This window comes from Thiocapsa marina 5811, assembly GCF_000223985.1.
In the GTDB taxonomy this organism is placed as follows: Bacteria; Pseudomonadota; Gammaproteobacteria; order Chromatiales; family Chromatiaceae; genus Thiocapsa; species Thiocapsa marina.
Map to the genome: position 1 here is coordinate 227237 of NZ_AFWV01000001.1, position 57671 is coordinate 284907.

Genomic DNA, 57671 nt, shown 5'->3' on the forward strand with positions numbered 1-57671 from the left:
CGAGGACCTGCCGATCCCGACCCTCGCCCTGATACACGGCATCTGTCTCGGCGGCGGCCTAGAGCTGGCGCTCGCCTGTCGCTACCGCATCGCGAGCGACGACCCCGCGACCAAGCTCGGCTTCCCCGAGGTACGACTCGGGATCTTCCCGGGCTACGGCGGCACCTGGCGCGCCATCCGCACGCTGGGTCCCGTCGCGGCCATGCAGGCCATGTTGGCCGGCAAAACCTACTCGGCCCGCCAAGCCCAACGGATGGGTCTGGTCGATCGAGTCCTCCCGCAACGTCAGTTGGAGGCAGGCGCTCGCGATCTGATTCGCGCCGCACCCTTACCGACCCGGGCGAACTTTTCGCAGCGTCTGCCCAATCTTCCGCCGCTGCGCGGTTGGATCGCGCGCCGGATGACCCGCCGAACGGCGGCCAAGGTGAGGCAGGAGCACTACCCTGCCCCCTTCGCCCTGATCGAGCATTGGCGCGCCAACGGCGATAACGCACGGGGTCTGCTCGACGGCGAGGCCCTGCGGGTGCCCGAGCTTCTGCTCGGCGAAACCTCAACCAATCTCAGGCGCGTCTTCCATCTCCAGGAGCGGCTCAAGGCCCTTTCCGATGCCGAGGTCCCGCGTCCGCAACGGGTCCATGTCGTCGGGGCCGGCGTGATGGGTGGCGACATCGCGGCCTGGTGCGCACTCAGCGGTCTGACGGTGACCCTTCAGGACCTCTCGCTCGATCAGATCGGACAGGCCATGAAGCGCGCCCATCGCCTCTTCGAGCAACGCCTGCGCGATCCCCGGCTGGTCCGCACGGCCTGGGATCGCCTGATCCCGGACCCCGACGGCGAGGGGCTACAACGCACCGACCTGGTCATCGAAGCGGTCGCGGAGCAGGCACAGCTCAAGCAACGCCTGTTCGCCGAGATCGAGACACGCGTCCCCGCGCATGCCTTGCTCGCCACCAACACCTCGAGCATTCCGCTCGAACGCATCGGCGAGGGTCTTCGGGATCCGGGGCGCCTCGTCGGTCTGCACTTCTTCAACCCGGTTGCGCGGATGCAGCTCGTCGAGGTCGTCCACGGCGCCTCGACACGACCCGAATCGCTTCAGCGCGGCCTCGCTGCGGTCCGCGCATTCGACCGGCTCCCGCTGCCGGCGCGCAGCAGTCCGGGATTCCTGGTCAACCGCGTCCTCATGCCCTATCTGCTCGAGGCCGTCGACCTGCTCGACGAGGGTGTCTCCATCGCCGCCATCGACAAGGCCGCGGTCGACTACGGGATGCCGATGGGCCCGCTGGCGCTCGCCGATACGGTCGGGCTCGACATCTGTCTAGCCGTCGCCGACACACTCGGACCGGCCTTGACGGCCCCGGAAGAGGCGCCCGAACGGCTGCGCCGGATGGTCGCGGGCGGACGACTCGGGAAAAAGAGCGGACACGGATTCTATCGTTACCCTGACAGGCAGGCCGTGCCCGAGCCCATGCCGCACGATCGGCCGCCCCCTGACCTGACCGAGCGGCTGATCTTCCGCCTGCTCAACGAGTGTGTCGCCTGTCTGCGCGAAGGCGTGGTCGAGGATCCAGACCTGCTCGACGCCGGCGTCGTCTTCGGCACCGGTTTCGCCCCGCATCGCGGCGGCCCGCTTCATGAGATCGCCCAAGGCGGCTGGGAGCGCATGCGCGAGCGCCTCGATGCCCTCCAACGCGACCATGGCCGCCACTTCAGACCGGACCGGGGCTGGCAGTTGTCACCGGCCGGGCTCTATCGAGGAGGACACTGACATGTTGCTGTTCGATCAAACCGCAACGACAGGCGTCTCGACCCACCTGCTGGACCTCATCTCGGCCGAGGAGGCAGGCAGCCTTTGCGGCCTCTTGCTCAAACGTGTGGCGCGCACCCCGGATGCGGTCGCCTACCTTCAGTACGACGACCGCGCGCAAACCTGGATCGAGATCACTTGGCGCGACACCGCCCGGGCGGTCGCACATTGGCAGGCGGCCTTGACGCGCGAAGGTCTCTCGCCCGGCGACCGTGTGGCCCTCATGATGCGCAATCGGCGCGAATGGGTCGCCTTCGATCTCGCGGCGCTCGGTCTGGGCCTGGTCACGGTGCCGCTCTATCCCGACGACCGGGCGGAGGCGGTCCGGCATATCCTCGAAGATGCCGGCGTTCGACTCCTGCTGCTCGAGAGCGTCGAGCAACGTGCTCGGTTGTCCGCCATCGATCCGACGCTCGACGATCTCAAGCGCCTGCTGATTCTCGAACCGGGCGAAGCGGCACTGCCCGAAGGCACGCGGGCAGTCGGCGATTGGCTCGGCGCGGCGCTGACCCCGGCCGATCACCGGCCCGTCGATCGGGTCGACAACCCCGACGCCTTGGCGACCATCGTCTACACCTCCGGCACGACCGGACACCCGAAAGGCGTGATGCTCAGCCACCGCAACATCCTCTGGAACGCCGAGGCATCGCTGAAGCTCATTCCGGCGCGACCCGAGGACCGCTTCCTCTCCTTCCTGCCGCTCTCCCATACGCTCGAGCGCACCGGTGGCTGCGTCCTGCCGATCATGGCCGGCTGCAGCGTCGCCTTTGCGCGGTCGATCCCGCAATTGGCCGAGGATCTGCTGCAGATCCGACCGACCGTCATGATCGCGGTCCCGCGCATCTTCGAGCGCGTCCATGCAAAGCTGCTCGAACGCCTCGAGAGCGAATCCGCGCTCAAGCGCCGGCTGTTCGAGAAGGCGGTGAAGATCGGCTGGAATCGCTTCGAGCACAGCCAAGGCCGGGCGAGCTGGCACCCGGGCCTCTTGGCGGCCCCGCCGCTCGATCACCTGGTGGGCGTGAAGATCCGCGCGCGCTTCGGCGGACGACTGCGGGTTGCCGTCTGCGGCGGCGCACCCCTGGCATCGGATATCGCGCGGGTCTTCATCGCGCTCGGCGTTCCGCTCGTCCAGGGCTACGGACTCACCGAGACCAGTCCCGTCATCAGCGTCAGCCCGCTCGAAGACAATATCCCAGAGAGCGTCGGGCGGCCTCTGCCCGGACTCGAGTACCGGGTCGGCGATCTGGACGAGCTGATCGTGCGCTCGCCCGGCGTCATGTCGGGCTACTGGAAGCAGCCGCAATCCACCGCCGAGGTGCTCGACACCGAGGGTTGGCTCAAGACCGGCGACCAGGTCCGCATCCAGGACGGCCATTTCTTCATCACCGGTCGCATCAAGGACATCCTGGTGCTCGCCAACGGCGAGAAGGTCGCGCCGGCCGACATCGAAATGGCCATCACCGTCGACCCGCTCTTCGAGCAAGTCCTGGTCATCGGCGAGGGACGCCCTTTCCTAAGCGCGCTCGTGGTGCTCGATCCGGATGTCTACACGGAGGTGGCAAAGGCCGAAGGCCTGCCGCCCGAGCCCATGGCCGCCGATGCCGACGGCCGACTGGAGCCCATCCTGCGGGACAGGATCGAAAGCCGGCTGACCGGATTCCCCGGCCATGCCACGATCCGCCGCGTGGTCCTGGCCGCCTGCCCCTGGTCCATCGAGAACGATCGCATGACCCCCACAATGAAGCTCAAACGCGCGAAGATCCTCGCCGATTATCGCGAGGCGCTCACCCGACTCTATGTCGGGCACGAGCATTGATGCAGGGTGGACTTGGATGCGGCGACGCCGGGGTTAAGCAATCGTTCCATAACACGTGATCCATCTTAGCCCCTCTCCCCTCGCGTGAGACGGGTTGGGGAGAGGGGGATACCAATTCTGAGAATCGCCTCAGTGTTCCTCCTTTCGCTCCAACGCCGGCCCGCGGTGCCAGTACCATGCGGTGCGGATGATGGCGTCGAGGCTTGCGTAGGCGGGCACCCAACCCAACTCGCCGCGGATGCGGCTCGCATCCCCGACCAGGCGCGGCGGATCGCCGGCGCGGCGCGCGCCGTATTCGACGGGGACGCTCGAACCCGTGACCCGCTCGGTCGCCGCGATGACCTCGCGCACCGAGAAGCCCTGTCCGTTGCCCAGGTTGTAGACGCGGCTCGGCGCCCCTCCGAGCAATGCGTCGAGGGCCCGAAGATGCGCTTGGGCGAGATCGGCAACATGGATGTAGTCGCGGATGCAGGTCCCGTCGGGCGTGTCGTAATCGGTGCCGTAGACGGTGAGTCCGGGTCCGGTTCCGGCGGCCGCCGCGATGGCGAGCGGGATCAGGTGGGTCTCCGGATCATGGTCCTCGCCGATCTCGGCGTCCGGGTCCGCGCCGGCGGCGTTGAAATAACGCAGCGCGATCGCGCGCAGACCGTGGGCCGTATCGAAGTCCGCAAGCATCCGTTCGACCATGAGCTTGGATGCACCGTAGGGGTTGATCGGGTTCTGCGGGTGGTCTTCGGCAATGCGCTCGCTGCGGGGTACACCGTAGGTGGCGCAGGTGCTCGAAAACACGAACGGGGCGACGCCGTGATCGCGCATCGCCTCGAGCAGCGTCAGGGTCCCGGCAACGTTGTTGCGGTAATATTTGGCGGGGTCCGTGACGGATTCGCCGACGTAGCAAAACGCGGCAAAGTGCATCACCGCAGCGGGCCGATGGCTCTCGAACACCGCATCCAGACGCGCGCGGTCCCGAATGTCGCCCACTTCGAGCGGTCCCCATCGCACCGCCCAACGATGGCCATGCACCAGATTGTCGTAGACGATGGGGCGATAGCCTGCTTCATGAAGAAGCTTGCAGGCGTGGCTTCCGATATAACCTGCTCCGCCTGTGACGAGGATGGGTGTTCCGATGGTATCGTGCATCCGATTCCCTGCAATCTCTAAGACCCTGTAAACGGCATCGAAAACGGTGCCGGGTCGGCCGTGTCCCGACGGGCTAGGAGGGTCGGGCGCCGCACGTGCGTTGCGGAGGCTAGCACGAACCCGTCGCCGACACAGCCGCGTAAAACAACCGAGTCAGCTACCGAATAATGCGCAGAGAATCCAGTACCTCGTTCCACCTTATTTTGCGTGCTCAGCAAAATAAGGTGGAACGAGGTACTAGCATCTCCGTCGTTATCCCGACCCTCGACGAGGCCAAGGACATCGTCTCGCTCCTTGCGACACTAGCGCCCGTCCGCGCGGTCGGCGGCGAGATCCTGGTCGTCGACGGGGACAGTCCGGACGGCACGGCCGGTCTCGCCGCACCCTATGCGGACCAGGTTCTGAGCGCGCCGCGCGGCCGTGCCGTCCAGATGAACGCCGGCGCCGCGGCAGCGCGCGGCGATCTCCTCGTCTTCCTGCACGCGGACACGCGAGCGCCGATCGATACCCTGCTTCGGCTTCCCGATCTGCTCGCACGCAGCGGACGATCCTGGGGCCGCTTCGACGTGCGGATCGAGGGCCGCCATCCACTGCTCCCGCTCGTCGCTTGGAGCATGAACCAACGCTCGCGTCTTACCGGGATCGCCACCGGAGATCAGACGATCTTCGTTGACCGAGCCCTGTTCGAGCAGGTCGGCGGCTATCCCGAGATCGCCTTGATGGAAGACATCGCACTTTCGCGTCGACTCAAACGCCATAGCCCACCGCTGCGTGTGCGCGATCGCGTCGTCACCTCGGGGCGACGCTGGGAGAGCAAGGGTGTCCTTCGCACGATCCTACTGATGTGGCGGTTGCGACTGGCCTATGCACTCGGCGTCCATCCGGACAGGCTTTCGCACGTCTACGGATATCGCTCGCGGCCGGATTGACCCGACCCGATGGCCTCGCCGAACGCGGTTGCTTTCGGCACCGGGACGCGGAATACTCCGACCCGCAATCCGTGCATACCCTGATTAGACCCCAACGGAGGAAACGGCAATGATCGATCGTAAAGTCTACATCGAAAAGATGAAGGCCAAGATGGACGAATGGGATGCGGACATCGAGAAGCTTCAAGCCAAGACCGAGAGCGCCCAGGCCGACATGAAGCTGCAATACCAGGAGCAGATGGAGCGGCTGAAGCAACAGCAGGACGAGGCCCGCGAGATGCTGAGCAAGATGACCGACGCAAGCGAAGCAGCCTGGGAAGACATGCGCAAGGGCATGGAGAGCGCGTGGGAAGCTACAAGCAAGGCATTCATGGACGCCTTCTCGCGCTTCAAGTAGCCGAGAGATCGACTTCGGCGGCCTCGTTCATCCGACCGACCGGAAGCGGCGCCGGCGATCGTCGCGAAGCGGCAACATCCCGGAGTCCCCGGACCCCGGGATCGACGACTTGCAGTCATCCTCTTCCGCCGCTGATTCGGCTGACGGCAGTGAGATCCCTGTCCGGGTCTCCGGGCACGGACCTCGCGGCATCATCGTATTAAAGGTCTGGAACTCCCGCCATCATGAAGACATTCGTCTGTCAGTCTTGCGGTCAGCCGGTCTTCTTCGAAAACACCCGATGCACACGCTGCGGTGCCGTCTTGGGCTTCCTCCCGGATCAGATGCGGCTCTCGGCGCTCGTCGATGCAGGAGACGGGATCTGGACGGCGGCGCCCTCGTCCCCTCCGACCCGCGCCCGACCTCCCGGCTTCTTCGGTCGTCTCTTGCGCACGCGTGCTCCCGCGTCCGAACCCGGTCCGGGTGCGACCCGGCACTACCGCAAATGCCTCAACTACGCCGAGCACGACGTCTGCAATTGGATGGTGCCGGCGGATGACCGCTCCCTTCTCTGTATCGCCTGCGCCCCGAATCGCACCGTGCCCAACCTCGGGCGGCCCGGCAACCTCGAGAAATGGGCACGCATCGAGCGCGGCAAGCGGCGCTTGGCCTACGGACTGCTGCGGCTCGGACTCACGGTCGAAACACGGCAACAGAATCCCGAGCAGGGTCTTGCCTTCGATTTCCTCAGCAGCGAAGACGCGCCACCCGATCAACCGGTCATGACCGGCCACGCCTCGGGGCTCATCACCGTCAATATCGACGAGGCCGACCCTTCACTGCGCGAGCGGACGCGGCTGGATATGGACGAGCAGTATCGCACCCTCATCGGCCACTTCCGCCACGAAATCGGCCACTACTTCTGGGACACACTGATCCTCGACGGCGGGCGGCTGGAGGGCTTTCGCGCCCTGTTCGGGAACGAGCAAACCGATTACGGCGAGGCCCTCCAACGCTATTACGACGCAGGCCCGCCCGCCGACTGGCAGGACCGATTCATCACGCCTTACGCCAGCGCGCACCCTTGGGAAGACTGGGCGGAGACCTGGGCGCACTACATGCACATCGTCGACACCCTTGAAACCGCGGGGCATTTCGGCATCGAGGTCGAATGGCCGCTTCCGGACGGAAGCCGTGCGGTCTCGGATCCCGACTTCGACCCCTACGATCTGAAGGACTTCCAGCCGATGATCGAACACTGGCTGCCCCTCACGTTCGCGATCAACAGCCTGAATCGCAGCATGGGCCAGCAAGACCTTTACCCGTTCGTCCTGCCGCAGCCGGCCATCGACAAGATGGCCTATGTCCACAGGACGATCCGCGCGGCAGCCAAACGGTCCTAGCCGAGCGTGGCCGACCACCGATCACGACGAGCACATCATGCCTTCGACACCCTTTGCATCCAGACCCCATCGATCAACCTCGACCACCCCCGCACTCGCCGGCATCGCGGTGAGTCTTGTGATGTTCGCCGCAAACGGAGCCGCCGTGGATCAGGAACAACGCATCGACGACAATGACCAAGAGGCACTCGCCGTCACCATCTACAACGCCGATCTTGCCCTGGTGAAGGACCGCCGACGTGTCACGCTGAACTCCGCGGAGAACCGGCTCGCATGGCGCAACGTCTCCCAACGGATCCGACCCGAGACCGCCCTGCTCGCCGAGACCTCGGGGGCACTTTCGGTCAACCTGCTCGAGCAAAACTTCGACTTCGATCTGCTCACCCCGGAGAGCCTGCTCCAGAAATATGTCGGGCGCACCGTGCAGGTCATCCGCACCAACGACGCCGGAGAGCAGGAGATCGAGGACGCCATCGTCCTCGCCGCGAATCCGGCGCCGGTCCTGCGCTATGCCGATCGAATCGAGACCACCGTCGTCGGCCATCTGGCCTTCCCGGACGTGCCGGCGGATCTGCGCGATCAGCCCACGCTCGTTCTGCATCTGAATGCCGCGACCGGCGGCGAAGGACTCTTCGAGCTGTCCTACCTGACCGGAGGGCTCGCCTGGAAGGCGGACTATGTCGCCGACCTCTCCGCCGACGGCACGCAGATGGACATCAACGGATGGGTCACCCTGACCAACCAGAGCGGCATCGCCTATCGCGACGCCCAAGTACAGTTGGTGGCAGGCGAGGTCAATCAGGTCGAGGAACAGATGCCCGTGCCCATGATGGCACGCGGCATGGTCATGTCGGCCGACGCGGCGATGCCCGAGGAAGAAAGCCTCGCGGAGTACCATCTCTACACCCTGCCCCGCACCACCGACATCCTCAACAACCAGACCAAGCAGGTTGCGCTGCTGAGCGCACCGCGAGTCCCGGTCATACGCGAGCTCGTCGTAAGCGGTCAGCCCTATGCCTATCAGTCCCGCACCTCGGACGGATGGATCAAGCTGCCGGTCACCGCGAACCTGCGCTTCGAGAACAAGGACGGCAGCCTCGGCATCCCGCTTCCGAAAGGGATCATGCGCGTCTACGCCAAGGACAGCCGAGGCAATGCCCAATTCGTCGGCGAAGACGCCATCGACCATACCCCGAAGAACGAGACCGTCACGCTCAAGCTCGGCGAGAGCTTCGACGTCACCGCACGGCGCCGCCAGACCGAGTTCAAGAAGCTCGCCGGAACCAGCGCCTACGATTACGCCTACGAGACCGCCTTCGAGCTGGAGCTGAAGAACGCCAAAGAAACCCCGGTCACCGTCAAGGTCACGGAGCAGATCCCAGGCGACTGGACCATGCAGAAGGAGAGTCAACCGCACGCCAAAGAGGCATCGAACCTCGCCTCCTGGCGGCTCGAGGTCCCCGCCGAGGGCTCGACCATCCTAAGTTGGCGGGTACAGGTCAGGTTTTGAGATCCAAGGCGCGCCCGGCGATCCATTCCGGACGACTGCAGGGCCGGCGGATCTCACCCGACCGATGCGATCGGTCTGCCGAGGCCGATCCCGTCCAAGAACATCGCATACCGCGCCGGGCGCGGTTTAGATTCAAAGCCCGTCAATGCGGCTTTTCGCCTCCGCTGCAGTGCCTTGTCGGGCGCCGATACACTTCAGGGCATCGCCAAACTGCCGAGCCTTTTCTGTCTTGAATTTGAATTCAATCACCCCGTCCCATTTGTCTCGAAAGACCGACGACTCAAATGAAACCAACAGTATCCCGGAGTCCGGGACATCGAAATACAGCGCTGAAACCCTGGGATCGTCTACGCCAATATTGATCTGGCGTTTCGCGTAAGTGAAACAAAGGATCCGCTTTTTTGTTATCACAAGGCAACCGGAAAAACCCTCCGAGCGACGAATGTAGCGCTTCCCTGGACCCTTAACGTTCTTTGTAACGAGACGACCGCCGATCCCTTCATCACAGACGACAACCCCCTCTTCCTGAAGAACCGGGAGAATTTTTTTGGGTATAGCCCCAAAGCCGAGCAGCCTGTATAGAAAGGTTTTATTCATCCGAGTTCGCCCTGCATCCAATAAGCAGTTCCGGAGAAGTTCGTTCAATAATAGCTGCCATGCGGCCCGGCGCCAATCGCTCGTCGGACGGGTGTCGACGGGCGGACGTAGGCTCAAAGGAGCGCGCGCAAGGCGGCCCTCAGCAGCGGCAGCAGCGCCGCCTTGTCGAGATCGGGGTGGCTGATGGCGCGTCCCGAGAGGCCGTCGAAGAGGGCCATGATGACCTCGATCGAGGCTTCGGCATCGCCGAGCTCCATCCCGCGGGCTTGCCGGGCGGCGCGATGCAGGGCGCAAAGGCGCTCGCGCTTGGCGGCGTCGGCCGCGCGGACGATCTCGGCGACGGCCGGATTGCGGGCGGCCTCGGCGAGCATCTCCATCTCCAGTGCGGCGGTGTCCAGGTCGGTCTTCTCGTTCAGGCCGACCTCGACTCGGTCGATCATCGCCTGAAAGAGGTCGTCTTCGCTCTCGAATTGCAGAACCATCTCGAGCGAGCGTTCCAACTTGCGCTGCACCAAGGCGCCGATGATGGCCTCCTTGCTCTCGAAGAAGTGATAGATGTGGCCCGGACTCATCCCGGCCGCCTTCGAGATCTTCGCGATGCTGGTCCCGTGAAATCCATCGCGCACGAAACAGGCGGCCGCGGCGTCGAGGATCTGTTGACGCCTCGCCTGGCCGCGGTTGGGTTCCTGCTCTCGATCCGACCCCTGCATACTGACTCCTCCGCTGCCTGTTCGCGCCGTTGCACGGGCGCTCTTTGATGAGGGCGCCGAAGACGGCGCCGCAACGACCCGAACCGCGCACGCCGCCTGACACCTTGACCTCGTCGACTCGCCGGTCTAAAGTTCGGTCACGAACTAGAATGAACGTTCACTCTAAATCAGTCAACGGTCGACACCGCACTTCGAGGTATCTCATGGGATCCGCCCGCCGCCAGATCGGCATCGCCCTCGCCTTGCCGATCGGCATCGCACTGCTCCTCGCCGGATGCAATCAGACGCCTGCAGGCAACGCTGCGCCCGCGGCACCCCCGCCGCCCGAGGTCGGGACGGTCACGGTCGTCGCCCGCCCGACCACGCTGACGACCGAGCTCCCCGGCCGCACCGTACCTTATCGGATCGCCGAGGTGCGACCGCGCGTCAGCGGCCTCATCCAGGATCGACTCTTTACGGAAGGCGGCGAGATCAGCGCGGGTCAAGTGCTCTATCAGATCGACCCCGCCGTCTACCAGTCGGCCTACGACAGCGCCGAGGCCGCGCTGGCACGCTCGCAGGCGACCTTGGATCGGGCGCGACTGAAGGCCGATCGCTATGCGCTTCTCGCAAAGTCCAAGGCGGTCAGTCAGGAGGACAACGACGACACCCAGGCGGCGCTCAAGGAGGCCGCTGCCAGTGTCGCCGTCGATCAGGCGGCCTTGGAGCGCGCGCAGATCGACCTCGCCTATAGCCGGGTCGAGTCACCGATCGCCGGGCGGATCGGCCGTTCGACCGTCACTCAAGGTGCGTTGGTGACGGCCAACCAGGCCGAAGCGCTGGCGACCGTGCAGCAGATCGATCCCATTTACGTCGACCTCACCCAATCCAGCACCCAGCTGCTCAAGCTGCGGCGCGCCTTGGCCGACGGTCGCCTGGAGACGCCAGACGGCGAGCAGGCGAAGGTGACGCTTATCTTGGAGGACGGCAGGGTCCACCCGCATGCGGGACGCCTGGAATCCTCCGAGGTCACGGTCGACCAGGGGACCGGCACGGTCACGTTGCGGGCCACCATCCCGAACCCCGAGCAAGAGCTTCTGCCGGGGATGTTCGTCCGCGCCCGGGTGGAGGAAGGCATCCGCCCGGACGCCATCCTGGTTCCGCAACAGGGTGTCCAGCACGATCGTCGCGGCAACCCGATCGCCTTGGTCGTCAACGACGAGGGCACGGTGGAGGAGCGCAAGATCGAGACGACGCGCACCATCGGCGACCGATGGCTGGTGGACGCCGGGCTTGAGCCGGGCGATCGCGTCATCGTCGAGGGCAGCCAAAAGGCGCGACCGGGAACGCAAGTACGGGTGATGGACCTTGGCGGTCAGCCGGGCTTTGCGGCGGTGGATTGAGCCGCCAGCCGCCAGCCGCCAGCCGCCAGCCGCCAGCCGCCAGCCGCCAGCCGCCAGCCGCCAGCCGCCAGCCGCCAGCGGGGAGGCGCCGATCGGTCCCCTAAAGTTCCGAGCGGAACACCAATCGACCAAGCAGCCTCGCAACGCCAGCGACAACCAAGCAAAAGCGACATCGCAAGCTAAAGGCCGGATGCTGAAAGCTGGAGGCTGGAGGCTGGAAGCTGGCAACCCACACTCCCGAACCAAGGACTCCAACCCCATGGCCCGTTTCTTCATCGATCGACCCGTCTTCGCCTGGGTCATCGCGATCGTCATCATGCTGGCCGGGGTGCTGTCGATCCTGACGCTGCCGGTCGCCCAGTATCCGAGCATCGCGCCGCCGGCGATCTCCGTCACCGCCAACTATCCGGGTGCCTCGGCCCAGACGCTGCAGGACTCGGTGACCCAGGTCATCGAGCAGCAGATGAACGGGCTCGACGGGCTGCGGTATATGTCCTCGACGAGCGAGTCGACGGGTGTCGCGACAGTCACTCTGACCTTCGAGAACGGAACGAATCCCGACGTCGCCCAGATGCAGGTCCAGAACAAGCTGCAGACGGCCACGGCGCTCTTGCCGGCCGAGGTGACCCAGCAAGGGCTGCAGGTCGCCAAATCGGTGCGTAACTTCATGATGGTCGTCGCCTTCGTCTCGCGTGACGGGCGGCTCGAGAGCGCGGATATGAGCGACTACATGGCCAGCCTGGTCAAGGATCCGCTCAGTCGCGTGCCCGGTGTCGGGGAGATCACCCTTTTCGGTGCCCAGTATGCGATGCGGATCTGGCTCGACCCGAACCGGCTCAACCAGTTCGGTCTGACGCCGACCGATGTCGCAACCGCCATCAAGGCCGAAAATGCCCAGATCTCGGCCGGTCAGCTCGGCGCTGTTCCGGCCGAGCCCGGCCAGCGGCTCAACGCCACCGTGAACGTGCAGAGCCGGCTCAACACGCCCGAGGCCTTCGGCGCGGTCCGGGTGCGCACCGCGGCCGACGGCTCCACGGTCTACCTGCGCGACGTGGCCCGCATCGAGCTGGGCAGCGAGAGCTACAACACCGCCGCCTTCCACAAGGGCAGCCCGGCCGCCGGCATGGCGATCCGTCTGGCGACCGGTGCCAATGCGCTGGAGACCGCCGCGGCCGTCCGCGCACGGCTCGACGAGCTTGCCCCCTTCTTCCCGGCCGGGGTCGAGGCGGTGTTTCCTTACGACACGACGCCCTTCGTGAAGATCTCCATCGGCGAGGTGATCAAGACCCTGATCGAGGCGGTGATCCTGGTCTTCCTGGTCATGTATCTGTTCCTGCAGAACCTGCGTGCGACCCTGATCCCGACGCTGGCCGTCCCGGTCGTGCTGCTCGGCACCTTCGGCGTGCTGGCGGCCTTCGGCTATTCGATCAATACCCTGACCCTGTTCGCGATGGTGCTGGCGATCGGTCTGCTGGTGGACGACGCCATCGTGGTGGTCGAGAACGTCGAGCGCGTCATGCACGAGGAGGGTCTGCCGCCCAAGGAGGCGACACGCCGCTCCATGGATCAGATCACCGGTGCCCTGATCGGCATCGCGCTGGTGCTCTCCGCCGTGTTCGTGCCCATGGCCTTCTTCGGCGGCTCGACCGGGGTCATCTACCGGCAGTTCTCCATCACCATCGTCTCGGCCATGCTCCTGTCCGTGGTGGTCGCCCTGACCCTGAGCCCGGCCTTGGCGGCGACCTTGCTCAAACCCGGACATCAGGGCGAGCGACGCGGCTTCTTCGGCTGGTTCAACCGCAACTTCAACCGCGGCACGACAGGCTATGTGAGGGGTGTGAAGGGCATTCTGGGACGACGCAAGCTATTCCTCGCGGTCTATCTCATGCTCGTTATCGCCCTGGGTCTGTCCTATGCGCGCCTGCCGACCGCCTTCCTGCCGGACGAGGACCAGGGCATCCTCATCACCCAGGTGATGCTGCCCGCCGGCGCGACACGCGAGCGCACGCTTGAAGTCCTGCGCGAGGTCGAGCGCCACTTCCTCGAAGACGAGTCCGAGGCGGTCCAGGAGCTCATCACCGTGGCCGGCTTCAGCTTCGCCGGACAGGGCCAGAACATGGCGTTCGGGTTCGTGCGCATGAAGGACTGGGACGAGCGCAAACGGCCGGACCTGAAGGTGAAGGCGGTCGCCGGGCGGGCGATGAAGGCCTTCTCGCAGATCCGCGATGCGCAAGTCTTCGCCTTCGTCCCGCCGGCCGTCATCGAGCTCGGCACCGGAACGGGCTGGGACGCCCAGCTTCAGGACCGCGGCGGGATCGGTCACGAGGCCCTGATGGCCGCGCGCGGTCAGTTCCTCGGGATGGCGAACGCCGATCCTGCCCTCGCCGCGGTCCGACCCAACGGACGCGAGGACGAGGCGCAGTTCAAGGTCGAGATCGACCGCACCAAGGCCGGCGCGCTCGGGCTCTCGCTCGCGGACATCAACACCGCGCTCTCCGCGGCCTGGGGCAGTGCCTATGTCGACGACTTCGTCCACGAAGGGCGGGTGAAAAAGGTCTATCTCCAGGCCGACGCGCCCTATCGGATGTTGCCCGAGGACCTGGACGACTGGCATGCCCGCAACGCCGACGGCGAGATGGTCCCCTTCTCCGCCTTCGCCAGCGGAAGCTGGGTCTATGGCTCGCCCCGCTTGGAGCGCTACAACGGGCTGCCCTCCGCGCAGGTGATGGGTCAGGCCGCGCCCGGGGTGAGCTCGGGCGAGGCCATGGACGCGGTCGAGGCGTTGGTCGCCAAGCTCCCGCCGGGGATCGGTCTGGAATGGACCGGGCTGTCGTTCGAGGAGCGCGCCGCCGGTGCCCAGGCGCCCCTGCTCTATGCACTCTCGGCACTGGTGGTCTTCCTGGCGCTCGCCGCACTCTACGAGAGCTGGTCGGTGCCCTTCGCGGTGATCCTGGCGGTGCCGCTCGGGGTCTTGGGTGCCGTGCTCGCCGTCACCTGGCGCGGACTGCCGGCCGACATCTATTTCCAGGTCGGACTGCTCGCGACCATCGGACTCTCGGCGAAGAACGCCATCCTCATCGTGGAATTCGCAAAGACGCTTCAGGAACAAGGCAAGGGGGCCGTCGCCGCGGCCCTGGAGGCGGCACGGATGCGGCTGCGGCCGATCCTCATGACCTCGCTCGCCTTCGGCTTCGGCGTGGTCCCGCTCGCGATCAGCTCGGGTGCGGGCTCGGGGGCGCAGAACGCGATCGGTACGGGTGTGCTCGGAGGTGTCGTCGCCGGGACCTTGCTCAACGTTCTGTTCGTGCCGCTCTTCTTCGTGGCGATCCGATCGCGGCTGGATCGGCGGACGGCTCGGGAGGCGTCGGAGCAGGCGGTCGTAGCAGCGCCGACACCGGCTAGGCCGTAGGTTGTGCCGAGCCGTGCGAGGCACATCAAACCACTTACGCCTCAAGTCTTCGGCAAACCGGCGCAGAACTTTTCGTTGTCGTTGTCGTTGTCGTTGTCGTTGTCGTGTTCGTCCGGAATCCGATTACGATTACGATTACGACAACGACAACGAGCAGGGCTGTCGGCCTCAATGAAAATCCCGGCTGTAGGTCGCTTCGAGCCGGACCTGCAGCAGCGACTGCGGATCCCAAAAGGCGTCCGCGATCAGGTGGGGCACGCTATCTTGTTGCTGGATCCGTCCGGTCACACCGAGCAGGTTCGTGGTCTTGATCAAGCGTGCGTAGCGTTCGAGCACCTGATTCCAGACCACGAGGTTGACGAAACCGGTCTCGTCCTCAAACGTCATGAAGAGCACCCCCGATGCGGTCGCGGGGCGCTGCCGGCAGATCACCAAACCGGCGTAGCGCGTACGCCGACCATGCGGCATCGCCCGCACCTCGGCGGCATCGGGTAGACGCTGCGCTCGCAAGCGCTCGCGCAAGGGCGCCAAGGGATGCCCGAGCGTGCTGTGCAGGCTGGTGCGGTGATCCCAGACGATGGCCTCGAAGGCATCGAGATCGGCGAAGACCGCGGCACGCTCTCGGGATCCCGGATCGAGCGGTGCATCCTCCTCGTGAACGGCCCCTGCGACCTGCCACAGGGCCGAGCGGCGCTGCGGCTCCAAGGCGCTCAAGGCCCCCGACTCGGCCAGGCGCGAGAGCATGCCGGCATTCAGCCCGGTACGCCGCACCAGATCCTCGACGGACGCGAAAGGGCGCTCCGCCCGCGCCGCCGTCAGCCGCTCCCACTGCGCCCGGGCCAAACCCTTCACATAGCGCGCGCCCATGCGCACGGCGTAGCGCCGCGTATCCGCCCCGGCCATTCCGTCGACCCGATCGGTCGAGTGGACAAGCGCCGTAGGGTGGACAAGCGCAGCGCAGTCCACCAACGCCGGCGCGGGGTTCGGTGGACTTCGCTCTCGCTCGTCCACCCTACCGGCCTCCGCTCCCGTCCCGCCTTGTCCCGGCTCCAACGTGCAATCCCACCCGCTCCGCACCGCATCGATCGGACGCACCTCGATGCCGTGGCGCTTGGCGTCCTCGATGATGGTCGCGACCGAGTAGAACCCCATCGGCTGGGCGTTGAGCAAGGCACAGACGAAGACGTCGGGGAACCGGCACTTCATCCAAGCGGTCGCGTAGGCGATCAGGGCGAAGCTGGCCGCATGGCTCTCGGGGAAGCCGTACTCGCCGAAGCCGCGGATCTGCTCGAACACCTGCTCGGCAAAGGCGGCGTCGATACCCTTGGCGATCATGCGCTGGACCAATCGCACATGATGGCGTTCGATCCGACCACTGCATCGCCAGGCGGCCATGTCGCGGCGCAGCTGATCGGCCTCGCCGGGGGTGTAGTCGGCAGCCACCATGGCCAAGCGAATCACCTGCTCCTGGAAGAGCGGCACGCCGAGCGTCTTCTCGAGCACGGGTGCCAGACACGGATGGGGATAGATCACGCGCTCTTGGCCGGCGCGACGGCGCAGATAGGGATGCACCATGCCGCCCGTGATGGGACCGGGACGCACCAGGCTGATCTCGATCACCAGGTCGTAATAGGTGCGCGGCAGCAGACGCGGGAGCATCGCCATCTGGGCACGACTCTCGATCTGGAAGACACCGAGCGTGTCGGCCCGGCGGATCATCTCGAAGGTCGGCGCGTCGTCGGCGGGGATACTCGCCATGGTCTCGTCGCGACCGTAATGGCTGCGCATCAGATCGAAGCCGAGATGCAGCTGATGCAGCGCACCGAGGGCCAGGAGGTCGACCTTGAACAACCCCAGTGCTTCGAGACTGTCCTTGTCCCATTGGATCACCGTCCGGTCGGGCATCGCGGCGTTCTCGATCGGGACAAGGGTCGAGACCGGCTCGTGTCCGAGCAGGAACCCGCCCGGGTGGATCGAGAGGTGGCGGGGCACATCCAGGATCTCGGTCGCGAGCCGGATCAGGTGCCGATGCACCGGCTGCTCGGGATCCAGACCGGACTGACGCAGCACCTCGCCCGAGAGCGCGTCGCCCGCGTGCGCCAGCAGCTTCGACAGACGATCGAGCGAGGTCTCGGAGACACCCAGCACCTTGCCCACGTCGCGCACCGCCGAGCGCACCCGATACCGGATGATGTTGGCGACCATGGCCGCGTGATCCCGGCCGTATTTGGCATAGACGTGCTGGATCACCTCCTCGCGACGCGCGTGCTCGATATCGAGATCGATGTCCGGCGGCTCGGCCCGCTCGCGCGAGAGGAAGCGCTCGAACAGCAAGCCCATGCGCACCGGATCCACGGCGGTGATACCCAGGCAGTAGCAGACGGCGGAGTTGGCCGCCGAGCCGCGGCCCTGGCAGAGGATCCGCTCGCGGCGGCAGAACCGGACGATCTCCCACATGGTCAGGAAGTAACCGCAGTAATCCAGCTCCTCGATCAGCGCCAGCTCCTTCGAAACCTGAGCCGAAACCGCCTCGGGCAAAACAGCGCCGTAACGCTCGTGCGCGCCCTCGAGGGTGAGGCGCCGCAGCCATTGCGAGGAGGTCGAGCCGTCCGGAAGATGCTCCGAGGGATAGCGATACCGCAGCGCATCCAGGTTGAAGCGGCAGCGTTCGGCGATCTCCAGGGTACGGGCGACGGCGCCCGGGTCGTCCTCGAACAGCTTGGCGAAGGCATGGACGCTCTTGAGTGCATGCTCGGCGTTGGGCTTGATTCGGCGCCCGGCCTCGGCAAGCCGGATACCTTGGCGGATGCATGTCAGCACGTCCTGCAGCTCGCGTCGGCTCGGCGCGTGATAGAGCACCTCGTAGCCTGCGACGATCGGCAGCCGATAACGCGCGGCACGCTGTCGCAAGAGCGCCTCACGCCCCGGCTCGTCCGCGCGACGATGACGTGCCGCCAAGGCATAGAGCCGATCGTCGAAGGCCTCGCGCAACTGATGCGCGATGAAGAAGGGATCGGCATCCCCGCAGAGCAGTGCGGACTCCCCGCCCCAGAGCGCGATCAGGTCGCCGGCGTGGGCGTAGACCTCGCGCCAGCCGACCCGGCTCTCTCCCTTGGCGCAACGGCGCCGGCCCAGGGTCAGCAGCCGACAGAGATTGGCGTAGCCGTCGCGGCTTTGCGCCAGCAGGATCAGGGTCGAGCCGTCCTCGATCGAGACCTCGGACCCGGCGATCAGCGGCACGCCGAGCTCGCGCGCCTTCACATGGGCCTCGACCAGACCGTAAACCCCGTCGCGATCCGTCAGGGCCAGACCGGCGAGCCCGAGAACGGCGCAGGTCTCCACCAGCTCCTCGGGGTGGCTCGCCCCTTCGAGAAACGAAAAATGGCTCTTGCACCAGAGCGGGATCATCCTAAACCGCGTCCGGAGCGACACTGCGTCATTTTCATTTTGCGTTTGGCCTTGGAGATGTCCTCGATCTCGGTGAGACGCGGTTTAGAATTTAATATTTTTTAATACCTTAAACCGCGCCAGCTCCGACAGCCGTCGGAGCTGGCGCGGCCAATCCATTCCAATAAATGACGCATACCGCACCGGGCGCGGTTTAGATCCGGCACTTGAACGGCCCCTGGAGAGCGTCCCGCCAGGATCACTCCACCTGACCATGCACGAACCAGCCGCGACGCACCCGATCGTAGAAGACCCACAAGAGCTCGCCTTTACGGGTTTCGGCAAAGTGATACTCCCGGTGCAATGCACGTACCCACCAGCCGCCGGCGACCACATAGGGGCCCCAGACCCGCACCACCGGTCCCTGCTCCAAGCCGTGGAGCATCCAGCCGTCCGGCTCATGGCGTGGGCGCGGCGGCAAGGGGATCGGACGCCTGTAGAGACGACGCACCAGACGGCGCTGCAGACGCGTGCGCGGATGCGCCGGCTCCAGTCGGGACAAGGGCTCCCACGCGAAGCTGTTCTCGGGCAGATGACCCGAGCTCAGCCGCGCCCGCACCACCGACTGCTCGCCGAATGCTGCCCGCACGCGCGCCAAGGCACGATTGGCCGCCTCCAGGTCGCGGCGCGGCCGGACGGCGAGCAGCTCGAGCTGGCGCTGCTCGGGGTTGACGGCACGGACGAGCAGATGCAGCTCCTCGACACCGTCCGGCAGGCGTGCCGCCGACAGACGCAGACGGATCAGCTCCAGGATCTGTCGGGCATCCAGGGTTGGGGCAGCCGGGCGGATGCGCTCCTTGTGCTCGCCCAGACGCTCGAAGCGAAACAGCAGCCGCAGCTCTTCGAGGACCTGACCGCGCCCGGCAAGCTCCTCCAGAAGCGGCGGCAGCCGCGTCTCGATCAGAGCCATCAGGCGCTCGACATCGGTCTCGGGCCGATCGAGGATCAGTCGAGTCGTCACCGGCTCGACCGGGTGCTCGGGCTGCAGCGGGAGATTCAGCTCGCCCGAGGCCATCCGGTGCAGATCGAAGGCGGCCTTCCCGTAGCGCCGACGGATGCCCTCGGACGGCAACCGGAGAAAGGCACCGAGGCTGTGCACGCCGAGCTTGGCGAGCGCGTCTCGTGTGCCGGGCGCGATCGCCAACCGCTCCAGGGGCACCTCCTGCAGAGCAGCCTGCTCCTCGGCCGCATCGTGCAGGACACGCACGCCTTGTCCGGATCTGGCGAGCGCATAGGTCGCGAAGCGGCGAAAGCCGACGACCACGACGGCGCTCAAACCCATCGCCGAGAGTCCCGTCTCGATCCCCGCGGCCCAGGCGTCGAGCGACCCGTAGAGCGGCTCGAGCCCGGACGCATCGAGCCAGAAGACACCGGGCTCTTCCGCGGATGGCTCGACATGCGGGCTTTGCTCGCGCAGCCGGCGGGAGACGGCGAGGACAGCCCGATCGATCTGCGCCTTGGGCACCGGGGCGGCGCGCAGATCCCCGCTCAGCGACAGGGCCGCAGCAAAGGACATGCCCGAGAGGATGCGTGCGGCACGCGCGGACGCATTGACCCACAAGACGATGCCCCGCGGCTGATCGCTGTCGACGACGGCGACCGGATGCCCCCGCCACTCGGGATGCTGCCGCAGCAGGAGTTGAAGCGGGAAGGCCGGCAGATCAAGACAGGCCATCCGGTCCATGACAGAGCTCCGCGTAGGTCCGGCCCGGTCCCTGGCGCTTGTCCTTGAGGACGAGCGTCTCGCAGCGGAACAGCGGCGGCGCACGACCGGTGCGCGTCGCATCGGCGCGCAACGAGATCAGCGAGCCCAGCGACGGACGCTCCCGCCCCTTGCGCGTCAGACACAGGAGCGCCGTCTCGTGCTTCTTCGCGAGCGCGGCGAGGCGTGTCTGCGCGGCCAGCGGGAGGTCGTCGTCGGTGCCCAGATCGAGCACGACAAGACCGAAGGCACCCGAGCGCAACAGCAGGTCGGCCGCCCGCGCGGCCTCGAGCGCACCCTGTGCCCACACGACCGCCAAGGCACTCAGATCGATCCCGACCGCCGCGACATCCGGCGGATAAAAGCCGCTGTCGCGCCCCGTCACCCAGACCACGGGCTCGTCGCACTGCTGAGCCTCGGCCACCAGCCCCATGGCCAGCGTCAGCGCCGCAGTCGCCTCCCCGCCCGAGATCTCGGCAAAGCGACCGCGAAAGGCAGCCAGCCCCCATGAGACGGGCGCCCGGCTCGGCTTGAGCCCGCGTTGAAGATCCGAAAAGGCCGCCTTCATCGAGATGCTCCGATCGTTTGACGTTAGCTGTTAGCTGATGGCTGATAGCTGGAGGCTGGAGGCTGGTGGCCGGCGGCTGAAAGCCCCCTCTCTCAATCGAGATAACGCCGCACCTCGATCACCCGCCCCAGCACCTGGAGCGCATCCGGATCCGGCGTCATGACCTCGTAATCGGGGTTTGCCGGATGCAGCTCGATCCGGTCGCCGCGCCGCCGCAGACGCTTGATCGTCGCCTCCTCGCCCACCAGGGCAACGACGATCGCGCCGTCTTCGACACTGGGCAGACGCCACACGATGACGATGTCGCCGGGCAGGATGCCGGCGTCGCGCATGCTCTCGCCGCGCACACGCAGACCGAACAGCTCCTCGTTCGCGCCGACGCGGTCCGACTGCACCGGGAGATAGCCTTCGAGGTCCTCGACCGCCAACCCGAAGGCGCCGGCCGCGACGCGCCCGAGTAAGGGGACCAAGCGCGGCGGCGCGATCCGGTCTGCGCCGGAGAGGAGCACCGCTGCGTCCGCAAGCCGATAGCCCCGTGCCCGACCCGACTGCTTCTCGAGGCGCCCTTCGGACACCAGCGCCTCGAGATGCGCGCGCGCGGTCTGCACGGAGCGAAAACCGAACGCCTCCTGAACTTCCCGAACGGTCGGCGGTTGGCCGGCCAGGAGCCGTTCGCGCATGAGCTGGAACACCTGCTCGCGCGTCTGTCCGGTCGGTGTTCGCCCCATCACATCACCCTCGCTCGGCCGGGGAATCCCATGAACGCGTTATAGCATACATTTGTATGTTAAACCGCGCCATCGCAGTATGCGATATTTTTGGATGGGATCGGCCCCGGCAGACTTGACGACCGCCGGAGTCGGCGCGGTTTAAATTATTAAAAATATAAATAATTAAACCGCGTCCCCGCTAAGGGCCATGGATGCATCAAACGTCGAGCCTTCCCGAAAGTGAGCATCTCGCTCCGGACGCGGTTTATGAGGATCGAAACGCCTGTCGGTGTCGGATGAGGAAGAGGGCCGGGATGACGAAGAGACTCAGCAAGGGTGCGGTGATCATGCCGCCGACCATGGGTGCCGCGATGCGTCGCATCACCTCGGAACCCACACCGGTACCCAGGATGATCGGCAGCAGACCGGCGAAGATGGTCGCGACGGTCATCGCCTTGGGCCGAATCCGCATGACCGCGCCTTCGATGATCGCGTCGAGCAGGTCGGCTTCGTCCCGGAGCCGGCCCTCCTCGCGCCATTGCTTCACCGCATTGTCGAGATACACCAACATGATGACGCCGAACTCGGCAGCGACCCCGGCCAGCGCGATAAACCCGACGGCAACCGCCACCGACAGGTTGTAGCCGAGCAGATAGATCAGCCAGAAGCCGCCGACCAGCGCAAAAGGCAGCGAGAGCATCACCAGCAGGGCCTCGGCGGTCGAGCGGAAGGTGAGATACAGCAGCAGAAAGATAAGTGCCAGGGCGACCGGCACCACCTGCGTGAGCTTGGCTTGCGCGCGCAGCATGTACTCGTACTGGCCGGACCAGGCGATCGAGTAGCCGGGCGGCAGCGCGACCCGATCGCGCACCACGGCTTGTGCATCGGCGATATAGCGCCCGAGATCGCGCCCGCGGATATCCACGAAGACCCAGCCGTTGAGACGCGCATTCTCGCTGCGCAGCATGTCCGCCCCGTCCACGACGACCACCTCGGCGATCTGCCCGAGCGGGATCTGAGCACCGGTCGGTGTGACGATGGGCAGCTCGCGCAGCTTCTGCAGATCGTCGCGCTGCTCGCGCGGGAAACGCACGCTCACCGGATAGCGCTCCAGCCCCTCCACCGTCCGGGTCACGGTCGCGCCGCCCAAGCCGGCAGCGACGATCCGGTTGATGTCGCCGATGTTCAGACCGACGCGCGCGGCCGCCACCCGATCCGGTCGGATCTCGATGTAACGCCCTTGGGCTGCGCGCTCCGAATAGGCCGAGGCGGTCCCCTCGATCTGCATCAGGGCCTGCTCGACCTCGCCCCCGATACGCTCGATCTCGGCCAGATCCGGACCCGAGATCTTCACGCCGAGCGGGGTCTTGATGCCGGTGGCCAACATGTCGATGCGCGTCTTGATGGGCATCACCCAGGCATTGGCGAGGCCCGGAATGTCGACCAGCGCGTCGAGCTCGGCGATCAGTCCATCCAGGGTCATCCCCTCGCGCCACTCCTCGCGCGGCTTGAACTGGATCAGGGTCTCGATCATGGTCAGCGGGGCCGGATCGGTCGCGGTCTCGGCCCGGCCGACCTTCCCGAAGACACGCTCGACCTCGGGAAGACTCGCGATCAGCCGATCGGTTTGCCGCAACAGCTCGCCGGCCTTGCCGATCGAGATCCCGGGCAGGGTCGTCGGCATGTACATCAGATCGCCCTCGTCGAGCTCGGGCATGAACTCCGATCCGAGCCCCAGATGCCACTCGCCCAGGACCGGCACGCCGCTGAAGGTCGCTTGCCAGGCGCTCGCAAGGTCCGCTTGCCAGCCCTCGATGCGCGCCTCCGCATCCCGATGGGGTCCTTGCTCGACGACGAGACCGACCGCCTGGAGCGGCCATTTCAAGGGCGCCAGCAGACCGCCCACGCCGGCCAGCGGGATCAAGGTGCTGAAGAGGATCAGGACAGACAGGCTGACGACGAGGTAAGGACTGCGCAGCACGCCGTTCAACAACGGCCGGTAGGCCCGGATCAGAAACCGGTTCAGCGGATTGGCATCCTCGCGCGGAATCCGTCCGCGGATCAGATACCCCATGAGCACCGGAACCAAGGTCACGGCGAGCCCCGCGGCGGCGGCCATGGCGTAGGTCTTGGTGAAGGCCAGGGGCGAGAAGAGACGGCCCTCCTGAGACTCGAGCGCAAAGACCGGCAGGAAGCTCACGGTCACGATCAGGAGCGAGAAGAAGAGCGCCGGACCCACCTCGGTCGCGGCCTCGCCGATCACCTCCCAATGCCGCTCGAGGCTCAGATTCGGCCCGGCTCGCTCCAGGTGCTTGTGGGCGTTCTCGATCATGACGATGGCCGCATCCACCATGGTGCCGATCGCGATGGCGATACCGCCGAGCGACATGATGTTGGCGTTGATGCCCTGCGCATTCATGATGATGAAGGCGATCAGAATGCCCAGCGGCAGCGAGACGATGGCCACGAAGGCCGAGCGCAGGTGGAACAGAAAGACCAGACAGACCAAGGCGACGACGATGAGCTCCTCGATCAGCTTGCTCTTGAGGTTGTCCACCGCGGCGAGGATCAGCTCGGAGCGATCGTAGGTCACGAGGATCTCCACGCCCTCGGGTAGCCCGGCCCGGAGGTCGTCGAGCTTCGTCTTGACGGCGGCGATGGTGGCGAGCGCATTCTCGCCATAACGCATCACGATGATGCCGCCGGTGATCTCACCCTCCCCGTCCAGATCCGCGACCGCTCGGCGCATCTCGGGCCCGATCTGCACCCGCGCCAGGTCGCGCAGCAGCACCGGGGTTCCGGCCTCGGTCACATCGACCGGGATGGTCTCGATATCCTCCACGCCGGTGAGATAGCCGCGGGTGCGGATCATGTACTCCGCCTCGCCGCGCTCGATCACCGAGCCGCCGGCCTCCTGATTGGCATCGCGCACCGCATCGGAGACACGCGAGAGCGGGATCCCGAAGGCGCGCAGCTTCTCCGGATCCACCACGATCTGATACTCGCGCACCATGCCGCCGACGGTCGCGACCTCGGCCACGCCGGGCACGCTCTGCAGCTCGAACTTGAGGAACCAGTCCTGCAGGCTGCGCAGTTGAGAGAGGTCGTGCCGGCCGCTGCGATCGACCAGCGCATAACTGAAGACCCAGCCCACCCCGGTCGCGTCCGGTCCGAGCCTCGGCTGCACACCCTCCGGCAGCGAGGCCGCGGCCTGATTGAGATATTCCAGGACACGCGAGCGCGCCCAATAGAGGTCCGTGCCGTCCTCGAAGAGGATGTAGACGAAGCTGTCCCCGAAGAAGCTGTAACCGCGCACGACCCGAGCCCCCGGCACGGCAAGCATGGTCGTCGTGATGGGATAGGTGACCTGCTCCTCGACCACCTGCGGCGATTGCCCCGGGAAGGTCGTGCGCACGATCACCTGCACATCCGAGAGATCCGGGATGGCGTCCAACGGGGTCTGCTTCAGGGCCGCAATGCCCCATGCCGTGAGGAGCACGGCCGAGAGCAGTACGAGGAGACGATTGCGAAGCGACCAGAGGATAACCTGTTTCATCGCGACGTCCTCCCGACGGCGGCCTTCGGGCGATCGAAACGAAAGCGAAGGCTAGTGGTTCGCATGTGCGCCTCCGGGCATCTCGGAGCCGTCCGTCCCCGAGGCGTCACCGGTCGGGAAGCGCATGAAGCTCGCCTGCAGGCTGGATTCGGAGTCGATGAGGAACTGACCGGAGAGGACGATCCGATCGCCCTCCTCGAGCCCCGAGAGGATCTCGACCTCGCCGGCACGCTCCATCCCCGCGACGACGTCGATCGGCTGGAAGCGCCCCTCCTCGACCACCTTGACCACGGTCGCGCGCTCGCCGGTGACGATCATGGCCTCGGCCGGGATCTTGAGCACGTCGCGCTTGGGTCCGCCGTAGATGATGACGTCGGCAAACATGTTGGGCTTGAGCGCCAGATCCGGGTTGTCGAAGACCAACCGTACGCGCAGTGTGCGGGTTTCGGGATCGAGCTCGGGGTAGAGATAGTCGACCCGTCCATCCCAGACCTTTCCGGGGCGCGCCGGAACTCGGATCTCGGCGGTCAGCCCGGGCGCAAGCCAGTCGATCTGGGCCTCGAAGACGTCGACCATGACCCAAACCCGGCTGAGATCGGCAATGGTGAACATCTCCGTCTCGGGCGTGACATACATGCCCTGGCGCGCCTTCAGCCCGGTGACGATGCCCTCGATCGGTGCGCGGATCGGGAGCCTGTTGCGGGGCTCGCGTTGCTTCTCGATCTCCCGGATCACATCCTCCGGGATATCCAGCAGACGCAGCAGATTGCGGGCCTTGTCCGCCTTGACCTGGGACACGCCGCGCGGCTGCGGCTCCAGTGCTTGAAGGAAATCCACCTGTGCGGAGAGCATCGCCGGGGCATAGATCTCGGCCAGGTCCTGACCCTTGGCGACACGCTCGCCCTCGGCGCGCAACGTCAGATCCTCGATCCAACCATCGGCACGCGGATGGATGTGTGCAAGACGCGTCTCGTCGAACTCCACCCGTCCGACCGTGCGGATGTATTTCCAGAGTGTCCCGCGCTCCACCGTTCCGATGCGCATGCCTAGGTTCTGCATCACCGCCGGACGCAGCGCGACCTCCGGATACTTGCCGACCATGGGATCCATCATCTTCTTCACCAGGTCCATGCCGCAGATCGGGCAGCTCCCGGGCTCGTCCCGGACGATCTGGGGATGCATGGGGCACACGTACTTGGGGTCGAGATGCTTGAGCGCGTGCTCCATCGCGGACTCGCCCGAGGCGCCGGCGAGGCGTTCGCTCTCGGCCTGCGTTTCGTCTCCGGTCTCGCCGGAGGTCGGGGTCGGCGGCTGGGCCGCTTCGCAGCCGGCCAAAAGACCGGCGGTGATCAGTGCGGCAAGAAACCCGATCCGGAGCCGTTGCATACGGGCGGGGGATCGTTGTGCTCGATCGAAAATTGACATGTTCGTCGCCTCCGACGTCGAAATGACGGATGCCGCCCGGGAGGGGTATCGAACGGAAGACGGCCGCAAGGGGGTTGCGGTCGACGGAGGACTCGACTCCGGGTCGGCGGAAGATCAGGCGAGGTGATGTCTGGGCGGACGGATGCGCCCTTCGGGGAAAAACCGGTAGAAGTGATCGTCCGATCCAAGCTCGGGAGCGGATAAGGACGGGGGCGGACTTGCGGGGTCAGAAGAGGGCGCGACCTGCAGGGCACCGAGGGCATAGGCCAAGGCGCACTTGGCGCAATCGAAGAGAGAATCGCCGCCGTCTCCGGGCGTGGCTTGCGGATCGCCTTGCGAGAGGGATGTGCCGTGCATGGGACAGCTACCGCCGAGATCGGCGATGTGCTCGCAGGGCAGCGCGACACGCGACCAGGTCTGCGTCTGGAATGCCAAGACGCAGAAGAGGATCAGGACGACGGTGGCGGGATGAGCGCGGCACATAGTCTCAATATGGGCCCGTCACCAGGATCGCGCAAGCGAGATTGCGATCGCCGGTCACATCGCCGATCGGAGTCTTAGAGTAAACAACCCTCGGAGGAAAAACCGTAGGGTGGACAAGCGCAACGCAGTCCACCAGCGCCGACGTCGGACTCGGTGGACTTCGCTCTCGCTCGTCCACCCTACCCCCGCCTCCCGACCCCCGCCTCGAAGGGCCGGCGGAAGAGGACGACTGCAAGTCGTCGATCCCGGGATGTTGCCGCTTCGCGACAATCGGCGGCACCGCTTCCGGCCGATCGTGTGAACAGGATCCGATCGCCTGAACCCGTCGGTTAGAAAAAACCTCGCCTCGGATGCCCGACGCCTGCTGCACTGCAACATTCTACGGTACAATAGTTGCTAAACTTCTAATGGACCTAATAGACCCCATGGTCACATCGATCTTTTCACGCACCCATCGGCAGCAACGCATATGAGCAGTATCGACACCTTCAAGCAGTCCCTGACCCGCGCCCGCGAGTACGGTCTCGAGGAGTTCCTCGAGATCATCAGCGAGATGTCTCAGGTCAGTACGCGCAAGGGCATCATCGATCGGAAAAACAAAGAGCTGATCACCTTGGGCATGGCCCTAACGAAGCAGTGCAGACGCTGCATCGACATCCACACGAAGGAGGCTATCCGGCTGCACGTCATGCCCGGCGAGCTCACGCAGGTCCGCAAGATCGCTCTCTTTCTCAAGGCGAGCCCGCGTGAAGGCGGCGAGATGTGGGACTCCTGGGAGGATTCCTGGCGTGAATACGTCCTCGGGCGCGGACCGATCCAGCATCATGTCCGGGAGCTGATCGCGCTGGGCATCGCGCTCGTGGAGCAGCGCCGCGATCATATCCACCTGCACGCACGTGCCGCGCTCGATTTCGGTGCGCCGCCCGAGGAGATCTTCGAGGTCATGCCGATCGCCCTGCTCATGGACGGCGCACCGGCCTTGTCGCAAATCCCACATCTCGTCGATGCCCTGGACGGCCCTCCGCTGGCGATGAGCGCCTAAACCGCGTCCGGGGCGACGTGCGCCGTTTTCATTGTGCGTTTGGTTTCGGAGATATCCTCGATCCCAGCGACACGCGGTTTAGAATTTAATGTTTTTGATAGGTTACACCGCGCCGACTCCAAAAGTCGTCGGAGCCGGCGCGGCCATTCCACTCCAACAAACAACGCATATCGCACCGGGCGCGGTTGCGCCGCTACCGCATCCGAATCCTCCGCTTTGCGTGAAGTGATCTCATCTCGCGTCATCCACGCCCGGCATTCGGGAGATTCGCTCCTCGACCTCGCGTCCGCGTCCGGTACAGACGTGCTGGGCGAAACCGGCACCGGCCTCGGCATACAGGTTGAAGACCTGGCTGACGCCGGCTGCGCGCAGGATCGCCTCGTCATCGGGAAACTTCGCGATGGCACCGATGGTGCCCGCGAAGCCTTCCTTGATCAGGTGCTCGGCGGCAAAGACGTTTTCCGACACCTGCGGCATCGCGAGCAGCACCAGCTTGATGTGACCGTCGTCCAGATGCAGACGGTGCCAGAAGTCGGCATCCGTGGCGCTGCCCTGGACGACATTGCGTCCCTTTGCTGCATGCTTCGCCACCGCGTCCGGGTCCGCATCGATACCGACCGGCTTGAGTCCCTTGTCCATCGTCAGCGTGTCGTAGGCGCCGGTGCCGACGCGCCCCATCCCGATGATCATGGCGTTGGCGTCCGCGGGATCGATCTCGCGCTCGACCTGGAGACGGACCCTACGCTCTTGGCGTCGCAGCCGGTCGCTGAACAACTCGTAGAGGTCGTGAGAACGCGCGTTGAGCCAGGAGGCGATCACCAAGGACAAGCCGACGGTGATGGCGATGATCGCGAGCCAGTCCGACGACAGCCAGCCGGACTCCTCGGCGATGGCGGCAACGATCAGACCGAACTCGCTGTAGCTCGCAAGCGACAGGCTCCCGAGCAAGGCGGTGCGGGCACGCAGCCGAAAGGCCAACAGGAGCTGCTCGAACAAAAAACCCTTCGCGATCAGAACCAACAGCAGCACCATCACCACAGGCGCCATGTCCATACTCGGCGCCGCGGTCAAGCCGATGCTCAGGAAGAACCCGACCAGGAAGAGATCCTTGAGCCCGAGGAGTGTCTTCGCCAACTCGCCCGACTTGGCATGGGGCGCGATCAGCACCCCGAGCAGCAGGGCCCCCAGATCACCCTTGATATGCAGCAGCTCGAAGAGCTGGGCACCGCCAAGGCCGAAGGTGATCCCGAACAGGAGCAGAAGCTCGCCATGTCCGGCGCGCTCCAGCACCCGGCCAATGACACCGCGCAAGGGGATAAAGGCCAGGAGCAGCAAGGACCAGAGCGTCGGCACCTTGCCCATCGAGAAGGCCAAGAAGAGCACCGCGGCCAGGTCCTGCACGATCAGAATCCCGATCGCGATGGTGCCGTAGAGCGAGCCCATCTCGCCCTTCTCCTCGAGCACCTTGACCGCGAACACGGTGCTCGAGAAGCTCAGCGCAAAGGCCAGGACGATGGCCTCGCGGTGTCCGACCGCGTCCAGATGGGGCAAGCCGAGCGCGCCCAAGGACAGTAAAACGGGGACGACCAGGCCGACGAAGGCAATCATGTGGATTGCGGCGACGCCCCAGACCTGAGGCTCGGCCAGGCTCTTCAACTTCAACTTCAGACCGATGGTGAAGAGCAGAAGGGTCACACCCAGATCGGACAGGGTGTTGACCATCGGGGTCGACTCCGCACCGAAAGCGTGCAGTCCGAAGCCGGCCACCAGATAACCCACGAGCGGCGGCAAACCCATCTGCCGTGCCGCGAGACCGGCCCCGAAGGCGATGGCCAACCAACTGATCGTGTCAATCATCCATCAAGGCTCCACTGAGACCACGGCTCCCGGACCGCCGAAAGGCCTACCATGGGGCAGAGTGGCGGTTGATGGCAACAGTCCACGCAAAACACTTGCCGTCGCTTGCCCGCGGCCTGCCGCCGACCGAACGGCCCTCTCGATCAGTCCACCACGGGCTCCCACCCGTCGCCCGGATCATAGGCATCGATCGACGCGGCGACGCCTCCGGTGTCGTCCCCCAAGTCCCCCTCGTAGACGATGCCCCGTTGGTTGACCTGAAAGCTCATGATGCCGGAGTTTCCGTAGCTCGTCGGCCAAGCGACCAGACCGAATCCTCCGACGAGGCGTCCGTCCTCGAGATAGCTCCGCGCACCTCCGGGCGCAGCGGGTCCTTGGGCCGTCAGGATCCTAAAGTAGTAGCCGTGATAGGGACGCGGCCGCTGCCCTGCCTCGCCGGTCCGGTAGCCCTCGTCGACCGCCTCGCCCACCAGCGGACCCATGGGACTATCGGGCTCGCCCTCGCGCGTAGGCCAATAGAGTCCGTCCCGTTTGCCGTCGGTGCTCCACAAACGCGATGCGTAGACGCCGATGCCGTCGCCGTTCGGGTCGGCGGCGGCATACTCGCGCTGCGCATCGACGAAGGCACGGGCGGTCGCGACGGCGTGCAGCTCGTTGAGTCCGACGCGGCGGTCAAGCAACTCCTCCACACCCGCCCGGGTGTCGAAATACCAGCCTTCGTCGTCCTTGGCCAAGGGGATCGGGAACGGCCAGTCGTTCGGGCCGATCGAGAGGATGGCGCTGTCCTCCGTCTCGTCTTCCAGATCCGCCTCCTCGCGCGCCAATTCCACGAAGCTCCGGCGATCGGCGGCATCCGCGACCGGGTCGCCCGACACCAGTTCGTCGAGGTCGGAGCCGAGCACCGCGTAGAGGGCATCCCGACCCTCTGCTTCGGACGCGTCGATCAAGGCCATCACGGCGGCGTCCGGAGTCTCGAAATGCATCGGGGGTTGGACAGGCACCTCGGCGTCCGACACCTCCGCCGGGGGCGGGGCATCCTCGGCGGCCGAGACGGCGACACACGGCAATGGGGCGATCAAGACGGCCAGCAGCAAAGTGATCTTCTTCATAATCTCCGTTCCGCATCGAGAGGCAAGATACGCTGATCGAGGGGTTCGCTCGTATCTCGCCGGCATGCATGACAACAAAGGTCCCGGCGCAATCAGGCGCACCGCCGTCAGCGCCTTTTGATCCCGCCGGACCGGGCACCGCCGCCTCGGTTGGCTGCCTTGGCCCGACTGGCCCCGCCGCGGTTGCTGGCCGCACGCGCCGCGGCCGGTTTGCCGGCCTTGAAGGCGCTCGCCTTGGGTTTGGAACCCCCTGTCGCGGGACGCTTTGCCAAGGGTTTGGACGCAACTTGGGCCGGGCGCTTCGCCTGCGCGACCGCCGGACGCTTGACGTCGCGGTTGACGGGGCGCTTCTTGGCGGCCGCCGCCTGGACCTTGGGTTTGGTCTTGACCTTGGCCGCCGGCGCCTTCGCCTTGACCGCCGGGGCCTTGGCCTGCACCTTGGCACGCGCCTCGCTCGCGGCCGGGCGTTTATCCTTGAGCTCTGCCACCTTGCCGCTCGCCGCCGCGTCGCGCTTGACTTGATCGAGACCGGGGGCCTTAAGCGGGCGCTCTGCGCCCTTCACGTGTCCGCGTGCCTGGTCCCGACTCACGGGGCCCTCGGTACGTTTGGCGGCAAACCGCTTCTCGGTGGAGGAATCCCGGTAACGCACGCCGCCGCGCCGCTCGGGGTTGTGCTCCCACTTTTTGACCTCGTTGCCGACAATGCCGCGGTTGACGTTGATGTCGCCGCGCTCGACGTTGCGGTCGATATCGATGTTGCGAGTCCGGTCAATGTTAATGTTGGCCGGCTCGCGCCAGCCGTTGTTGTTCCAGTAGGCCGGCCGGCCCCAGTAGCTCGGAGCACCGTAATAGCCTGGACCACCGTAGTAGAGCCGGTCGTTCCAGTCGTCATCGTCGTCCCACATGATCGCGGCGGTGAGGAGACCGCCGGCGACGGCACCCAGGCCGAAATTGACCAAGCTCCCTGTGCCGGTATCGGCCGTGCTCGACGAAGAGGCCTCCGCGGCCTGACCCGCCGCGAAACCGGACTCGTAGCTGGCGGTCGCATCGGCGTAGGCGTCCGGGTAATACGACTGCGCCGGGGGGCTGCTCTCCCCGTAGACCTTCACCGGATCGTAGGTGGGCACGTAGACCACCTCCGGTTCCGCGGGCTGGATGATGATGGTGTCGCCGGCCTTCTCGACACGCTGCTGCGCGTTGTCTTCGAGCGCACCTGCCTCGTCGGCCTCGCCCCGCAAGCGTTGGATGGTATCGGTCACCTCGCCCTGCTGGGCCAGTACCGCATCGCCCAAGTCTTGGGTCCAGTCGAGGTTGTCGCTCATGAACTCGAGCACGCTGGGGAAGAAGACCAGCGCTTTGACGCTGTCGTCCCATGGCTGGTCCTCGACCGCCTGATCGAGGGCCTCGTTCTCGAGATCGTCCTGGTCATCGAGCCAACGCTTCGCCTGCACCACGTCCAGCGGATAGGTGCTGGCCATAAGGATTTGGGCGATCAGGGCATCGGGGTAAAGCGCGATGGGCGCGACGAGCTGCTCGATCTGCTCGGCGGGGAAAGTCTCGTCCGGGGGCGCGGTCGACTCCGCTCCGAGCGCAAACGGCACCGTGACGACGACGCAGACGGCGACAATGATTGGGGCCAGCGATCGGCCGAGACGGTACCCTAGGTTCCGCATGGATGTCCTCGCGATGGTATGCGCTCTCCCGGCGCTTGGTTTGAGATCAAGGCAACGAAAACTCACTTCTCCGGTAACGACGACTCGTGCGCAGGCGCGAACACCTTCGACCAGGCGTCCTTCATGGAGACCAGCACCCAACCATTCCCGGGAGCCAACTCCAGTGCCGTGTCGAGCTTGCCGACATGGCTGTCTCGGTCGTACGCATACTCGCGCTCGGCATCGGTGTGATGGAGGATCAGACCAAGCCGCGGGCCGGGCGCGCCGGTTGTCCATTGCAGCATCTGGATGTCTCCGTCGGAGTTGCCGAAGGCGAGGATCGGACGGCGCCCGATGTGGCGTTGGATGCCCACCGGCTTGCCTGCCTTGTCGTCGACGAAGGCCACCTCGGGCTCGCGCACGATCACCGGCACGCCCTCGCGCAGCTCGAAGCGGCGGGCGATCTCGGAGCCGATCACCTGCTCCGGCGGTATCCCGTAGACACCCTCGGCCCAGGGACGCATGAAGTCCGCACCGCCGCCGGAAACGATGAAGGTCTTGAAACCGCTCGCGCGCAGATAGGTCAGCAGCTCGAGCATGGGCTCGTAGACCAGCTCGGTGTAGGGCCGATCGAACCTCGGGTGGCGCGCGGCGCCGATCCAGTCCGCCGCGATCATCTCGAACTCATCGGTGGTCATCCCGGCGTGTGTCGCCATGAGCAACTGCATCAGGCCATCCATGCCGGCCTCGCCCAGGGTTTTCATGTCCCCTTCGAGCGCGGCCTTGAAGGGTTGCTCGGTCTTCCACTCCGGGTGCGCCGGGGCCAGCGTCCGGAGCCGGTCCAGGACGAACGCAAACTGGGTGTACATGGGCTGCTCGACCCAGAGGGTGCCGTCGTTGTCGAATACCGCGATACGGCGGGCGGGCGGCACAAACTCCGGCCCCGACGCATCGGTCACGTCGGACACGAATGCGGTAATCGCCTGCTTGGCCGGACCCTCGTTCCAGGAGGGCAGCGGATCGGCGCTGGCCGATGCGACCACGAGCATTGACGCGATCAGTGTATGCAAGCGCATGGAGGGCCTCGTCATGGTTTCGGATCAGTCCCGCGGTCAAGAAGGCGCCGCGGTATTGGCCGCTTGGCCGGCCGGCTGGGCGGCTTATCCCTTGGCGGCGCGCCGTTTGACGCGCAGACGATCGAAGTCATCGAATCTGAACTGCGTCCAGAGCGAAATCCGTCAACGACGATCGGCGACACCTTGTGGAGCATCGCCGTTCGTCGAGAGCGCTCTGCCGAGCCTCAACCGCCGTCGGGGGTCAACGTCTTGAGGACCTTATCCAGGCTGAAGCTCGCGGCCTCTTGGCGTGGCGGAAACGCCTGGAAGGTCTCCAGGAATCGACCGACGTAGGCCTGGGCCGGGACCAGCAGATAGGCGCGCTCGAGCACCCAGTCGTAGTAGGTGTTGGAGGTGATCTCGGCACGCTCGTAGGGATCGCGCCGCAGATTCTCGACCAGCGGCACGCGCAGCGGGATGAAGGGATCCATCCAGACCCTGAGGGTACCCGGCGTTTTCTGTTCCATGAAGAGGATCTTCCAGTCGTCGTACCTGAGTGCCGTCAGATCGCCGTCGTCGGAGAAATAGAAGATCTCGTGGCGGGGGCTCTTGTCCGTCTCGCCCTCGAGCATCGGCAGGATGTCGTAACCATCGAGATGGACCTTGTAGTCGCGCCCGTTCGCCTGATAACCGGTCAACAGCTTGTCCTTGATGTCCGGCGCGCCCGCGATCGCGAGGAAGGTCGGCAGCCAATCCATGTGATGGACGATCTGGTTGTTCCACTGACCTGGCTCGATGCGGCCCGGCCAGCGCACCATGGCGGGTACGCGCCAGCCTCCTTCCCAGTTGGTGTTCTTCTCGCCGCGGAAAGGAGTCGCTGCGGCGTCCGGCCAGGTGTTGTAGTGGGGACCGTTGTCCGTCGAGTAGAAGACGATGGTGTTGTCGGCAATGCCGAGGTCGTCGAGTTTTTGGAGGAATTTGCCGATGTGCCGGTCATGCTCGACCATGCCGTCGGCATATTCGTCCTGACCGGAGATGCCGCGCAATTCGTCCTTCACATGGGTGCGAAAGTGCATCCGGGTGCCGTTCCACCAGACGAACCAAGGCTTGCCGGCCTTGGTCTGCTCCTCGATGTAGGCGAGCGCTCGGTCGGACGTCTCGTCGTCGATCGTCTCCATGCGCTTCTTGGTGAGCGGGCCGGTGTCCTCGATCTTCTGCGTGCCGTCGGGCATGGCCCAGGAATGAATGACCCCGCGCGGACCGAATTTTTTCCTGAATTCGGGATCCTTCGGGTAGTCCTCGTTTTCCGGTTCTTCCTCGGCATTGAGGTGATAGAGGTTGCCGAGGAACTCGTCGAAGCCATGGTTGGTCGGCAAGTGCTCGTCGCGGTCGCCGAGATGGTTCTTGCCGAACTGCCCGGTCGCGTAGCCTTGCGCCTTGAGCAGACCGGCGATGGTCGGATCCTTCTCGCTCATCCCTTCCTTGGCGCCGGGCAGCCCGACCTTCGACAGACCGGTGCGGAAGACGCTTTGACCGGTGATGAAGGAAGACCGGCCCGCGGTGCAGGATTGCTCGCCGTAATAGTCCGTGAAGGTCACGCCCTCGTCGGCAATGCGGTCGATGTTCGGGGTCCGATACCCGACCAGACCATGGGTGTAGGCACTGATGTTGGATTGGCCGATGTCGTCGCCCCAGACGACCAGGATGTTGGGTTTGTCGGCAGCGGGTGATGCCGACGGGGGCGCAGCTGGAGACTGCGCATGCAGGGGCGCCGCCAGCGCCAACGCGAGTAGAGCCGGGACCGCGGTCGCGGCGCATCGGGTCGGTCTCGAAGTCATACGGGATGCTCCTCCAGCGTGGTGGTTATATGTCGTGAAGTCATGCCGATGAATCCACGGGATCCGATGACCGATCGCCGCGGTTTGCACACAATCGCATAAAAAGCATTGCGATTCATCATTGCATCGAATCGGCGCGACGGTGTTTGTGGCGCAGACGCCGCTCAGCCGGCGGTCGGTGTCCCGCCGTCCCGGCGCGCCCTGATCTGCTCCTTCAGCTGCATCAGGATCGGGTCGTCCGGAGCTTGGACGCCGAGTCTCTCGAGCCAGCGCTCGGCGGCATCCGCGCGGTCGAGCTTGACGTTGTATTGGACCAAGGCGATCAGGATGTCGCGATCAGTCGGGGCTTTCCCGTGGGCGGCTTCCAGGACGGAAAGCGCCTCCGAGGTCCGATCGGCACTGTCGAGCGCAACGGCATAGACGTAGGCATAGCGACTGTTCTGCGGGGACAGCTCGGCGGCACGCGCAAGCTCTTCGACGGCCGCATCGAGCCGCTGCGAGCGGACCTGCGCGAGGCCCAGCGCGAAATGCAGGTCTGCGCGCTCGGACATGGTGACGGGCTCGGCGGCGAGCCCGGCCGTCAGCTCCGCCGCGGCCTCGGACTCTCGGCCCAGCGCCCGATAGAGATCGGCCAGATTCACCCGCGCCGGAGTAAACCGCCGATCCAGACTCAGAGCGGTGCGATACGCCTGCTCGGCCACGTGGGTCTCGCCGGCCTCGAACGCCAGCAAGCCGAGATTCAGGTGTGCCTCGGGTCGGTCGGCATTCACCATCTCCGCGATTGCGTACGCCTCCAAGGCGGCACTCAGACGCTCCGCCAGCTCGCCCCCGATCCCTTGCGTCATGACCGGCGCCAGCACGCGCGCGGCCTCCAGTCGCACCGTGAGCGCCGGATCGGACAGCAATGGCCAGGCCAGCTCGACCCGGGTCTGCAGGTCCGCAAGGTCCAGGACGCGCACCGCTTGCGCGCGTACCTGCGCCTGCGGGTCGGCGAGCAGACGTTGCACGGTCATGAGTGCACTCGGATCCGGGTGGTCGCGGAGCCGTTCCAATGCACTGGCGCGGGCAATGGCCGGCTGGTTCGGGTCTGCCGCGAGAGCGAGCAAACGCATGGTCGCATCCGGGGCATCGGTGTCGGCGGCGTGCAGCGCCTCGCCGAAGTGGGGCCCCCGATACGCCGAGTCCGGATACCAGGTCTCCACGGCGGTCGCCGCCCAGGCGGCATCCTTGTCCTGATGACATGCATTGCAGGCATTGGGGGTGCCGAGCTTCAGGGACAGATCCGGCCGCGGCACGCGCAGGCTGTGATCGGCGCGCTCGTCCACGACCATGTAATAGCGCTGGGGCATATGACAGGCCACGCACGCGGCACCGGTCGAGCCGGTTTGGTGGTGATGATGCTCGGGTGAATCATAACGGGCTGGCGTATGGCAGCGGGCACAGACGGCGTTGCCCTCGGCGTGCAGGTCGAGGCTATGGGGCTCGTGGCAGTCGCCGCACACGACCCCCTGATGGTACATCCGGCTCTGGATGAAGGAGCCATAGACGAAGACCTCGTCCTTGATCTGTCCGTCCGGGAAGTAGAGCGCGGGGTCCAGCAAGGCGAGCCGAAAACCCTGGTGCAGGGGGTCTCCGGGGGTCAGCTCATCCTGGATACGCCCGCGCCTGGAGTGACAGCGGGCGCACGTCTCGGTCTGGACATGGGGGCCACCTTGAGGCGATCGGGTCACGGATCGCGCCGGCTTGCCCGTCTCGGGATCGATCTGCCAGACACCGCCGTCGCGATCTTTGAGATCGACCAGTAGACCGCGGCCGGCGGCATCGGTCGCCGCAGCCGTCTCGGCGTTCTCTCCGGCGGCCTTCGCCCTGGCCCATTCGACGTGGCGGGCGCCTGGTCCGTGACAGGCCTCGCAGGCGACGTTGATCTCGGCATAGCGCGTGTCATAGACATGCTGCTCGGCGTCGTAGCGCTTCTGAAGATCCGTCGAATGGCAGTCCGCGCATTGATAGTTCCAGGTCTGGTCCGCGGCGGTCCAATGCAGCGGGTTGTTGTGGTCCATCGGCGCATCGGGGTCGGCGTCGGGATAGAGATGGAACCAGCGCTGGCCGCCCTGCTCCGGCGAGCGCGTGTCCCAGGCCAGGCCGAGCGCTTGGAGCCGGCCGCCCGGAAACTCGATCAGATATTGCTGCAGAGGGGACCAACCGAAGGTGTAGCGGATCGGATAGTCCCGAAGCTCCCCGTCGGGTCCGTCGGTCTGCACGAAGTAGCCGCTATCCCGACGGAAGAAGCGGGACTTGACTCCGTGGGCCTCGATCTCCGCGTCGTCGAAATCCCCGAGCACGGTGTCCGGTGTTGCCTCCGTCATGGCATGGTCGTGGTCGGAACCCTTCCAGAGGTCAAACTCCGCTTGGTGGCACTCCGCGCAGACCGCGGCGCCCATGTAGCCCCGCTGTTCCCGCTCCGGGTCCAGATGCGGATCTGATTCCGTCGTTCGGGATGCAGACTCGACGGGCACATCCGCAGCCTGCGCCGCGGGCATCAGCAATAGGGCGAGACAGAGGGCGCGCAGATCCATGAGGGGAGCTTCTCGGGAGGAAAGAGGATCTGCCGATGGTATACCGACTGCGTTCGAGTTTTCTCCGGGCAAGGCGCGAAATCCCCGTCGAATCGCTCTGCTGACGTCCATTGAGACGTCCGCGGCATGCTCCGCAATTTCCCGTAGCTCAAACGGACGCCTCCAAAAAAGCGTCCAAAAACGTGCGCCTAGCGCATTTGCCGAGCGCGAGCCACCCTTGCATCAGCGACACCGGGTCGCGTCCGGAAAGCCGGCGCCCTTGTCGATCCCCTTGTCGATCGAGATACGGGGGGTCCGCTTCCGAAGGATTCCTGAACATCCGAGAAACCTCGATGAGGAGGCAGCGCCATGGGTGCATTCGAAGACGATCTCTACGACGACTTCGCAGCCGCAGAGGCTGAAGGGGCCGCATTGATGGGCGACGAGCTCGAAGACCTCGGTATGGACGACTTCGAGGACGACTTCGAGGATGACTTTGCCGAGGGCATGGAGGCGGAGGCCTACGACGACGAGTCCTACTTCGACCTCGAGGCGATGGACGACTTCGAGGCGTACGACGAATTCGACGATGGATTCGACGGCTACGAAGACGACTACGAGGACGCCGAGAATGCGCTCGAGGACGTCATGGCCTACGCGCTGGGCGCTGAGGATGCCGACGAATTCTTTGGACGTTTAATCAAAGGGCTGAAGAAGGTCGGCGGGCGCGTGTTCAAGGCCGTGCGCCGTGCGGCCCCCATGGTCGGTAACATCGCCCGCGGCGTGTCCCAAGTGGCCAGCCTGATCCCGCACCCCTACGCCCAGGCCGTCGGTGGCGTTGCCGGTCTGGTTGGCCAAGGCGCCAACCTGGTGCAGCGTCTCCGGGCCGAGGGTGCCAGCGAGGAAGAGGCACTCGACGCCTTCGCCGAATTGGCCGCACGGGATCCGCGAGCCCTGCCGATCGTCGCCGGCCTGACCGCACGCACGGTGCTCAAGTCCAAGGCCGCCCGACTCTCGCCGTCGGCCCGCAAACAGGTCGTTAAACAGATGACCCGTGCCGCGAAGAGCCTCACCAACACACGCGGACCGGCCGCTGTTCGGGCGATGCCAAAGATCGCCAAGAGCGTGAAGCGAACCGCCGCGGCCAAGGCGGCATCTCCGGCAACCGCGGTGAAGGCGGTGCGGCGCACCGCAGCCAAGGTCGCGCGCAGCCCGGCCATGACCCGAAAGCTCGCCCGGCCTTCCCCGGTCGCGCGGCAGCGGATCTCGACCGTGGTGCGTAAGCGAACCGTCCGCCCGCGCACCTACGTCATCCAAGGTCCGGCCCGCATCACCATCAGCGCCGCCTGAGCCGCTCGAACCGGCAGGAGAACCGCCATGTACGATGCTTACGACCTGCTCGAAGCCGATGCCTTCGACGACTGGGATGCCGGTTTGGACTTCGACGTGTTCGACGAGGACGACCTCTTCGAGGATGACGAATTCCTCGGTAGCGCTTGGGGCTGGTTGACCCGACCGGGCTCCGTGCAGCGGCGCGTCGCCCTGAATGCCGCACGCGGTGCGATCCAGGGCACCGGAACGGCAGCCGGAACTGCCATTGGCCTGGGTCTCGGCGGTCCCGGGGGCGCCTTGGCCGGTGGAATTCTCGGCAACACCGTCGGCGGCGGACTATCGGGGCTCCTCCCTGATCAGATGGATCAGTTCGCGGCCCTCGCCGCAGAGGCCGAAGACGAGGCCGAGGCCGAGGCATTCTTGGGCGCACTCGTGCCCTTGGCCGCCCGCCTGATCCCCCAAGCCGGTCAGGCCATCATGCGGGTGGCGCCGCAACTCATCCGGGGACTCGCGGGAACCGCGCAAGCCGTCCATGCCAACCCGGCGGCTCGGCAGCTGCTGCGCACGGCCGGCACGGTGGTACGTAAGACAGGGGCGGATATCGCGCGGCAAGTGGCGCAAGGTCGGCCCGTGACCGGTCAAACCGCGGTCCGGCAACTCGCGCGCAACACCTATCGCACCATGGCCGATCCACGGCAAGTACGACGCGCGGCCGCGCGCGCGGCTCGGCCGACGCGCGGGATGCGTCGCCGTTGCGTGCGTTGGGCTTACCAATAGGGACGCCAGCAACCCGGCCGCTCGAGCGGAGACACGACGATGACCATGCCCGCAACGGTACGACCCTTCCTGCAGGACAAGGTCCGCACGCTGATCGCGAGGGCGCGTCGTCTGTCGAACCTCACGCCCGAGCGGGTCGGGTTACGGGCGCAGGATCGACCCTACGCCCCCTCGGCAGCGCATTTCGCGGCTGCCAATCGGCGGCTGCGCGAGATCGACCGGCAGGTCGCGGCACGCGCGGCGTTCCTGAAACAGCACTGGCGTGCATCCTCGCCTCATCGGGTGCTGGTCTATCTGGCCCTGGTGGAACGCGAGATCGACCGCGCACGGCGTGCATTCGGCATGTTTTTCGAGGTCTTCAGCCAACGCGGATCGGCCTTTGCACCGGCGCTGGCGGCTCATGACGCCATCGCCATGGACTGCTACGCCGCCGTGCGCCGTGCCGCGCCCCTGGTCTTTCGCGGACCCCTGCTGAAACCTCTGACCTATATGGAGCACGGCTACTCGCCCGCGACCACGCGCCGCGGCATCGCACTGTCTCGGCTGCTCGGCGAGCCCAACCCCTTTCCGTTGATCCGCATCCCGTGGGATCGAGACAACCCCTGGCAGGCGGTCTTCCTCCATGAGGTCGCGCACAACCTGCAGGCCGACCTGGGGCTCTGGCAGGAGAACCAGGATGCCGTCGTCCGACGCCTGGCGCGGACCAACGCGCCCGCCCTGGTCGGGAGCATCTACCGGCGCTGGCACAAGGAGATCTTCGCGGACTTGGCCGCCCTCCTCCTCGGCGGACCGGCTGCGGCCTGGGGCATGCTGGACTTCCTCGCCCATCCTGTTCAACGGACGGTGACCTACCAGCCGGGCGGCGCGCATCCGACCGGGTATCTGCGCGCGCTGATCCTTGCCGAGATGTTGGCGCGGATGGGATTCGACGCCGAGGCCGGTCGGGTGCGCGAGGTCTGGAAGACCCTGTATCGGCTCCCGCGCGGCCACCGCATCCCCTCGGCCCTGCTCTCGAGCGCGGACGGCGTGATCCCCGCCGTGGTCGACGAGGTCGCCTTCCAAACCCGGCGCGGGCTGGCGCAGCGGGCGCTGGCGGACGTCATCCTCTTCCGCAGGGAGGACGAGCGCGCCATCCGCGACGGCGCCAAGGCGCTGGCGAACAATCGGATTCCGGCCGATCTGCCGCCGCGTTTCCTGGTCAGCGCCAGCCGCTACGCACTGGGGATGGGCGCCTCGGCCGGCCCGCTCTCCGACCTCGTCATCCGACATCTATCTAGACCGGCCAAGGCCCCGAGCGCCGTCGCACACGACCCACTGCCAATCGCCGCTTGAGCATCGAGGTGAGACCATGAGCCAACAGACCAACACCAGTGCGCTCCCCGCCGAGCGCTCGCAGGCGGCCGTCGCCTTGGACAACCTGATCCGCCGACACCTGCGCGTCAGCGACCCGCGTGACCCGGAGGCCATCTCCAACGCACTGCGCGAGCGGTATGTGGACGAGCAGGCCGCGCTGGATCAAGAAGCGGCCGGGCTGCCGTTCTTCAAGGTGACGCGGATCGAGACCCGCGCTCCGGTCGAAACCTCGACCTCCGTAGAATTGAAGCAGGCCCGGGACGATGTCTCGCGTGACCTCGACGCCTTGGTCGGTCACGCCCTGCTGAAGAATGTCCACCCGGAGCTGCGCGGCTGGGCTCAACACATCCGCCAGTCGGTTGCGGAAGGCGTCAACGCTGCCCGCTTCGCCCTCGATCCCTGGCAGCGTGATCAGGCGATGGCGACACGTCGGCTGTTGGGTGACTACGCCCGGATGGCCCGATTCGTCGGCGCTCTGACCCCGGGAATGGGCCACCAGTATCGCAGTCTTGCCAAGAGCCTCGACGAGGTCGCCAGCGTCATCCTTGTCACGATCGGCGAGACCATTGCCCAAGCGGGTTTCGGTGGCGGTCGTTTTCTGCTCCAGGCCCCGGCGAGCGAATTACAGGCTCGCCGCGACGCCGTCATCAACAGCTTGCGCAACCTCATCGGCAGCCGGCACGCCGTCCTGGAGCAGGACGAGTGGGCCTATGGTCAGCATGCCTTGCGTCAGGTGATGGAATATCTCGACGGCAGCGGGCTCACCGAGCTGCGCCCCTTGTTCCAAGAGAACCATGTCGCGCGCGTGCTGGACGAGCTCGTGCATTGGGCCACGCGCGGCAGCGCCGAGGATCTGCGCGCACTCGGGGCGACAGCCCAGCTGACCTTGGGCCGTTTCCGCCGGCTGATCATGATCACCAAGAATATTCCCGACCCGCCCGCACCGCCCTTCTCGGCCTATCTGGACGCCATCCGTTCCTTTTTGGACGCCTTCAGCAGCGGCGCCGGCTATCGCCTGCTCTATATCGCACGACCCGCGATCGCCCACTACGGGCTCTACGGCATCGGTGGCCCGGACGCGCCGTCGCAACGCATGCTCAAGTTGACCGCGTTGCGGGGACAGCTCGCACAGGCACTCGACTGCTATCTGGGCTGCGAGTGCGGATCCGACCCTGTCCGTTGCCAAGTCTTGCTCGATAAGGTCCTGTACGACGTCGACCGCGCCATCGATCTCTATGTGATGGGAACCGATCCGAAAGGAAAGGGAACGGCGGAACAGCGTGCCGCGTCGTTCGGTTTCGTAATTGACCAGCTCTTGAAGGACACGACTGAATTCGGAAGCATTCATCTACAAGAACAGTCGTATTTCGACTACAACAGCAACGAAGACCAAAAGACCTGTGTTCAACTGAGATGTGTACCGCCGAAATCGGATCTATACAAGGACCTTGCGAATATTCGCAATTGTCTCTGGTGGCACTGCTCGCCAACCGAAGAGAATACGCAGCCAACACCATTCAAAGCATCCGCGCTTCAACTTATGCGCGAAGAGCTGTGTTTACAGCGTGATGCCGAGGCGCAGTGGGAGAACCTGCTGCATACCATGGCCCCGACTTGTTTCAACTGGGGCACCAAGCTAGATAAGTGCACGGTGTCGCCGAGCAACAGCGCGAAGGGTGACATCGAAGATCCCCGCGGACTCTTGGTCCCGACGCAGGACTTAGTTGAGGCGGCAATCTGCGCGATCGAGCAATCGCTCGGCGAATCGCCACCGGTACACTGCGGCGATCTAGAATTTGGATTCCCCGAAACGGTTGCTCACGCGATTGGTGAACTGTCCGGCGCACGCCGCCCCGACGCGACCCGTTACGGAGAGACCTTTGCCGAGCCGGCCGCCAAATATCTGAGAGAAGGTCTTAGATTGACGAAGCGCCAGGTAGGCGCGCAGATCATCCTCGCGATGCCAGACAATATCACCGCCGACGACGAGAATCTGTTAATTGGGAGATTGAAAGCGTTGTTTGGCTTTTCAACTCAGGCCACTAAAGTTCCGGCGCAGCGGTATACGATAGTCGCCGACAATCTTCAACTGCAGAAGGCTCAGGAAATCGTCGAGCAAGCAAATCTCGATATGAAACAAAAGCTCTTCTTTGTTAGCCGAATCCTTGATCGCGAGTCCGATAGTTGTTGCGCCCCGGTCAAGAGTGAGAACCCAGAACAGCAGAAGAAGCCAAGGGCGAGCCAAAGATCGTCGCAACCGTCGTCTGCGTCTCCTGGATCTCCAAAGCAGCAAAACGAGAAATAACTTTGAGAGCGCGCCCTCGCATCCGAGCCTTGCCGCACCATCACGCAGCGGTCCGCAGCCTTAAGAGGTAGGAGACCATGGCCTACGAAAACTACGAAACCATCACCCGCCTCTGGCAGCGCTTCCTGCGTGAGCAGCTCGAGCAGTTGCCGCCGGAGGAACGCAAGAACCTCGAAGGCGAGTTCGAGAAACGCTTCGGCGAGCTCCAGAAAGGGGCGTCCGGCGATTCCAGTCTCGGCTTCGCCGACCTGATCGGCTTCGGTGCGAAGGGTGTTCTTCCCTTCGGGGAACTGCCCTACGCGCATCTGGTGCCGGATTTCGACGAGTCGGTGATCCCGAGCCAGCTCCACGCCGCCGCCGAGCTGTATTTCATCTATCAGCACGAGCGTATGAAGGCATTTCAGGTGGCCGACGTGCTGCGCCAGCTCTTTCAGCTCGGGCGGATGCGGGTGCAGCGCGGGCCGGGTGCGCGGGCGCTCTACATCCTGGAGAAATGGAAGCCGCTGCGCTATGCGTTGCGCGATCGCATGATCGCCTATCGGCGGGTGTTCAACTACGGCAGCGCACCGGCGCCGGCCGGGGCGGTGGTCAACCAGGGCTTCCACCGGCAGCTCGTCGCCTTCATGGCGGCGATGGCTCAGTATTTCCGGGATATGACCGTCGGCGAGGTGATCCGTGGCTCGCAGGACATCGACGACCGACCCTTCGGCAATCTGGCCAGCATTCAGCGGCTCGGCACCGACCTGCGTTTCGCGTTGGACCGCGCGAGCTACGGCAACATCCTGGCGCTGACCCACGAGACGGGCCACTACCTGAGCACCCTGCTCGACCTCTTCGATCAGCCCGACATCAAGAAGGCGTTCGACGCCAACACCAAGTGGGACGTGATCGAGGTCGTCTCGAACCGTCATCTCGGCGGTATGGCGGAGCTCTCGCAGCGCGCCAAGATGGCCGAGAGCGGCCGGCGCATCCTGCAGTGGATCGCGGATCAGGACTTCGAGACGACCGCCGACCCGCTTGTCTTCCGCTCCGAAGCGCGGCCCTTCGGCGCGCACGCCGAGGCCTGGATCGCCGCTTACCGGATGACCGCCGAGGGCCGCGCCTTCCCGGGTGTCGGCAGCGCCATGCGCTCGACCCTGGGGCTGAAGACGCGCAAGCCCTCCCTGGCGCTCGCCTCCTAAGTGCCTGACACCGGAGCTGCGCCATGGGTCCGCTCCCGCCGTTTCAGGTCACGGTCGACACCAAGGGCTGGCTGTGCGTCCTGGATTTGCGGCTTGCCTTGGCGCGCCACGGACCCATGCTGGCGTTGCGCCTCGCCGAGGAGTTGCGGGTCTGTCTGGTCCCCCGGCTGTGGTCGATCCTCGACAACACCACGCACTATCGGCTGCAGCCCCGGGATCTGCTGGCAGACCCCTTCGCGGATGCGCGCACGCCGATGCCGGATCCGGCCTCGCTGGACCAATGGGAGCGGGCACGGCTGGATCTCGGTCTCCCTGTCTTGAGACTCTACTGGGCGGGGGAGCGAATCGACGAGTCCTTCATGCCGAAGGAGGTCGATTCGCAGGTGATCCAACGCTTCGAGCGCTTCGGACTGGATCTGGAGCAGCGTCTGCTCGGGACCGCGCCGGATCTCGAGCCGGCCGTGCCGCTGTTGGGCGGCGCGCTGGATGCGACCGCGCTGGCGGCGGCCATGAGCCGCTACCGCCCATTGATCCTGACCTTGGCCGAGCCGAGCGACGAGGCCCCGGCGCTCTGCCGCTTGCTCGCCGCCTGCGGGATCGACTGCCGCAAGGTCGACTCCGAGCAGTCCCGCCCGCTGCGCCGGCAGTTGACGCCATTGCTCGCGCGCAGCGGTGCTCTGGAGCTCTGCTGGAGCGGTCTCGACCTCGCCGTCGTGCATCTCGTGGCCCCGCGCGCCTTCCTGAGCGAAGCGCTCGACGCGGCGGATCCCGACCTGGAGACCGACCTGGGGTCGTCCTCCGGCGAGGGCGACCGGTTCGACGATGTTTGGCAGGACGCCAGCGCCTTCTGGTATCGACTGCCATGAAACACCCCCCACTTGCACCGCCGTTGCCCTCGACCCGCCGCCGGGCCGGCACGCCGTCGATGAATCTTAAGGAACTGGTCATGGTCGCGGTCGCCGGCGAGATCGTCCCGCCGACCCAGGGCAGCAGCCCCTACCGGATCGGCCGCGACGGGGTGCCGCGCGTGGTGCCGGGGCCGGGCGGGATCGTGATCAGCCACCGCGTCGGGGATCCGTGCGTCGGCCTCGCGGCCGATCACCTCGAGCCGGGCGTCGCGGTCGAGAGCCGCCAGCGCGCCCTCAAGGGGAAGCCGAATGCAGCCAATCTGGCGCTGAACACCTACGCCTGTGTGGGCAACGCGGCGCGCGTGCTGACCGGCCCCTGCACGGATCAGAAGGGCACGGTGACGGGCAAGCACGGCGGCATCGACCACGTCCTGGTCGACTTTCCGGATTCGGTCCTGCGGCGTCTGCGCATCGGCGACCGGATTCAAATCTACTCGCACGGTCTGGGGCTGCGGCTGCCGGAGCATCCCGAGTTGACGCTCTACAACTGCTCCCCGCTGCTGATCCGCCGCTGGGGATTGCGCTCGGCGCCGGACCGGTTGAGGGTGCCGGTCACGCATCTGCTGCCCGCCGGGATCATCGGTTCCGGGATCGGTCGCGACAATAGCTGTCGCGGCGACGGAGACATTCAATTGTCCGATCCGCAGGTGCGCCGACGCTTTCGACTCGATCGCCTTCGCTTCGGCGACCTGGTGGCGATCCGGGGTGCCGACCATCGCTACGGGCGCACCTTGCGGCCCGGCTATACGACGATCGGCGTGGTCGTGCACGGCGACAGTCTCAAGAGCGGGCATGGACCCGGGGTGGTCAGCCTCATCACCGGACCGGCGCGCTCGCTCGAGCCGGTGCACGAGGCGAACGCCAATCTGGCGAGGATTCTCGATCTGCGCAAGGAGGGGCAGATCGGGCGTCGACCGGAGCCGGGGCGCACGATCGGCGCATCGGATCGGCTGGACCGGCTCGCCTCGGCATTGATGTGAACGCTGCTCCGGACGCAACCTGGCCGGACGCCCTTGCCAATCAGGCAGCGGGCGGCTCCACGCGGACCTGTGCTGAATTCGGTCGACCGGAGCCCGCTGGCCCGGGGGCCGATTGAAACCGGCGAACCCACAGACCGGTGCGCCGACTTGCGTCGTCCCCCGGGTACGCCGACTTCAGTCGGCTCTTCGTTCGACCGATCATTGGAGGCAACCATGACACAGAGTCAAGGCACGCAGGCACGACCCGCCGCCCGCAACCAGCGAGAACAGGATTGCGTCGATCTCGACGCCTTGGTGCTTGCCGAGATCGAATCCCTGATCGCTCGCCGCAAGGCCGCCCGCGAGCAGCCGCGGACGCACACGCCCCCGGCGCAAACACCCGCGCCCCGGGCTCGTGACACAACCGCACGGCGCGGCGGGAGGGTCGCCCCGCTTCGCACCCCGTCCGAACCCACATCCGAATGGACCGGAGAGTCTTTCGACGAGGACCCGGAAGCACTGTTCGCGGAGCCGCCACCGAATCCGGAGCAGGAACCCCAGGAGTCTCACCCAAGCCTCTTGAGCCCGGAGGAGGAGGCCTTCATCACCCGGGCGGTCGGCTTCCTGTCCCAGCGTGCGGAGGCCGACATCATCCTGAATCGCATCTGGGAGCAATTGACCGAGTTGGATCCCGAGGGCTACTACGAAGCCCCGCACGAGGGTTCGGATCCGCGACCCGGCGAGGCCCTCGCGAGGTCGGCGGGGAGCGGCGAAGTCGACACCGCCGCGACCGACGGCGCCCCCGAGGACTAAGGGCATGCTCGCGGAGCTGGATGCCTTCACGGCATTGGCCGAATCGGGCGAGCGCGACTATGCGCTGGTCGGCCCCGACGACAACCGGGTTCACGAGACCCGCACGCGGCGCTTTCCCTACAACACCATCTGCCATCTCGGGCGCGACTTCGGCGACGGCCTGTGGCGCGGGTGCAGCGGCGCGTTGATCGGACCGCGCCACGTCCTGACCGCGGCGCACTGCCTCTACAGCCTGAAGCTGCAGCGCCCGCCCGTGCGTGTGCGCGTCGCTCCGGGGCGAGCCGATCGCGACCGGTTCCCGTTCGGCACCCAACTGGCGATCGAGGGCTATGTGCCGCGAGGCTTCATCCAGGCACGCTCGACCTCTGCCCGTCGACCCTACGACTATGGCCTCGTGGTGTTGCCCCGGCCCTTCCCCGGGATCACGCGCTTCCTTCCGTTGCGGGTCTTGACCGATGCACAGTTGAAACGGCTCGAATCGGGTGCGCCCCTGACGGTCGCCGGCTACCCGGCCGATCGCCCGATCGGCAGCCTCTGGTGGCACAGCGAGCGGCTGCGTCGCTTCACCCCGCAGCGCCTGCTCTACACGGTGGATACCTGTCCGGGTCACAGCGGCAGCCCGATTTGGGCAACCCTCGCCGGCGTGCCCGCGGTCGTCGGGATTCATACCTCGGGGATCCTCGACGAGCGTGGTCGCTCCTATGGTTGCGCGAAGGGCACCATCCTGGCGCCGCCCGGTAGATTGAACAGCGGCGTGCGCGTCACCGCGGAGGTCGCCGCGAACCTACGCGATCCCCGGCGAGCCCCGGCGGGCCGATCGCCGATGATCCGGGTGCTCTGACCTCGGGTGCCCGGCTGGATCGTGCGCCATGATTCGCGACCTCGATGCCCCGCGGGGGCCGAACGCCCGCACAATCGCGCACCATCGCATCCCGCCGTATGCGAGCTTGGCGGCCGATTACGACGCGCTCGTCGGGGACGCGCTGTTCCCGGTCATACGCAGGAGCTTCGATGCCTGTGTCCGCCGACTGGGCTTGCGTTTCCGGAGCATCGCCGACATCGGCTGCGGAACCGGGCGCTTTTTGGGCGACCTGCTGCGCCGCTACGACGTGCCCATGATCGGGGTCGACCGCTCACCGCAGATGCTCGAGGTCGCCGCGAGGCGATTGCGGGGCCCGGGGGTGGTGCTCTTGCGGCAGGACATGCGCCGCCTATGTCTACCGTATCCGGTCGACCTCATGACCTGCAACGGCGACACCTTGAATTATTTGGTGACGATGGACGATCTTGTCGCGGCCTTGCGGGCCTGCCGCGAGAACCTCACACCCGGTGGATATCTGCTCGGGGATCTCCTGAGCGGCCGCCCGGCGGCGGAGGCGCACGGATCGGAGGATGTGCTGCTGGCGCCATCCGGTCTGACCAGCCGTTGGCGCGCAACCTGCGGCGGGCCGCCGGGAACGACACGAGTCGAGATTCGTTTCGGTCGGCGCGGGGAGGCACGCGAGGTCCATTTACAGCGGTGGCACAGCCTCGCCGACATCGAGGCGGCAGCTCATCGGGCCGGGCTGCGCCTCGTCTCGGCGGAACCGCTTCTGATGGAGGCAGGCCATCGAAAGCGCGCAGCTTGGCTGAAGATCGCGATCCGTCGGGCCGGTGCGCCGCGACGATTGGACCGCGGCGCGACGACCGCACCGACACGACACTATGGGGGACGTCTCTGAGAGCCCCTCGGGCAGACACTCGGCAACGGCCGTTAGTCGGGACGCGGGCCAGCCAAGCCGGGTTTTGGGACATGCGTCGGCCGCCCTATGCTATTTTCTGCGTACGCTCGAATGCACGATAAGAAGATCTCGTCCCCGGGACGCATGGCGACGTTCAACCTGATCCACGTCAGGACGGAACCCATGTTATGAAGGCAATCGACGAGTTCACCATCGCGGACACCCGATGCCGGGTGGTCCCTGCGGTCGGCACGGACGACGAGGAAGGCGGCGAGCTCCGCGCCCGGGCCTGCTGTGGAACGGAGGCCGCGCAGATCATCGGGAAATGCTCGCTGAATGGCCGCCGCTATCTCATCCTGATCGACGCGCGCGCGTCTCCGCCGGAACCGAAGGACAGGGTCGGGATCCTCGAACGCTTGACCCAGCGCGAGCTTCAGGTCGCCATGCTGGTCAGCAAAGGCTTGGTGAACAAACAGATCGCCGATCGGCTGCACCTGCGCGAGTGTACCGTTTCATCCTACATGCGCCGCATCTTCTTGAAGTTGGGCGTGCGCACGCGCGCGGCGATGGTCGCGCGGGTGATCGCGGAATTGGGGGAATGACCCGTAACGATGCTTGCGCCGCGCCTGCGATGCCGCGAGTCCGCACCAAGTCAGCGCACGACCGACCCGACAAGACCCCGCTCGGCATCAATATCAGGCCATTTCGCCTGCCCTTCGAGCCCGACTGAAGGACCGCACCGCGTCCGAGCCCCGACGATCGCCGGCCAGCGCGGCGCAGCCGGGGGCCAAGGTCAACCCATAGCACAAGACAGCGCCGACGTTTTGTGGGATCGTTGGCACCTGAATCGAACCCGTCGGTCACACTCAGGAACGATGTTTGCTTTCCGGCTACCAGGATGCGCCGCCCGACGGCAGGACACCCACGCCCCGATCCATATTTCGTCTTCCGACCGAGCCTCGCGAGCGCAAGCGCCGCAGGGCGATCGTCCACTTCGAACCCCGACACTTCAGTTAGGAACCCAGCCCCGATGTCGATCCTCGTCGCCATTAACCATAAGACCGAATACCGCTTCGACCGCTCGGTGAACCTTGCACCGCATGTCGTTCGCCTGCGCCCGGCACCGCACTGCCGCACGCCGATCCGTTCCTATTCGCTGAAGGTCGAACCCGCCGAGCATTTCATCAACTGGCAGCAGGACGCCTTCGGCAACTACCTGGCACGGCTGGTCTTTCCCGAGAAGGCCAAGACGCTGACGGTCGAGGTCGACGTGATCGCCGAGATGATCACGATCAACCCGTTCGACTTCTTTCTCGAAGACTACGCCTTCTATTATCCCTTCGAGTACGAGCCCGACCTGCGCAAGGAGCTGGCGCCCTACCTTGAAGTGACGGAGAGCGGACCGCTGCTGACCGAATGGCTCTCGGCCGTGGACCGGACCAAGCGCGAGACGGTCTACTTCCTCGTCGATCTGAACCAGCGTCTCCAGCAGGACATCAACTATGTCATCCGCATGGAGGTCGGGGTGCAGACCTGCGAAGAGACCCTGACCCGGCGTCTGGGCTCCTGCCGCGATACGGCCTGGCTGCTGGTGCAGATCCTGCGCCACCTGGGTCTGGCCGCGCGTTTCGTCTCCGGTTATCTGGTGCAGTTGACGGCGGACGTGAAATCGCTCGACGGACCGTCCGGTCCGGAGGCCGACTTCACCGACCTGCACGCCTGGGCCGAGGTCTATGTGCCGGGTGCCGGCTGGATCGGGCTCGACCCGACCTCCGGTTTATTTGCCGGCGAAGGTCACATCCCGCTCGCCTGCTCCCCGGCACCGCGCAGCGCCGCACCCATCACGGGCGCGACGGACAAGTGCGAGGTCGAGCTCTATTTCCACAACGAGATCACGCGCATCCACGAGGACCCGCGCGTCACCAAGCCCTACACCGACGAGCAGTGGGCCGCGATCGAGTCGCTCGGCCATCAGGTCGATGCCGAGCTCAAGGCCAACGACGTGCGCCTGACCATGGGGGGCGAGCCGACCTTCGTCTCGATCGACGACATGGACGGTGCGGAGTGGAACATCGCCGCTCTCGGCCCGACCAAGAAGATCCTGGCCGAGGACCTGATGCTGCGCCTCAAGCGCCACTTCGCGCCCGGCGGGCTTCTGCACATCGGACAGGGCAAGTGGTACCCGGGCGAGCAGCTGCCGCGCTGGGCGTTGTCCTGTTTCTGGCGCAAGGACGGACAACCGGTCTGGCGCAACCCGGAGCTGTTCGGCCTGGAGAACACACAATACGGCCACGGACCTGCCGAGGCCGAGATCTTCGTGCGCACGCTCGCCCGTCACCTGGGGGTGGATCCGAGCTTCGCGTCGGAGGCCCATGAAGACGTCTTCTATTACCTCTGGAAAGAGGCGCGTCTGCCGGCGAACGTCGACCCGCTCGACAACAAGCTCAAGGATCCCAACGAGCGCAAGCGTCTAACGCGGCTCTTCCAACAGGGTCTGAACCGCGTCGCGGGCTATGTGCTGCCGCTGCGCTGGTGGGGATTCGGTGCCGAGGGGCGCTGGAAGAGCGGGCGCTGGACCTTCCGCGACGGCAACCTCTTCCTGATCCCGGGCGACTCGCCGATGGGCTTCCGCCTGCCCCTGGATGCCCTGCCCTACATCCCCGAGGGCGAGCTGGATACGGTCCCCGAGCGCAACCCCTTCGAGGCGGTCACCCCGCTGCGATCGCCCTTCGACGAGGTGGCGCGCCGTTACAGCCGCGTGGTCGAGCCGGCCCAAGCGCCGCAGACCATCCGTGAGCAGGGCCACCGGCCGCAGGATCTCGCCGCCCGCTACGGGCGCGTGGCGCCGCTGGACGAGTCGCATCAGTCGGTTCACCCGCAGGTCGCGCTCCCGGATGACCTGCATCCGGACCTGATCCGCACCGCGCTCTGCATCGAGCCGCGCGAAGGTCGGCTGTACTGCTTCATGCCGCCGCTGACCCATCTCGAGCATTGGCTGGATCTGGTGCTCTGTCTCGAGGACACGGCCGCCGAGCTCGGGATGCCCATCATCATCGAGGGCTATGAGCCGCCGCGCGACCATCGGCTTCAGAAGCTGGCGGTCACGCCCGATCCCGGCGTCATCGAGGTCAATATCCATCCGTCCGAGAACTGGGACGACATGGTCCGCGACACCCAGATCCTCTACGAAGAGGCACGCCAAGCCCGGCTCGGCACCGAGAAGTTCATGCTCGACGGGCGCCACACGGGCACCGGCGGCGGCAACCACGTCACCCTCGGCGGCCCGACCCCGGCGGACAGCCCGCTCCTGCGCAAACCCGATCTGGTGCAGAGCCTGATCGGCTATTGGCAGCATCACCCGAGCCTGTCCTATCTCTTCTCGGGGATGTTCATCGGCCCGACCAGTCAGGCCCCGCGGGTCGACGAGGCACGCGACGACCGGCTCTACGAGCTCGACATCGCCTTCCAGCAGATGCCGCCCGGCGAGGTGCCGCAGCCTTGGGTTGTCGATCGGGTGCTGCGCAACCTGCTGACCGACGTCACCGGCAACACCCACCGCACCGAGTTCTGCATCGACAAGCTCTACTCGCCCGACAGCGCCTCCGGGCGTCAGGGCTTGGTCGAGTTCCGTGCCTTCGAGATGCCGCCGCACGCCCGCATGAGCCTCGCCCAGATGCTCCTGCTGCGCACCCTGGTCGCGCGCTTCTGGAAGGAACCCTACCGTCGCAAGCCCGTACGCTGGGGCACCGAGCTGCATGATCGTTTCCTGCTGCCCCATTTCGTGCGACAGGACTTCAACGACGTCATCTGCGATCTGCAACGTGCCGGCTATCCCTTCGATCCGGCCTGGTTCGATCCCTTCTTCGAGTTCCGTTTCCCGCACTACGGGGATCTCGTCACCGAGAACGGGATCGACATGGAGCTGCGCGCGGCCATCGAGCCTTGGCATGTCCTGGGCGAGGAGGTTACGGCGCAGGGCACGGCCCGCTTCGTCGACAGCTCGGTGGAGCGGATGCAGGTGAAGGTCAACGGCATGGTCGGCGACCGTCATGTGCTCGTGTGCAACGGCCGGCGTGTCCCGCTTCGCCCGACCGGACGCAAGGCCGAGTTCGTCGCCGGGATCCGCTTCAAGGCATGGAGCCCGCCGTCCGGTCTACACCCGACGATCCCCTCTCACAGCCCGCTGCTGTTCGAGATCGTCGACCTGTGGAACCGCGCAAGCCTGGGTGGCTGCACCTACTATGTCGCCCATCCGGGCGGTCGCAGCGAGAGCAACTTCCCGGTCAACAGCTACGAGGCGGAGAGTCGGCGTATCGCCCGCTTCCGGCTGATGGGACACACGCCAGGGCCGATCGACCCGCCGCCGCACGAGCCGGCGGGGGAGCATCCCTATACGCTGGATCTGCGTTACACGCCGGGGTGTTGAGCTAAACCGCGTCCGGAGTGGACAACAGGGCTGCGTTGAAAGACGCAGCCCTGTGCATGACGAGGGATCCGCGCTGGACGCGGTTTAGAGGTTGTGAGGATCACCAAGTCGTAAAGTCATCGGCACCGCTGTTCCGGCACACGGCAGGCACAATCAGCCAACGCGCGCGATTCGGTTCATCTCGTCGCTCAGTGCATCGCTTGCCTGTTCAAGATCGTATTTGCTCTGCAAAGACATCCAGAATGCCGGGGTCGTGCCGAAGTAGCGACCAAGCCGCAATGCCATATCGGCGCTGATTCCTTGAGCACCGGCGAGAACAGCGTCAAGGCGCCTAGCCGGGATGCGCAGGTCCGCTGCCGCGCGTTCAGGATCGATGCCAAGCTCGTTCAGGAACTCCGACAGGTGCTCGCCGGGGTGAACAGGTGCGATGTCGCGTATGGGCATGGTGGTAAAGGCCTCAGTGATAATCCGTGATCTCGACCTCGACGGCATCGCCGTCGCGCCAGACAAAACAAATCCTCCACTGGTCGTTGATGCGGATGCTCCACTGCCCGGCGCGGTTTCCGACCAACGCCTCGAGACGGTGAGACGGCGGCAGGCGCAGATCGTCCAATGCCGATGCCGCATCGATGCGGTCGAGTCGCATCTTGGCGCGACGCTGGATCTCCGGCGGGAACCGCCGCGAGCGCCGGCCTTGGGCGATCAACTCGGTTTCTTTGCAGCGGAACTCCTTGATCATGCCACGGATTCTCATGCGTCCCCGTGGGCGGCGTCAACTCGGAACCGTCCACGCGAATGACCATACCGTCAGTCTGGATGACGCGGGTTAGATGGCTTAAAGATCACCAACTCGCAAATTCAGTGGATTCGCCGTTCCGGCACACGGCAGGCACAAAGGGATACCGCGCAGGGTCTTCGTTGACGACGCAGCGAAAACGAACACCGCCGTCAGTGCCCTTTGCCTGGAGGTGAAGGCCGATGTCGACACCGCCGGTAAGCTTAGAATCTATGGTGCGCAAGACTAGGTTTCCGCAGCGATTAGGGAGGCAGGGCTTGACCTGCCACTCGATGTCGCTCCACAGGTCACTCTCGAACCCGAAGACATTCTCGAAATCCGCACCGTCTCCATACTGATCGGCGCCGCCTTCATTGCTCCATCCAAAGTCAGCCAACACCGCCGGCATCGAGCCTGTCGACGTATAGTGTTCCACGATTACAGGCTTGGCACCGGACAGCAGCCCAAGGCCCTCCGCAACCCGCGCCCGGACCACATAGTTCTGATACGCCGGCACGGCGAGTGACGCCAAGATCCCGATGATGGCCACGACGATCATCAGCTCGACGAGCGAGAATCCGCCCGCTCGATCATATTCGAGGCGACGCAAACCCTTCCGCTCAGGCCGATGCAAGCGCGACAAAACCTCCATGCTCCGCTGCAGTTCGCGCGGGGGCAAACCGAGGGCTACGAGGGCGCTGACCCGGCATCGGGAAGCCATCTTGAATCTCCATAGTTCCGAAGGACTCGGGCACGATGTACGACGTTCGACACTCGAAATGCAATTCCGGGACCACGCGCAAACACCAACGATGAGCTGGGATGACGCATGTCGAGATCGAACGCGCAGCGCCCTTAAGTAACGCTTTCGGGTGTTGTATCGCAGTTCGGATCGAGAATAGTGTCTCGCCCGCGCCCACGAGGAAGCGCTCGAATCGGCACCTGCGGCGTGACCCGCAGCGCGCCGCACCCGTGCGGCATGGTAATCTTTAGCGGTCACTTTACACCTGAGCGATCGCCCTCGGCGGCGATCATCAGGCGACCTGTTTATCGGAGACCAAGCACCATGTCCACCGCCCCGAGCCGTGCGCTCGAGACCTTTCCCAACCCCCAGCCCGAGCGTGACTACAGCATCCGGATCCAGATCCCGGAGTTCACCTGCCTGTGTCCCAAGACCGGCCAGCCCGACTTTGCCGAGCTGACCTTGGAGTATGTCCCGGAGGCGCGTTGCGTGGAGCTCAAGGCCCTGAAGCTGTACGTCTGGACCTATCGTGACCAAGGTGCCTTTCACGAGGCAGTCACCAACGAGATCCTCGGCGACCTGGTCGCTGCGACCGAGCCGCGCTTCATGCGCCTGACCGCCGCCTTCAATGTCCGCGGAGGCATCTACACGACGGTCGTCGCGGAACATCGCGCCGCCGGTTGGCGTCCCGCGGATCCCGTCCAACTCCCCTGACCTCGGTCGATCTCCGGCGGGCAATTCAAGCCGCGATGAACCCGATCACACGCCCGACATCCGATCGGATTTGGGTCGGCATCGATCTCGGCACGTCCGGGTGTCGCGCGGTGGTGATCGATGAAGCCGGCAGGGAGCTGGCTTCGGCACGTACCCCGCTTGCCGCGCCGCTGAACCCTGCTCCCGGTCAGTACGAGCAGGATCCCGAGCTCTGGTGGAAAGCTGTGCTCGCCGCCCTGACGGAGCTCGCAACCGCACTGCCGGGGCGGGCGCCGGTTTCCATCTGTGTCGATGCGACCTCCGCGACACTTCTGCTGGCAAGAGCGGACGGCAAACCCTGCGGCCCGGCCCTCATGTACAACGACCGCCGCGCCGTAACGGAAGCCGACCTGATCGACCGGGCGGCCCCGACCGAGAGCCCGGCACGCGGCCCGAGCGCGAGCCTCGCCAAGCTCGTCCATCTCAGCGGACGATACCCGCGTGACAGCGCCGCTCTGGCGCTGCACCAAGCGGACTGGATCATCGGGCGCCTGACCGGGCACCCTGGTGTGACCGACTGGAACAACGCCTTGAAGCTGGGTTACGACGCCGAGCGTCTACGCTGGCCGGATTGGGTGTCGGCGATCATCCCGGACGGGATCCGACTGCCGAAGGTCGTCGCGCCCGGTGATCCGATCGGGTCCCTCGACGCAGGGCTCGCGAATCGGCTCGGCTGGCCATCGAGCGTTCAGGTTCTTGCCGGGACTACGGACAGCACGGCCGCAGTGATCGCCGCCGGGGCGCAGGAGCCCGGCGATGCGGTCACCAGCCTCGGGAGCACGCTGGTGCTGAAGATCCTCTCGGAGCGTCCCGTGACGGCATCGGCCTACGGGATCTACAGCCATCGCTTCGGCGACGCATGGCTGGTCGGAGGCGCCTCAAACAGCGGCGGCGCGGTCCTGCGCAGGTCTTTCAGCGACGCCGAGATCGTCTCGCTCAGCCTCGACATCGATCCCGAGCGCCCATCCGGCCTCGACTATTACCCGCTCCTCGGACCCGGCGAGCGCTTCCCGAGGAACGACCCCGACCTGACACCCCGTCTCTCGCCGCGACCGAGCGAGCCGCGGGACTTCCTGCATGGTCTACTGGAAGGCATCGCCCGCATCGAGGCGGAGGGCTACGGCCGGCTTGCCGAGCTGGGCGCACCGCCGCCGCGACGGATCGCAAGCATCGGAGGAGGCGCGATCAATCCGACCTGGACCGCCATGCGCTCGCGTCTGCTGGGCATCCCGGTGACGAGCGCCGCGCATCAGGATGCCGCTTACGGCGCTGCCTTGCTGGCACTGCATCGAAGAGAGCAATGACCGGATCCTTCAGCTCGGATCCGAGGGGGGCCCGAAGAGATACCCTGAGCCCCACTCGACACCCAGCTCGACGAGCCGCTGCAAGGTGTCCTCGTCCTCCACTTGCTTGGCGATAGTCGTGATGCCGAGGTCCTGCGCGGAGTGCTGAATCGTGGCCAGGATGGAGCGCGCGCGCGCGGATTCGCTGGCCAACCGAACGAGATTCGCATCGAGCTGAATAAAACTGACCGGCAGATGGATCAAA

The 57671-nt window shown here is 65.7% G+C and carries 42 protein-coding genes and 1 pseudogene (2 of these 43 running past the window's edge); 23 read left to right on the forward strand and 20 right to left on the reverse strand.

The features are described from left to right. Both THIMADRAFT_RS01000 and THIMADRAFT_RS01005 read left to right on the forward strand, forming a co-directional pair. A protein-coding gene (locus THIMADRAFT_RS01000) for a 3-hydroxyacyl-CoA dehydrogenase NAD-binding domain-containing protein (RefSeq protein ID WP_007191081.1) crosses the window boundary here: on the forward strand, window positions 1-1768 show its 3' portion. Its footprint begins 320 nt before the window's first position; 1768 of the gene's 2088 nt are visible here — the last part of the coding sequence; its start codon lies off the left edge, out of view; it ends in the stop codon at window positions 1766-1768. 1 nt (window position 1769) lies between these two features. Next, window positions 1770-3623 carry an AMP-dependent synthetase/ligase gene (locus tag THIMADRAFT_RS01005; protein WP_007191082.1) on the forward strand — a complete coding sequence of 618 codons (1854 nt, stop codon included), beginning with the start codon at window positions 1770-1772 and terminating at the stop codon, window positions 3621-3623. 129 nt (window positions 3624-3752) lie between these two features. Here the strand turns inward: THIMADRAFT_RS01005 and galE are convergent, their stop codons facing one another. Next, entirely contained in the window at window positions 3753-4763 is a 1011-nt protein-coding gene (galE, locus tag THIMADRAFT_RS01010; protein ID WP_007191083.1) for a UDP-glucose 4-epimerase GalE, read from the reverse strand. A 167-nt stretch (window positions 4764-4930) separates the two neighbouring features. On the opposite strand from galE, the gene THIMADRAFT_RS01015 reads away from it, so the two are divergent. The 4 genes from THIMADRAFT_RS01015 to THIMADRAFT_RS01030 all read left to right on the forward strand — a co-directional run bounded on the left by THIMADRAFT_RS01015 (window position 4931) and on the right by THIMADRAFT_RS01030 (window position 8981). Further along, window positions 4931-5692 (forward strand): TIGR04283 family arsenosugar biosynthesis glycosyltransferase, encoded by a 762-nt coding sequence (locus THIMADRAFT_RS01015; RefSeq protein WP_007191084.1) that lies wholly within the window; start codon window positions 4931-4933, stop codon window positions 5690-5692. A 109-nt stretch (window positions 5693-5801) separates the two neighbouring features. Further along, window positions 5802-6089, forward strand: a complete 288-nt coding sequence (locus THIMADRAFT_RS01020) for a sll1863 family stress response protein (RefSeq protein WP_007191085.1) — start codon at window positions 5802-5804, stop codon at window positions 6087-6089. 224 nt (window positions 6090-6313) lie between these two features. Then, window positions 6314-7471: a zinc-binding metallopeptidase family protein gene (locus THIMADRAFT_RS01025; protein ID WP_007191086.1), complete on the forward strand. Its 1158-nt coding sequence runs from the start codon at window positions 6314-6316 to the stop codon at window positions 7469-7471. 121 nt (window positions 7472-7592) lie between these two features. Beyond that, complete coding sequence (locus tag THIMADRAFT_RS01030) at window positions 7593-8981, forward strand: DUF4139 domain-containing protein (RefSeq protein WP_007191087.1); 1389 nt, start codon at window positions 7593-7595, stop codon at window positions 8979-8981. Between the two features lie 132 nt (window positions 8982-9113). Here THIMADRAFT_RS01030 and THIMADRAFT_RS01035 read toward each other — a convergent pair whose 3' ends face one another. Continuing rightward, the gene (locus THIMADRAFT_RS01035) at window positions 9114-9578 is read right to left on the reverse strand and encodes a hypothetical protein (protein WP_007191088.1); all 465 of its coding nucleotides are present in this window, start codon (window positions 9576-9578) and stop codon (window positions 9114-9116) included. Window positions 9579-9691: 113 nt separating this feature from the next. Continuing rightward, window positions 9692-10288, reverse strand: a complete 597-nt coding sequence (locus THIMADRAFT_RS01040; protein ID WP_007191089.1) for a TetR/AcrR family transcriptional regulator — start codon at window positions 10286-10288, stop codon at window positions 9692-9694. Window positions 10289-10491: 203 nt separating this feature from the next. Between THIMADRAFT_RS01040 and THIMADRAFT_RS01045 the strand changes: the two genes are divergently transcribed. After that, window positions 10492-11670, forward strand: a complete 1179-nt coding sequence (locus tag THIMADRAFT_RS01045) for an efflux RND transporter periplasmic adaptor subunit (RefSeq protein WP_007191090.1) — start codon at window positions 10492-10494, stop codon at window positions 11668-11670. Between the two features lie 259 nt (window positions 11671-11929). Further along, entirely contained in the window at window positions 11930-15079 is a 3150-nt protein-coding gene (locus tag THIMADRAFT_RS01050) for an efflux RND transporter permease subunit (RefSeq protein WP_007191091.1), read from the forward strand. Between the two features lie 168 nt (window positions 15080-15247). Here the strand turns inward: THIMADRAFT_RS01050 and THIMADRAFT_RS01055 are convergent, their stop codons facing one another. The 7 genes from THIMADRAFT_RS01055 to THIMADRAFT_RS01085 form a co-directional block, all read right to left on the reverse strand. After that, on the reverse strand, window positions 15248-18487 hold the full coding sequence (locus THIMADRAFT_RS01055) for an error-prone DNA polymerase (protein WP_007191092.1): 3240 nt from the start codon (window positions 18485-18487) through the stop codon (window positions 15248-15250). Window positions 18488-18725: 238 nt separating this feature from the next. Continuing rightward, window positions 18726-20210, reverse strand: coding sequence for a DNA polymerase Y family protein (locus tag THIMADRAFT_RS01060; RefSeq protein WP_007191093.1), 1485 nt, complete (start codon window positions 20208-20210; stop codon window positions 18726-18728). Further along, on the reverse strand, window positions 20188-20796 hold the full coding sequence (locus THIMADRAFT_RS01065) for a hypothetical protein (protein ID WP_007191094.1): 609 nt from the start codon (window positions 20794-20796) through the stop codon (window positions 20188-20190). Before THIMADRAFT_RS01065 ends, THIMADRAFT_RS01060 begins: the two co-directional genes overlap by 23 nt. A 92-nt stretch (window positions 20797-20888) precedes the next feature. Next, window positions 20889-21524: a transcriptional repressor LexA gene (gene lexA / locus THIMADRAFT_RS01070; RefSeq protein WP_007191095.1), complete on the reverse strand. Its 636-nt coding sequence runs from the start codon at window positions 21522-21524 to the stop codon at window positions 20889-20891. 247 nt (window positions 21525-21771) lie between these two features. Continuing rightward, on the reverse strand, window positions 21772-25062 hold the full coding sequence (locus tag THIMADRAFT_RS01075) for an efflux RND transporter permease subunit (protein WP_007191096.1): 3291 nt from the start codon (window positions 25060-25062) through the stop codon (window positions 21772-21774). A gap of 51 nt (window positions 25063-25113) precedes the next feature. Further along, window positions 25114-26448 carry an efflux RND transporter periplasmic adaptor subunit gene (locus tag THIMADRAFT_RS01080; protein WP_139052644.1) on the reverse strand — a complete coding sequence of 445 codons (1335 nt, stop codon included), beginning with the start codon at window positions 26446-26448 and terminating at the stop codon, window positions 25114-25116. A gap of 153 nt (window positions 26449-26601) precedes the next feature. Then, the gene (locus tag THIMADRAFT_RS01085) at window positions 26602-26970 is read right to left on the reverse strand and encodes a hypothetical protein (protein WP_007191098.1); all 369 of its coding nucleotides are present in this window, start codon (window positions 26968-26970) and stop codon (window positions 26602-26604) included. 469 nt (window positions 26971-27439) lie between these two features. Between THIMADRAFT_RS01085 and THIMADRAFT_RS01090 the strand changes: the two genes are divergently transcribed. After that, window positions 27440-28012, forward strand: coding sequence for a carboxymuconolactone decarboxylase family protein (locus THIMADRAFT_RS01090; protein ID WP_007191099.1), 573 nt, complete (start codon window positions 27440-27442; stop codon window positions 28010-28012). Between the two features lie 231 nt (window positions 28013-28243). On the opposite strand, the gene THIMADRAFT_RS01095 is transcribed toward THIMADRAFT_RS01090, so the two are convergent. The 6 genes from THIMADRAFT_RS01095 to THIMADRAFT_RS01125 form a co-directional block, all read right to left on the reverse strand. Next, entirely contained in the window at window positions 28244-29869 is a 1626-nt protein-coding gene (locus tag THIMADRAFT_RS01095) for a cation:proton antiporter family protein (protein WP_007191100.1), read from the reverse strand. A gap of 143 nt (window positions 29870-30012) precedes the next feature. After that, on the reverse strand, window positions 30013-30978 hold the full coding sequence (locus tag THIMADRAFT_RS01100; RefSeq protein ID WP_007191101.1) for a DUF2950 domain-containing protein: 966 nt from the start codon (window positions 30976-30978) through the stop codon (window positions 30013-30015). 107 nt (window positions 30979-31085) lie between these two features. Beyond that, window positions 31086-32651 (reverse strand): DUF3300 domain-containing protein, encoded by a 1566-nt coding sequence (locus tag THIMADRAFT_RS24290; RefSeq protein ID WP_007191102.1) that lies wholly within the window; start codon window positions 32649-32651, stop codon window positions 31086-31088. Window positions 32652-32713: 62 nt separating this feature from the next. Beyond that, a complete protein-coding gene (locus THIMADRAFT_RS01115) occupies window positions 32714-33706 on the reverse strand; it encodes an HAD family hydrolase (protein ID WP_007191103.1) in 993 nt (330 codons plus the stop codon). Between the two features lie 224 nt (window positions 33707-33930). Beyond that, complete coding sequence (locus tag THIMADRAFT_RS01120; RefSeq protein ID WP_007191104.1) at window positions 33931-35523, reverse strand: arylsulfatase; 1593 nt, start codon at window positions 35521-35523, stop codon at window positions 33931-33933. Window positions 35524-35687: 164 nt separating this feature from the next. Beyond that, window positions 35688-38099: a tetratricopeptide repeat protein gene (locus THIMADRAFT_RS01125; RefSeq protein WP_007191105.1), complete on the reverse strand. Its 2412-nt coding sequence runs from the start codon at window positions 38097-38099 to the stop codon at window positions 35688-35690. 348 nt (window positions 38100-38447) lie between these two features. Between THIMADRAFT_RS01125 and THIMADRAFT_RS01130 the strand changes: the two genes are divergently transcribed. The 12 genes from THIMADRAFT_RS01130 (at window position 38448) to THIMADRAFT_RS01190 (ending at window position 53853) form a co-directional block, all read left to right on the forward strand. Then, window positions 38448-39428, forward strand: a complete 981-nt coding sequence (locus THIMADRAFT_RS01130; protein ID WP_007191106.1) for a hypothetical protein — start codon at window positions 38448-38450, stop codon at window positions 39426-39428. A 27-nt stretch (window positions 39429-39455) separates the two neighbouring features. Beyond that, on the forward strand, window positions 39456-40187 hold the full coding sequence (locus THIMADRAFT_RS24295; protein ID WP_007191107.1) for a hypothetical protein: 732 nt from the start codon (window positions 39456-39458) through the stop codon (window positions 40185-40187). Between the two features lie 39 nt (window positions 40188-40226). Next, entirely contained in the window at window positions 40227-41519 is a 1293-nt protein-coding gene (locus tag THIMADRAFT_RS01140) for a hypothetical protein (RefSeq protein WP_007191108.1), read from the forward strand. A gap of 16 nt (window positions 41520-41535) precedes the next feature. Then, window positions 41536-43845, forward strand: a complete 2310-nt coding sequence (locus THIMADRAFT_RS01145) for a hypothetical protein (RefSeq protein WP_007191109.1) — start codon at window positions 41536-41538, stop codon at window positions 43843-43845. A 77-nt stretch (window positions 43846-43922) separates the two neighbouring features. Then, window positions 43923-45026 carry a hypothetical protein gene (locus tag THIMADRAFT_RS01150; protein ID WP_007191110.1) on the forward strand — a complete coding sequence of 368 codons (1104 nt, stop codon included), beginning with the start codon at window positions 43923-43925 and terminating at the stop codon, window positions 45024-45026. Window positions 45027-45049: 23 nt separating this feature from the next. Next, window positions 45050-45892, forward strand: a complete 843-nt coding sequence (locus THIMADRAFT_RS01155; RefSeq protein ID WP_007191111.1) for a hypothetical protein — start codon at window positions 45050-45052, stop codon at window positions 45890-45892. A gap of 59 nt (window positions 45893-45951) precedes the next feature. Then, window positions 45952-46914: a DUF4438 family protein gene (locus THIMADRAFT_RS01160; protein WP_139052646.1), complete on the forward strand. Its 963-nt coding sequence runs from the start codon at window positions 45952-45954 to the stop codon at window positions 46912-46914. A 213-nt stretch (window positions 46915-47127) separates the two neighbouring features. Next, a complete protein-coding gene (locus THIMADRAFT_RS24300) occupies window positions 47128-47706 on the forward strand; it encodes a hypothetical protein (protein WP_007191113.1) in 579 nt (192 codons plus the stop codon). Window positions 47707-47710: 4 nt separating this feature from the next. Then, complete coding sequence (locus THIMADRAFT_RS01175) at window positions 47711-48547, forward strand: trypsin-like serine peptidase (RefSeq protein ID WP_007191114.1); 837 nt, start codon at window positions 47711-47713, stop codon at window positions 48545-48547. 28 nt (window positions 48548-48575) lie between these two features. Continuing rightward, complete coding sequence (locus THIMADRAFT_RS24305) at window positions 48576-49427, forward strand: class I SAM-dependent DNA methyltransferase (RefSeq protein ID WP_007191115.1); 852 nt, start codon at window positions 48576-48578, stop codon at window positions 49425-49427. A 188-nt stretch (window positions 49428-49615) separates the two neighbouring features. Then, window positions 49616-50029, forward strand: coding sequence for a response regulator transcription factor (locus tag THIMADRAFT_RS01185; protein ID WP_007191116.1), 414 nt, complete (start codon window positions 49616-49618; stop codon window positions 50027-50029). Between the two features lie 428 nt (window positions 50030-50457). Beyond that, window positions 50458-53853 carry a transglutaminase family protein gene (locus THIMADRAFT_RS01190; RefSeq protein WP_007191117.1) on the forward strand — a complete coding sequence of 1132 codons (3396 nt, stop codon included), beginning with the start codon at window positions 50458-50460 and terminating at the stop codon, window positions 53851-53853. A 153-nt stretch (window positions 53854-54006) separates the two neighbouring features. Here the strand turns inward: THIMADRAFT_RS01190 and THIMADRAFT_RS01195 are convergent, their stop codons facing one another. From THIMADRAFT_RS01195 to THIMADRAFT_RS28340, 3 genes and pseudogenes are all read right to left on the reverse strand, one after another. After that, complete coding sequence (locus THIMADRAFT_RS01195; RefSeq protein ID WP_007191118.1) at window positions 54007-54297, reverse strand: HigA family addiction module antitoxin; 291 nt, start codon at window positions 54295-54297, stop codon at window positions 54007-54009. A gap of 13 nt (window positions 54298-54310) precedes the next feature. Further along, window positions 54311-54592 (reverse strand): type II toxin-antitoxin system RelE/ParE family toxin, encoded by a 282-nt coding sequence (locus tag THIMADRAFT_RS01200; RefSeq protein ID WP_007191119.1) that lies wholly within the window; start codon window positions 54590-54592, stop codon window positions 54311-54313. Between the two features lie 495 nt (window positions 54593-55087). Then, a pseudogene (locus tag THIMADRAFT_RS28340) lies at window positions 55088-55187 on the reverse strand (pilin); the annotation flags it as partial. A gap of 507 nt (window positions 55188-55694) precedes the next feature. Here THIMADRAFT_RS28340 and queF point away from each other — a divergent pair. Continuing rightward, a complete protein-coding gene (gene queF / locus THIMADRAFT_RS01210; protein WP_007191121.1) occupies window positions 55695-56084 on the forward strand; it encodes a preQ(1) synthase in 390 nt (129 codons plus the stop codon). A 35-nt stretch (window positions 56085-56119) separates the two neighbouring features. Continuing rightward, window positions 56120-57427, forward strand: a complete 1308-nt coding sequence (locus THIMADRAFT_RS01215; RefSeq protein WP_007191122.1) for an FGGY-family carbohydrate kinase — start codon at window positions 56120-56122, stop codon at window positions 57425-57427. A gap of 9 nt (window positions 57428-57436) precedes the next feature. Here the strand turns inward: THIMADRAFT_RS01215 and THIMADRAFT_RS01220 are convergent, their stop codons facing one another. Next, window positions 57437-57671, reverse strand: the end of a protein-coding gene (locus THIMADRAFT_RS01220) for a sensor domain-containing protein (RefSeq protein WP_007191123.1). The gene runs 1838 nt beyond the window's last position; the window shows 235 of its 2073 coding nt (coding positions 1839-2073); its start codon lies beyond the right edge, outside the window; the stop codon is at window positions 57437-57439.

What these genes read in the sequence shown, in the direction of transcription:
- THIMADRAFT_RS01005 (WP_007191082.1), top strand. Translation starts at nt 1,770, where the DNA reads ATGTTGCTGTTCGATCAAACCGCAACGACAGGCGTCTCGACCCACCTG.
- galE (WP_007191083.1), bottom strand. Translation starts at nt 4,763, where the DNA reads ATGCACGATACCATCGGAACACCCATCCTCGTCACAGGCGGAGCAGGT.
- THIMADRAFT_RS01015 (WP_007191084.1), top strand. Translation starts at nt 4,931, where the DNA reads ATGCGCAGAGAATCCAGTACCTCGTTCCACCTTATTTTGCGTGCTCAG.
- THIMADRAFT_RS01020 (WP_007191085.1), top strand. Translation starts at nt 5,802, where the DNA reads ATGATCGATCGTAAAGTCTACATCGAAAAGATGAAGGCCAAGATGGAC.
- THIMADRAFT_RS01025 (WP_007191086.1), top strand. Translation starts at nt 6,314, where the DNA reads ATGAAGACATTCGTCTGTCAGTCTTGCGGTCAGCCGGTCTTCTTCGAA.
- THIMADRAFT_RS01030 (WP_007191087.1), top strand. Translation starts at nt 7,593, where the DNA reads ATGTTCGCCGCAAACGGAGCCGCCGTGGATCAGGAACAACGCATCGAC.
- THIMADRAFT_RS01035 (WP_007191088.1), bottom strand. Translation starts at nt 9,578, where the DNA reads ATGAATAAAACCTTTCTATACAGGCTGCTCGGCTTTGGGGCTATACCC.
- THIMADRAFT_RS01040 (WP_007191089.1), bottom strand. Translation starts at nt 10,288, where the DNA reads ATGCAGGGGTCGGATCGAGAGCAGGAACCCAACCGCGGCCAGGCGAGG.
- THIMADRAFT_RS01045 (WP_007191090.1), top strand. Translation starts at nt 10,492, where the DNA reads ATGGGATCCGCCCGCCGCCAGATCGGCATCGCCCTCGCCTTGCCGATC.
- THIMADRAFT_RS01050 (WP_007191091.1), top strand. Translation starts at nt 11,930, where the DNA reads ATGGCCCGTTTCTTCATCGATCGACCCGTCTTCGCCTGGGTCATCGCG.
- THIMADRAFT_RS01055 (WP_007191092.1), bottom strand. Translation starts at nt 18,487, where the DNA reads ATGATCCCGCTCTGGTGCAAGAGCCATTTTTCGTTTCTCGAAGGGGCG.
- THIMADRAFT_RS01060 (WP_007191093.1), bottom strand. Translation starts at nt 20,210, where the DNA reads ATGGACCGGATGGCCTGTCTTGATCTGCCGGCCTTCCCGCTTCAACTC.
- THIMADRAFT_RS01065 (WP_007191094.1), bottom strand. Translation starts at nt 20,796, where the DNA reads ATGAAGGCGGCCTTTTCGGATCTTCAACGCGGGCTCAAGCCGAGCCGG.
- lexA (WP_007191095.1), bottom strand. Translation starts at nt 21,524, where the DNA reads ATGGGGCGAACACCGACCGGACAGACGCGCGAGCAGGTGTTCCAGCTC.
- THIMADRAFT_RS01075 (WP_007191096.1), bottom strand. Translation starts at nt 25,062, where the DNA reads ATGAAACAGGTTATCCTCTGGTCGCTTCGCAATCGTCTCCTCGTACTG.
- THIMADRAFT_RS01080 (WP_139052644.1), bottom strand. Translation starts at nt 26,448, where the DNA reads ATGCAACGGCTCCGGATCGGGTTTCTTGCCGCACTGATCACCGCCGGT.
- THIMADRAFT_RS01085 (WP_007191098.1), bottom strand. Translation starts at nt 26,970, where the DNA reads ATGTGCCGCGCTCATCCCGCCACCGTCGTCCTGATCCTCTTCTGCGTC.
- THIMADRAFT_RS01090 (WP_007191099.1), top strand. Translation starts at nt 27,440, where the DNA reads ATGAGCAGTATCGACACCTTCAAGCAGTCCCTGACCCGCGCCCGCGAG.
- THIMADRAFT_RS01095 (WP_007191100.1), bottom strand. Translation starts at nt 29,869, where the DNA reads ATGATTGACACGATCAGTTGGTTGGCCATCGCCTTCGGGGCCGGTCTC.
- THIMADRAFT_RS01100 (WP_007191101.1), bottom strand. Translation starts at nt 30,978, where the DNA reads ATGAAGAAGATCACTTTGCTGCTGGCCGTCTTGATCGCCCCATTGCCG.
- THIMADRAFT_RS24290 (WP_007191102.1), bottom strand. Translation starts at nt 32,651, where the DNA reads ATGCGGAACCTAGGGTACCGTCTCGGCCGATCGCTGGCCCCAATCATT.
- THIMADRAFT_RS01115 (WP_007191103.1), bottom strand. Translation starts at nt 33,706, where the DNA reads ATGCGCTTGCATACACTGATCGCGTCAATGCTCGTGGTCGCATCGGCC.
- THIMADRAFT_RS01120 (WP_007191104.1), bottom strand. Translation starts at nt 35,523, where the DNA reads ATGACTTCGAGACCGACCCGATGCGCCGCGACCGCGGTCCCGGCTCTA.
- THIMADRAFT_RS01125 (WP_007191105.1), bottom strand. Translation starts at nt 38,099, where the DNA reads ATGGATCTGCGCGCCCTCTGTCTCGCCCTATTGCTGATGCCCGCGGCG.
- THIMADRAFT_RS01130 (WP_007191106.1), top strand. Translation starts at nt 38,448, where the DNA reads ATGGGTGCATTCGAAGACGATCTCTACGACGACTTCGCAGCCGCAGAG.
- THIMADRAFT_RS24295 (WP_007191107.1), top strand. Translation starts at nt 39,456, where the DNA reads ATGTACGATGCTTACGACCTGCTCGAAGCCGATGCCTTCGACGACTGG.
- THIMADRAFT_RS01140 (WP_007191108.1), top strand. Translation starts at nt 40,227, where the DNA reads ATGACCATGCCCGCAACGGTACGACCCTTCCTGCAGGACAAGGTCCGC.
- THIMADRAFT_RS01145 (WP_007191109.1), top strand. Translation starts at nt 41,536, where the DNA reads ATGAGCCAACAGACCAACACCAGTGCGCTCCCCGCCGAGCGCTCGCAG.
- THIMADRAFT_RS01150 (WP_007191110.1), top strand. Translation starts at nt 43,923, where the DNA reads ATGGCCTACGAAAACTACGAAACCATCACCCGCCTCTGGCAGCGCTTC.
- THIMADRAFT_RS01155 (WP_007191111.1), top strand. Translation starts at nt 45,050, where the DNA reads ATGGGTCCGCTCCCGCCGTTTCAGGTCACGGTCGACACCAAGGGCTGG.
- THIMADRAFT_RS01160 (WP_139052646.1), top strand. Translation starts at nt 45,952, where the DNA reads ATGAATCTTAAGGAACTGGTCATGGTCGCGGTCGCCGGCGAGATCGTC.
- THIMADRAFT_RS24300 (WP_007191113.1), top strand. Translation starts at nt 47,128, where the DNA reads ATGACACAGAGTCAAGGCACGCAGGCACGACCCGCCGCCCGCAACCAG.
- THIMADRAFT_RS01175 (WP_007191114.1), top strand. Translation starts at nt 47,711, where the DNA reads ATGCTCGCGGAGCTGGATGCCTTCACGGCATTGGCCGAATCGGGCGAG.
- THIMADRAFT_RS24305 (WP_007191115.1), top strand. Translation starts at nt 48,576, where the DNA reads ATGATTCGCGACCTCGATGCCCCGCGGGGGCCGAACGCCCGCACAATC.
- THIMADRAFT_RS01185 (WP_007191116.1), top strand. Translation starts at nt 49,616, where the DNA reads ATGAAGGCAATCGACGAGTTCACCATCGCGGACACCCGATGCCGGGTG.
- THIMADRAFT_RS01190 (WP_007191117.1), top strand. Translation starts at nt 50,458, where the DNA reads ATGTCGATCCTCGTCGCCATTAACCATAAGACCGAATACCGCTTCGAC.
- THIMADRAFT_RS01195 (WP_007191118.1), bottom strand. Translation starts at nt 54,297, where the DNA reads ATGCCCATACGCGACATCGCACCTGTTCACCCCGGCGAGCACCTGTCG.
- THIMADRAFT_RS01200 (WP_007191119.1), bottom strand. Translation starts at nt 54,592, where the DNA reads ATGATCAAGGAGTTCCGCTGCAAAGAAACCGAGTTGATCGCCCAAGGC.
- queF (WP_007191121.1), top strand. Translation starts at nt 55,695, where the DNA reads ATGTCCACCGCCCCGAGCCGTGCGCTCGAGACCTTTCCCAACCCCCAG.
- THIMADRAFT_RS01215 (WP_007191122.1), top strand. Translation starts at nt 56,120, where the DNA reads ATGAACCCGATCACACGCCCGACATCCGATCGGATTTGGGTCGGCATC.